A 57,671-nucleotide genomic window follows, 5' to 3' on the forward strand; every position below is an offset into this window, starting at 1 on the left:
CCGGATGCGTCGGGCGGCGCATGCATGAAGGTGTCGATGTTGATGCAGGCGATGCCAACTGCGACCAGCAGCAGCGGGGCCAGCATGCGCCGCAGCGGCACGGCGCCATGGTCATGGCGACCGAGCAGCGTGACGACCAGCGGCACCATGCCGACGATCAGCGAGGTGGGCGCGACGCCCGCATACTGCACGCCGTACGCCAGCAGCACGTAATACACGAGGTTGCCGGCCAGCGCATGACGCACCAGCGCGTACAGATCGGTCCGGGACAGGCTGGCGAGCAGGGTGCGCAGGCGCGGGCCCAGGAGCACGAGGGCGATGGCGCCGTAGGCCAGATAGCGCCCGACGGTCAGTTGCAGCGGCGTGAACGCGGCCAGATACGCCGGCGCAACGAACACGATGCCCCACATGGCGCCAGCCAGCAAGCCGCACAACACACCGATACCCATGCCTGTTCCTTCCGTGACGCCGTCAGCCGGGCATTCTAGCAGCGGCTCAGGCCGCCAATGCAAGAACGGACGCCGGCGGCGCCAGGCGCACGCCGAGCGCCGTGGCCGGTTCGAGGCGGAAGGCGCAGTCAGCGTTAAATAGAGACTACTTTTGAACTGACGAGCAGTCCAGTGGTCCAACCCCTGTCCACAGCGTCAGGAGTCGATCATGAAAGCGCCGCGTTTCAAGGGCTGGTTTGCAAAACTGCCTTCGCTGAACCAGCCCCAGCGCCGGCAAGTGCTCGATGCCCTGCACCCTGCAGCCGGGCTCGATCAGGTAGTCGCACTCATCAGTGAGGCCAGGGCGCCAGGCCGCTGCTGCCCCAGATGCGGCAATGAGCGTTGCTACCGGCACGGGTTCGCCAACGACTTGCAGCGTTACCGCTGCTGCGCTTGCGGTCGCACCTTCAACGACCTGACCGGTACGCCGCTGGCTCGGCTGAGGCTCAAGGCCAAATGGCTTGCGTATTCTCAGACGCTGCTCGATTCACTTCCCGTGCGCAAGGCAGCCAACCAGGTTGGCGTACACCGCACCACGGCCTTTCGCTGGCGCCACCGCTTCCTGCATTGGGTCAAGCTCGACCGGCCCGCAATCCTCAATGGCATCGTCGAGGCCGATGAAACATTTCTGCTCGAATCACAAAAAGGTTCACGCACGCTTGATCGGCCGCCGCGCCACCGCGGCGGCCACGCTGCCAAACCGGGCATTTCCAGCGAACTGGACTGTATCCTGGTCGCGCGCGACCGTGAGGGCCGCACGGTCGATGCCGTCACTGGTCGCGGCGCACTGACGGCTGCGCAGCTCGAGCGTAACTTGCTGCCCAGGCTCGATCAGCAGGCCTTGCTGGTCAGTGACAGCCACATTGCTTACCGCGCATTTGCACGCAAGCACAGGATCGCGCACGAGACGGTCAACCTGCGCGCCGGTGAGCGTGCGAGACGACTGGGCAATGTTGCTGTCCACGTGCAGAACGTCAACGCTTACCATCAGCGTTTCAAGGCCTGGCTACAGCGCTTTCGCGGCGTGGCGTCGCGCTACCTGCCCAATTACCTGGGCTGGCGCTGGGCGCTGGATGGAGAGCGAATTATTTTGCCAGGCCAATTGCTTCGCATTGCTATCAGCGTCATCAACAGATAACACTGACTGCGCCAGGCGGAACGTGGCCACGACCGACGCGAGCTGGCTGGCCTGCTCGCGCATCGCGTCGGCCGCCGCAGCGGCTTCTTCGACGAGCGCAGCGTTTTGCTGCGTGACGCGGTCCATCTCGACCAGCGCGGTATTGACCTGTTCGATGCCGGCGCTCTGCTCTTCGCTGGCGGCGGCGATCTCGCTCACGATCACCGTGACCTGGCCGATGCTGTGCACGATCTGCTGCATGGTTGTCCCGGCCAGGTCGACCTGGCGCGTGCCTTCGCGTACCTGCGTAACCGAATCGTCGATCAGCCCCTTGATTTCCCGGGCTGCGGCTGCCGAACGCTGGGCCAGCGTACGCACTTCGCCGGCAACGACGGCGAAGCCGCGACCCTGCTCGCCGGCGCGGGCTGCTTCGACGGCCGCATTGAGCGCCAGGATATTCGTCTGGAATGCAATGCCGTCGATCACGCCGATGATGTCGACGATGCGCTGCGACGAGGCATCGATCCGCCCCATCGTGCCGATCACATCGCCCACGATGCGCCCGCCTTCCCCGGCCACGCCGGCAGCAGTGGCGGCCAGGCTGTTGGCACGGTGAGCGTGCTCGGTATTCTGGCGGACGGTCGACGTCAGTTCTTCCATCGAGGCAGCCGTTTCTTCGAGCGAGCCGGCTTGCTGCTCGGTGCGGGCCGACAGGTCCTGGTTGCCGCTGGCGATGTCGCCCGAGACGTGCGCGATCGTCGCGGTCCCGTCGCGTACCTGCCCGACGATACCCGCGAGGTTGCCGTTCATGCGGCCCAGCGCATCGAGCAACTGGCCGACTTCGTCGCGCCGGCCTGTCTCGATGCGGCTGGTCAGGTCGCCCGCTGCAACGCGCTCGGCCACTGCGACCGCGCTGCGCAGCGGTTGGGTGATCGAGCGGGTGATCCACCAGGCGCAGCCAATGCCCAGCAGCAGGGCAGCACCGGCGAGCGTGAACAGGATGACCCTGGTTCTGGCGTACGAATCGAGGATGGTCGTTGCAATGACGCCCGTGGCCGCGCTTTGCATGTCGGCGAACTTGCGTACCGTTGCCAGATACGAGTCCGTCTGCGGTGTCACGCGGGTGCGATAGACGTCGTCAAGCCGGGCCTGGTCGCCCGCGCGCTTGGCCGCAAACAGCGCATCGCGCGCGGCCATGTACGCCAGGCGCTCTGCCTTGACGGTCTTGAACTGCTCGCGCACGCCCGGGTTGGCAAGTGCCGCGTCGATCTCCTGCTGCAGTTCGTTCGAGCGCGCCGTGATGGCAGCGCGGCGGGCGGCAATGACGTCCAGGATCGCCGCATCGGGCGCGTGGTAGACAGTTTCGTTGATCGCGGTGTTGACTTCGATATTGCGACGCCATTCGGCGATATTGCGCTGGTTCTTCATGCTGGTGTTGACGAGGCGGTGCGTCTTGCTGCCTGCTTCGTCCATGCGGGTGAGGGCGGTCGCGCTCAGTGCAACGAGCAGCGCCAGCACAATGGCAAAGCCCAGCCCGAGGCGAGCGCCCAAAGGTATGTTCTTCATGGGGATGATCCTGAAAATCGGTGGTGTAATGCCGGACTGCTGATGATGGAATGCGCAAACCACGCCTGCACGAGCAACGCCGGGCAGGCAGTTCGTCGGTAGTATAACGCTCCAGGCTCGATAAATGTTGCATTGAGGCAAAACTGCAACTCGGTAGTGGTGCTGATTGTCTTACAGCCGCAATGATGCATGTCGTGCGCTCCCAGTCCTACAGGGAACGGGCGCACACGCCTATGGCGGCAGCGCGCGATCGGCATAAGATGACTCCATCCATCACACATCAGGAGCACAGCATGCCAATCGATAACGACAACAAGGATCACGACGTCAAGGGCCGTAACTGGGACCAGCTCACCACCGGCACGACGAGCGTGGCAACGATGGGTGCCGGCTCGACTGGCGACGTCGCGGGTAGCGGCAGCAAGCAGGCGGCGCCTGGGACGAATACCGAGAGTGAGAACGAAACGGCTGGCGGCGGGTTGCAACAGCTCGGCCGCACCGATGATCTGCTGGCAGGTGGCTCGACTGAAGAGCAGGCCGATGAAGGTTTCCAGGGCAAGACTGACGAGAATGGCACGCAAGGCAGCCAGTCTGCTGCCGGTACTGGTGTAAATACCAACGCCAACAAAGGCATCAATAACAAATAAGCAGCAACATCGTGGGGGACCGGTCGATCGCGTCGCAGCGTTTGCCGCGGTCCCTGCAGAAATTCCGTAATGGCTCGCCGAAGTGGCAAGGGTGGACTAGAATGCATAGAGCCGCCTTGTCAGCGAGATAACAGTGTTCGGTATGAACGGAGAGCATCATGCCAAGTCTTGGGCCAATTGCTCGGGCGTGTTTTCCGTTCGAATCTGTAGCTCTGTGCCAGTACCTATGTCGCATAAAGAAATTGAGCAACAGATGTGCCAACAGGCCGCTGTTGACTAGGAAAATCAATTGCCCGTGGAAGTGTCACGCGCTTGACCCAGTTGCAATGACTGACATGGCAGATTGTCATCATTATTAGTGATAATGTGTCAGAATGTTGCAATGACTCAAGAGCTTTCAAACACTCGCTCCTATCGCGGACAGACGCCGGAGCAGCGTCGCGCCGACCGGCGTAACCGCCTCATTGCCGGCGCCATCAGTGTGTATGGTGAGCGCGGCTACCATAATGCGACCGTTAAGGCGGTCTGCGATGCCGCGGGTCTCACCGAGCGCTACTTCTACGAATCGTTCGCGAACAGCGAAATGCTCTTGATCGCCAGCTACACGTTCATCACCGATCTGGTGCGTGAAAGAGTGTTGCTCGCCGGGGAATCGGCACGCGGCGGCAGGATTGCCCGGTCGCGAGCCATGCTCCACGCTTATTTCTCTTCGATCCAGCGCGATCCCCGTTCAGCACGTGTATTCCTCGTCGAAATCCGTGGTGTGAGTGCTGCCGTGGACCGCACCTTCGATGAATCGCTTCATGAGTTCGGGTTGGCTGTCACGCGGCTCGTCGCGCCCGATTTGCTGGACGACGAGTTATTGCAGGCAGGCGTCATTGGCGGCGTGATCCATATTGCCATGCGCTGGATCGCGTGCGACTACAAGCCGCCGATCGACGAGGCAGTTGCGGCGGCGCTGCGCCTTGGCACAGCCCTGTCCAAGCGGCCCCGCGTCGCGCCAGCCGGCAGCGCGTAATCAGTCACGGTCCATAAAAGGAAAGCCGGGCGGAAGCGCCATCCCTGTGCGGGATGGCGCCTGCATCAGATATGCAGTGCGTGGCCCAGTGCGCGCAGCGCTGCTTCCTGCACCGCTTCACCGAGCGTTGGATGCGCGTGGATCGTGCGTGCCACATCTTCCAGTTGTGCCCCCAGTTCGATCGACTGCGTGAAGCCAGCCGCCAGTTCGGCCACGCCGACGCCCACCGCCTGCCAGCCCAGGATCAGGTGATTGTCCTTGCGCGCAACGACGCGGACAAAACCGTCGGTGCTCTCGATCGTCATCGCCCGTCCATTGGCGCTGAACGGGAAACTCGCGCTGATGGCGTCGATGCCGGCCGCTGCGGCTTCGCCAGGGGACATGCCGGCCACCACGATTTCGGGATCGGTGTAGCAGACAGCTGGAATGGCCGCCGGATGGAACCAGCGTCGCTTGCCGGCGATGATCTCGGCCACCATCTCGCCCTGCGCCATCGCGCGGTGCGCCAGCATCGGTTCACCGGTCAGGTCGCCAATCGCCCAGACATTGCGCATCGACGTGCGGCATTGCTCGTCGACTTTCACGGCGCGCCCGTTCATGTCGAGCATCAGGTGTTCGAGACCCCAGCCGGTGGTTGCCGGCTTGCGGCCCACGGCCACCAGCACGCGGTCAGCCTCGAGATAGGCTTCCACGCCGGACGCGTCGCGCACCTTGACCCGCTCGCCCTCCATGCCCAGCACCGATGTCGCCAGGCGGACCTCGACACCGAGGCGCTCGAGTGAAGTGGCAACCGGTTTGACCAGATCCGCATCGTAGGCTGGCAGGATGCGCTCGGCCGCCTCGACGACCGTGACCTGGCTGCCCAGCTTGCGAAACGCCGTGCCCAGTTCCAGACCGATATAACCGGCGCCAACCACCACCATGCGGCGCGGTACCTCGCTCAATGACAGCGCCTCGGTCGACGAAATGACCGGACCGCCAAACGGCATGAACGGCAGTTCGACCGCGTGCGAGCCGCTCGCCAGCAGCATGTGTTCGCAGCGGATGCGCACCGGCTCTTGCCCGCTGCCCTCATGAGGCTGCACTTCGACGGTCTTGCCGTCGAGGACACGGGCCCAGCCGCGTACCACGCGCACACCCTGTTTCTTCAGCAGCGCGCCCACGCCGCCGGTCAGGCGCTTGACGATGCCGTCTTTCCAGGCCACCGTTTTTTCGAGGTCGATGCTGGGCGCGTCGACCCTGATCCCCAGGGGCGACGTTTGCGCCGCGTAATGCACGGTCTTGGCGTATTCGTCGGCCGCATGGATCAGCGCCTTGGACGGAATGCAGCCGATGTTCAGGCAGGTGCCGCCCGGTTGCGCGCCTTCGACGAGGACGGTAGGGATGCCCAACTGGCCGGCGCGGATGCCGGCCACGTAGCCGGCCGGGCCGCCACCGATGATCAGGAGCGTCGTATTGATTGTCTCCATCGCTTACTCCACGAACAGGGTGGCAGGAAATTCGAGGTAACCCCGGATCGACTGCACGAACTGGGCGGCCACCATGCCATCGATGACGCGGTGGTCGAACGAGGATGACAGGTTCATCATCTTGCGCGCCACCATCGCGCCGTCACGGATGACGGGACGGTCGACGATGCGGTTCACACCCACGATGGCGACCTCGGGCCGGTTGATGACAGGCGTCGTGACGATGCCGCCCAGCGCGCCCAGGCTCGTGATCGTGATCGTCGAGCCGGTCAGTTCGTCGCGCGTGGCCTTGCCGCTGCGGGCGGCGTCGGCCAGGCGCGCGATTTCGGCAGCGCTCGACCATGGGTCGCGCGATTCGGCGTGACGCACGACCGGCACCATCAGGCCCGATTCGGTCTGCGCCGCAATGCCGATGTGGGCCGCGTCGTACGTCGTCAGTGTGTTGGCCTCGTCGTCGTAGCGCGCGCTCATCATCGGATAGCTGCGCAGCGCCAGTACCACGGCGCGCATCAGCAGCGGCAGCAGCGTGAGCTTGCCGCGCTCCTGGCCGTAGCGGGCATTGAGTTGCAGGCGCAGCGCTTCGAGTTCGGTCACGTCGACTTCTTCGACGTAGGTGAAGTGCGGGATGTTGCGCTTGGCTTCCTGCATCTTCTCGGCGATCTTGCGACGCAGGCCAATGATCTGCGTGGCATGCTCGCCGTGCTGTTCGGCATAGCGTTCGTCCATCGCGCCATTGGCCGCGCCGCCGCGGCGGCCGGCCACGTGCGCATCCAGGTCGGCATGCGTGATGCGGCCTGCGGGCCCGCTGCCGGGCACGAACTGCAGCTCGACGCCCAGGTCCCAGGCGCGCTGGCGCACGGCCGGCGGGGCCAGCGGTTTTTCACCGTCGGCGCGCAGCGGTCCACCGGCCCCGGACCCGGACCCGGACCCGGACCCCGCCCTGGCTGGCGCTGGCCTGGCTGCCGGAGCAGGTGCCGGCTTGGCTGGTGCAGCGGCCGGCGCTGGCGCGGCTGACGCATGCGCCGCCACGGCCTCGAGCTGCGGTTCGGCCACTTCTTCGGCCGGCGCGGTGGCCGCGCCGGACTGCACGGGTTCACGGCGCGCCTTGTCGGCGCTGACGTTGCCGGCGCCGGCGACTTCGAGGCGGATCAGTTCCGCACCAACGGCCAGCGACTGGCCAATGGCGCCGCCCAGGCTCGTGATTGTCCCGGCGACCGGCGACGGAATTTCCACCGTCGCCTTGTCGGTCATGACGTCGGCCAGCACCTGGTCTTCGCGCACCGTGTCGCCCGGCTGCACGTGCCAGGCCACGACTTCCACTTCAGCGATGCCTTCACCGAGGTCCGGCATCTTGATGACATGAATCCCCATGATCAACCCTCCATCACGCGTTTCAGGGCCGCGCCGACACGGTCGGGCCCCGGAAAGTAAGCCCATTCCTGCGCATGCGGATACGGGGTGTCCCAGCCGGCCACGCGCCCGATCGGCGCTTCCAGCTGGTAGAAACAGTGCTCTTGAATGAGCGCGGCCAGTTCGGCGCCGAAGCCGCTCGTCTGCGTGGCCTCGTGCACGATCACGCAGCGGCCGGTCTTTTGCACCGACTTGACGAGCGTGTCCAGGTCGAGTGGCCAGATGCTGCGCAGGTCGATCACCTCGGCATCGACGCCCGATTCACGGGCCGCCGCTTCAGCGACCCAGACCATGGTGCCGTAAGCGATGACGGTGACGTCGTTGCCAGGGCGGACGATGGCCGCCTTGTCCAGCTCCACCGTGTAGTAGCCGGTCGGGACGTCGCCTTTCGGGTGGCCCGACCATGGCACGACAGGCCGGTCGTGGTGGCCGTCGAACGGGCCGTTGTACAGGCGCTTGGGTTCCAGGAAAATCACCGGATCGTCGTTCTCGATCGATGCGATCAGCAGGCCTTTGGCGTCGTACGGGTTCGACGGCATCACGGTGCGCAGGCCGCACACGTGGGTGAAGAATGCTTCAGGGCTCTGGCTGTGGGTCTGGCCGCCATAGATGCCGCCGCCGCAAGGCATGCGGATCACCATCGAGGCCGTGAATTCGCCGGCCGAGCGGTAGCGCAGGCGCGCCGCCTCGGACACGATCTGGTCGGTCGCCGGATAGAAATAATCGGCAAACTGGATCTCGACCACCGGACGCAGGCCATACGCGGCCATGCCGACCGCGGTGCCGACGATGCCGCCTTCGGAAATCGGCGCGTCGAACGCACGCGATTTGCCATATTTCGCCTGCAAGCCATCGGTGACGCGGAACACGCCGCCGAAGTAGCCGACGTCCTGGCCGTAGACGACCACGTTGTCGTCGCGTTCCATCATCACGTCCATGGCCGAGCGCAGCGCCTGGATCATGGTCATCGGCACGGTGGCCGCATCTTTTGGTAAATCGTCACGTGCCATGCTCATACCCCCAGCTGTTGACGCTGACGGCGCAGATGCTCCGGCATGTCTTTATAAACGTCCTCGAACATCGTCGCAGCGCTCGGTGCGCGCTCGTCGCCCAGGATGCCGAAACTCTCGGCTTCTTTTTGCGCGGCCAGGATCTCGGCTTCGAGCGCCGTGTGCGTCGCATCGTGCTCGTCGTCCGACCACCAGCCCAGGTTGGTCAGGTACTGGCGCAGGCGGGCAATGGGGTCGCCCAGCGGGAAGCGGGCGTAATCGTCGGCCGGGCGATAGCGCGCCGGATCGTCCGATGTCGAGTGCGGGCCGGCGCGGTAAGTCACCCATTCGATCAGCGTTGGGCCGAGGTTGCTGCGCGCCCGTTCGGCGGCCCAGCGCGAGGCGGCCAGCACGGCCAGAAAATCGTTGCCATCGACGCGCAGCGACGCAATGCCGCTGCCCACGCCACGGGTGGCGAAGGTCACGCTCTCGCCGCCGGCAATCGCCTGGAAGCTCGAGATCGCCCACTGGTTGTTGACGACGTTGAGGATGACCGGCGCGCGGTACACGTGGGCGAAGGTGAGGGCGGTGGAGAAGTCGGATTCGGCGGTGGCGCCGTCGCCGATCCAGGCCGATGCGATCTTGGTGTCGCCCTTGATGGCCGAGGCCATGGCCCAGCCGACCGCTTGCGGGTATTGCGTGGCGAGGTTGCCGGAAATCGTGAAGAAGCCGGCGCTGCGCACCGAGTACATCACCGGCAACTGGCGGCCCTTGAGGGGATCGCGCTCGTTCGACAGCAGCTGGCAGATCATGTCGACCAGCGGCACTTCACGCGCCATCAACAGGCTTTGCTGGCGGTAGGTCGGGAAATTCATGTCGCCGTCCTGCAGCGCGAGCGCGTGGGCGGTGCCGATCGCTTCTTCGCCGAGGCTGATCATGTAGAACGACATTTTCTTCTGGCGCTGGGCGATGACCATGCGCGCATCAAAAATGCGGGTCTTCATCATCGTGCGCAGGCCGAAGCGCAACAGGTCGCGGTCTGGCGCTTCGGCCCACGGGCCGACGGCGTTGCCGTGCTCGTCGAGCACGCGTATGAGCTGCTGGGCCATGTCGCTCGTCTCGAGCGGGGCCACATCGATGGGCGGGCGCCGGACAGCGCCGGCAGGGGTCAACTGAAGGTACGTAAAATCGGTCTTGCAGCCCGGACGGCCGGTAGGCTCCGGTACGTGCAGCGACAGAGGATTGCTCTGGCTCATATATGTGCTTTCCCTTGTGAGGTGGTGTGCAGCATGAAGATCATAGCGTGCTGATTGACGTTTACGTCAACTGCGGCGAACTATTTTCATATTGCTATGCACCATACGGGAGCGGCGGTCGCAGATGAAACGGCGGGCTCGTGCAGCGTCATGCAGTGTTTGGGACCAGGTTGTGCTCGCAACGCGATGCAGCAATTTAATTTTCGAAGGAAAGACGCGCGGGTGAGAGAATCGAGCTTCCCCCATGACCGGAGGCATCATGCCGACCTGCGACGACATCCTTCTGCTGGCACGCTACAACGCGACGATGAACCGCCAGCTGTACAATGCGGCCGCGACCTTGCCGCAGGAGGCAGTCACTGCCGAGCGGGGTGCCTTCTTTGGATCATTGCTGGGAACGCTGAATCATCTGGTCGCAGGCGACAGCATCTGGCTGTCACGCTTTGCTGGCCATGTGGCGATGTTTCGCGCGCTCGAGACGCTGCGCGGCGTGGCGATCCCCAGCGACTTGCGCCAGTCGTACGGCGACAGCCTGGCGTTGCTGCGCGTGCAGCGCGAGCGGATCGACGGGATCGTCATGGCGCTGGCGGCCGAGGTAACGGCAGCCGATCTGGACCACGTGCTGGCTTACCGCAACACGCGTGGCGCCTCGTTCTGCAAGCCGTTCGGCAGCCTGCTGCTGCACTTTTTCAATCACCAGACCCATCACCGCGGCCAGGCCAGCACTTTGCTGACGCAGGCCGGCGCCGACATCGGCGTGACCGACCTGCTGGTGCTTGTCGGGGACCAGCCGCCAGCGTGACGCTGGCGCGCCGCTCGCGCAGCCAGAACCCCGGGCCCACCCACGCCAACCTGCTGAAGCGGGAAGGTGGTGCGTGAATGCTACGCAGCAAATTCATCGAACGAAGCAGGCCGGTGAAAGGCAGTTGGATGTGCCTCGTGCCGCTTAGAACAGATAGGTGACGCCGAAATTGAGTGAGGCTGGTCGATATTTCGGCTTGCCGATCAGCATATTGCCGGCATTAGATGCCTTGAATGTGCCACTCTCGACACTAGTCCAGCGCGCATCGCCAGTGAGGCGCCAGCGGGGTGCCAGGCTGTACTCGACGCCCACGATGGCTTGTACACCCACGCCGCCTTCACGTGAATACTCCTGCTCTGATCCGTTGCGGTCAACGTCGATATCGAGCGCGATCACGTAGCCCAGGCCGGCGCCGATGAACGGACGTAACGCGCCGCGAGCCGGGAAGCGGTAGTACACGTTCAAGAGGACCAGTTCGGAAAAGATGTTGCCATCGACTTCGACACCGCCGATGCGCCTGAGATAATTGCCGCGCTCGTCCAAGGCCAGCTCGACGGCCCACCCGTTGCCGAAGCGACGGCCCACGGCGGCGCCAAAACCGAGACCCCCACCAAATTTGGCCGTGCCTCCTACACCGGGACCGGTAGGGCGGAACTCGGAAAAGCTGGTCGATGGCGCTGCGGGGACGCCCCCGTAAGCGCTGGCGTAGAAGCCTGCTTCGTCCTGGGCGGCAGCTGATAACGGGATCAGCAGCAGGAGTGCGGTGAGATACGTGACGTAGCGCGTCTTGAAAGGCTGGTTCATGGCAGTCCTTTGGCGATGGAACTACTGGAGAGAACAGCCAATCACTGTACAGTTTTTCTGCGCGCTGTAAATACCAGTTTCGCCACAGACCCGGTCATCCGAATCGCGTGCTGCGCCCCCACAACAGGCCTGCTGCGCCCTCCAGAGCGCAGCGAACCCATGCTTACTGCACAGCGGCGCGCCGCTCGCGCAGCCAGAACCCCAGGCCCAGCAGCGCCAGCCAGATCGGGATCAGGATCACCGAAATGCGCAGCCCCGGCGTGATCGCCATGATCACGAGCAGGATGGCGACGAACGCCAGGCACACGTAATTCGACAGCGGAAACCACGGACTGCGGAACAATGTCAGCGCGCCAGCGTTGTCCTTGCTGCGCCGGAAGCGCAGGTGGCTCCACGAAATCATCGCCCAGTTGATGACGAGCGCGGCGACGGCCAGGCTCATCACCATGCCCAGCGCTTCTTCTGGCAGGAAGTAATTGATCAGGATTGCCGAGCCGGTGGCGATGGCCGACACGGCAAGCGCATTGAGCGGCACACCGCGTGCATTGGTGCGCATCAGCGCGCGCGGCGCATTGCCTTGCGCGGCCAGGCCGAACAGCATGCGGCTGTTGGCATACACACAGCCGTTGTAGACCGACAGCGCAGCCGTCAGCACGACCAGGTTCAGGACGTTGGCGACCCAGCCGTTGTCGAGCGCGGCGAAGATCAGCACGAACGGGCTGCCGCCGGTGACGACTTTCTGCCACGGGAACAGCATCAGGAGCACGGCCAGCGCGCCGATGTAGAAGATCAGGATGCGGTACAGGGCGTTATTGGTCGCGCGCGGAATCGTGCGCGACGGGTCGTCCGCCTCGGCGGCGGTGATGCCGATCAGTTCCAGCCCGCCGAACGAAAACATGATCACCGCCATGGCCATGGCCAGGCCGGCCACGCCGTTGGGGAAGAAGCCGCCGTGGCGCCACAGATTGGACACGCCCGCCTCGGGTCCGGCGCCGCCGCCGATCAACAGGTACAGGCCGAACACGATCATGCCGACCACGGCCGCCACCTTGATGACGGCAAACCAGAATTCCATCTCGCCGAACGCCTTCACGTTCAACAGGCTGAGCAGGTTGACGAGGACGAAGAAGCCCAGTGCCGAGACCCACGTCGGCAGTTCCGGGAACCAGTACTGCATATAGATGCCCAGCGCCGTCAGTTCCGCGAGGCTGACCAGGATGTACATGACCCAGTAATTCCAGCCCGACACGAAGCCTGCCCAGCGCCCGCAATACTTGTCAGCGAAGTGGCTGAACGAGCCGGCCACCGGTTCGTCGACGATCATCTCGCCCAGCTGGCGCATGATCAGGAAGGCGACCGCGCCGGCAATCGCATACCCGAGCAGCACCGACGGGCCGGCCATCTGGATGGTCGAGGCGATGCCGAGGAACAGGCCAGTGCCGATGGCGCCGCCCAGGGCGATCAGCTGGATGTGGCGGTTCTTGAGCCCGCGCTTGAGTTGGTGGTGCCCGTCGTCCATCGTCGGTTTCTTGATCTTGCTATAAAGACAGGGATTCTACTGCATTGGCGGGGTGCGGCAAACTCGCGCCACGGTTTTGCTTGTCACGCTATGCTGGTGGTGATGGCAATTCGCCGACACTCACTGGAGACAAGCATGCGCAAGATGATCATGATGGCCCTGGCGGGCCTGCTGTGGAAACAGTTTCAGACCAAGGTCATGAAGCGTCCGGTTGCCCAAAAGAAGACCTGGCGTTACTAAGCAACACACCGAGAACCGTCACGCATTCGGTGACCGTTCGACAGGCGCGGCTTCGGCCGCGCTTTTTTTTCGCCCATGGCAACTACACGCCGTGCGTCAGTCCCAGGTTGCGGTTGGCCGGTACCGCGACATCCATCAGGCCGGGCCGCGGCAAATCGAGCGCGGCCATCAGCGCGATAAAGTCAGGGCGGGAGCGGCCGGCAAGACGCGCATTGTGCGCGCGTTCCCAGCCGATGGTCGAGACCGACTGGCCCTTGTAATCGTGGCCGGGCCAGACCCGCGTGGCGGGATCGAGCGTGAACAGCTTGCGGGTGACGCTGTCATACAGGTCGCCCGCGCTGCCGCCCTGGAAGTCGGTGCGGCCACAACCGCCGATCAGCAGCGTGTCCCCGCTGAACAGGTTGCCGCGCCACAGGTAGCACATGCTCCCGGCCGTGTGGCCTGGCGTATGGATCACGGCAATCTCTTCGCCATCGGCAAACCCGATGCGGTCGCCGTCCTGCAGCTGGATTTCCGCCGGCGCGATGCCGCAGCCGCCCGGCGCGCACGCCTTTGCACCCGTGTGCGCGCGCAGGCGCCCGGCGGACGTGACGTGGTCGGCATGCGCGTGCGTTTCGAACACGTGCGTCAGGCGCAGGCCAAGCCGTTCGAGATGCGCGAGGTCGCGGTCGAAGTGGCGGTCGACCGGGTCGATGATGGCGGCGTCGACAGCGCCGGGCGCGGCCAGGATATAGGTGAAGGTGGACGACTCGGCGTCGAACAGCTGGATCGGGTTCAGTTGCATGATGGGTTCCTCGGTAGCGCCCATGTTGTACCACAAACGTGGCTCAGTGCTGGATCGCCGCCAGCTTGTCGGCCAGCGTGGCCGGCGAGAGTTCGCCCACATGGCGCGTGCGCAGGCGGCCGGCCGCATCGTAGAACAGCGTCGTCGGCATGCCGGCCGCGCCAAGGCGCCCAGCGACCTGACTGCCCTGGTCCAGCACGATCGTGGCGGACTGCGCCTGCAATGGCAGACGCTCGCGCTCGACATAAGCGGCCACGGTGGCGGCGGATTCGCCCTGGTTGACCAGCACGAACGCGATCTCCGGGTGGGCCGCCTGCGCTGCCATCAGGGCCGGCATCTCGCGCCGGCAGGGTGGACACCAGGTGGCCCACAGGTTCAGCACGACTGGGCGGTCGGCGAAGCTGCGTAGCGCGACTTCGCGGCCGTCGAGCTGGCGCACCATGACGTCCGGCATGGGCGTGTGGGCCGGCGTCAGTGCCTGATTCAGCAGGGTGCCGACGAACCAGACCGCGCAGCCGGCCAGCATGCAGGCCAGCACGGGGCGGCGCAGCGCTGCCTGGCGGCGCGTCAGCTCGGCCCCGACCACGCAGGCCGCGATCAGGCCGGCGACCGTCTCAAAGCCGCCGTCACGGATGTCGAACACGCTCAGCGGCGCGGCCAGGTAGATTGCATGGTGCTTCAGGACGAACACGAGACGGGCCGAGACGAAGCCGGCCACGATCATGTTCCATAGCGCACCGCCCGGATCGATGGCGCGTCGGCGCCGGAACCATTCGGCCACCAGCGTGGCCGCCAGCACCGCGGCCAGCGACAGGGCGACCGCGATCGGAAGGTACAGCGGCCCCAGCCGGATGGCGTCCATCTGCCCTAGCGCGCCCGGCTCATTCTTCGGCCGGCGCTGGGTCGGGCAGCGCGAGCTGTTCGATCAGGAGCTTGTCGATGCGGTTGCCGTCCATGTCGACCACTTCGATCCGATAGCCATTCCAGTCGAACGACTCGGACGCTTTCGGGATATACCCGAACTGGTAGAGCACGAAGCCGGCCAGCGTGTGGTACGCGCCCAGTTCTTCGTCCGGGAAGCGTTCAGTGGTGTTGAAGACGTCGCGGAAGCGGTCCAGATCCACGCCGCCATCGAGCAGCCAGCTGCCATCCTGGCGCTGGACGGCGTCGGGATCGGTTTCTTCACCATTCACGGTGACGTCGCCCACCAGCGCGCTCATCACGTCCGACAGCGTGACCATGCCCTGGATGTCGCCGTACTCATCGACGATCAGCGCCAGCTCGGCGCGGTTTTTCTTGAACAGCTCGAGCAGCACCATTGCGCCGACGGTCTCCGGCACGAACAGCACGTCCTGCACGGCATGTTCGATATTGACCGCCTCGAGCGAGCCGTGGCGTACCGACTGGGCCAGCAGGTCGCGTACCTTCACGAAGCCCAGGATCTGGGCGCGGTCGCCACGGTAGACCGGGAAGCGGCTGTAGGTATGGCAGGCGATCAGTTCGAGCGTGTCGCGGCGCTCGGCGTCCAGGTCGATCATGATCAGGTCGACGCGCGGCGTCATCAGCGCCTTCAGGTGCCGGTCATCCAGGCGCAGCGCGCGCGAGACGATATCGTATTCGGTCTTTTCGAACAGGCCGGCGTCGGTGCCTTCCTTGAACATGCCGGCGATGTCTTCTTCGGTCGGCGCTTCCTCTTTGGCGTCATGGATGCCGAACAGGCGCACGATCGCTTCGGTCGTCAGTGACAGCACCTTGACGAACGGCGACATGATCAGCGACAGGGCAGATAGCGGCGGGGCAATCAGGGTTGCCATCGTCTCGGGATGGCGCATTGCGATGCGTTTCGGGACCAGTTCGCCCAGCACGATCGACACGAACGTGATGGCCAGCACCACGATGAACAGTGAGATTTCGTAAGCGTAGGGGGCCAGGAAGCCCACCATTTCGATCTGCGGCTGCAGGCGCGTAACAAGCGAGGCTTCACCGAAGGCACCGGTAAAGATGCCGATCAGCGTGATGCCGACCTGGACGGTGGAAAGAAAATGACTCGGGTTGTCGGCCAGTGCGATAGCGCTGCGCGCCCCGCGGCTGCCTTCCTGCGCGCGCCGTTCGAGGCGCATGCGTTTTGCGGAAACGAGAGCGAGTTCGCTCATCGCGAACACCCCGTTCAAGAGGATCAGAACGAGGATGATCAATATATCTGACATGACAAGCAGAAGGCCTATGGCCGGGCATACCGGGCCGTGGCCGGGTCCGCCACCATGGCGTACGGACGAATCATGGCATAAATGACAAAAGCGTGGAATACCGCTCGACCGCTCCACCACGCCGACGCCGTGGCTCAGGCCTGTCAGCCGAAAAGTTAAAAATCAAATAAAAAGAAAAAACAACAAAAAATTAATTTCGGCTGATATGAAATCAAAGATATTGATTAAAACAAATACTGAGATTAAATTTGATTCTTAGGAGAAATTATTTTTCACCTCCTGGCCTCATGTACGCCCGATCGCATCGGACGATTGATCAATTCAGATTTGGAAGGAAGATTGTGAGACTGACTAACTGGAAACTCGCCACGCGTTTAGGAATGGGATTTGGCCTGCTGATGGTCTTCCTGATCATACTGGCCGCTGTGACGATTACGCGCATCAACGCGTCGAATCAGGCCATCGGCTTCATCCTGGAAGACCGTTACGTCAAGGTCGTGCTGACCCAATCCATCGAAACCGAGATCAATGTGCAGGCGCGTGACTTGCGCAATGCCATCATCCTCGGCGCGGGCGAAACAGCGCAGATCGCGGCGATCATCGACAGGATCGCCGAGTCCGTGCACAGGACCGACGAATTCATGACCAAACTGAAAAGCATGATCAACACGCCGAAAGGCGAGGCCCTGTTCCAATCGTTGAGCGACGCTCGCGGGAAGTACGGCGTGGCACGCACAGCGACGATGGCATTGTTGCGAGAAGGGAAAACCACCGAGGCGGGTGCGTATTTGCTGAAGGAGGTCACGTCACCGCAGGCAGAATTCTCGGCCGCGCTGGATGCCATGTCGAGCTTCCAGGCGTCGCTGATGGAAAGTGAAGGGGCGAAGGTGCGGGCCGACGCGCAATCGGCAGTCTGGATCGCGATTGCGCTCACCATCGGCGCCCTGATTGCTGCGACGATCGTCGCCGTACTGACAACCCGTTCGATTACCGTGCCTGTCAATCGCGCGCTCACGCTCGCCCAGGCAGTGGCCAGCGGCGATCTGCGTCAACAAATCGACCAGACCGGTACCGATGAAATCGGCACGCTGCTGACGGCGTTAAAGAACATGAATGCGAGTCTGCTGGACATCGTGGGGCAGGTCCGTTCGGGCGCCAACGAGATTGCCACGGCCAGCAAGGAAATTTCGGTCGGTAACAACGATTTGTCTGTGCGGACTGAACAGCAGGCCAGCGCGCTGGAAGAAACCGCATCGTCGATGGAAGAGTTGAACTCGACCGTCAAACAGAACAGCGAGAATGTGCATCAGGCAAATGCTCTGGCACGGTCGGCGTCGGAGATTGCCCGCGAGGGCGGCGTGGTGGTTGCCGAAGTCGTCACGACGATGGGCGTGATCAGCGCCACGTCAAACAAGATCGTCGATATCATCGGCGTGATCGACGGCATCGCCTTCCAGACCAATATCCTGGCATTGAATGCGGCCGTGGAAGCGGCGCGCGCGGGCGAACAGGGGCGCGGATTTGCCGTGGTGGCGTCCGAAGTGCGTAACCTGGCCCAACGTTCGGCGGCAGCGGCCAAGGAAATCAAAATCCTGATCAGCGACTCGCTGGACAAAGTCAATATCGGCAACGAGCTGGTCTCCAAGGCGGGTGCAACCATGACGCAAGTGGTCGGCAGCATCGAGCGCGTCACCACGATCATGGGCGATATCTCGGCTGCCGGACAGGAGCAGGATGCCGGCATCGAGCAGATCAACCAGGCGGTGACTGAAATGGACGCGGTCACGCAACAGAACGCTGCGCTGGTCGAGCAGGCGGCCGCTGCCAGCACGTCACTGCAGGAGCAGGCGGCGCAACTGGCCCGGGTTGTCAGCATCTTCCAGCTCGCGGACGCGGATGCTGCAAGCGCTGCAGCGCGCGTGCCGGATCGCCCCCGGAAGCAGGTTGCAAACGCTGCCGTGTCGACGGCTCGCGTACAACCCACCAGACGCGCACCGGCATCAACGGCGGAGCTCGCGTGGGAACAGTTCTAGCGAGTCAGCGCGGCGCCGAACGAAGCGGGCCGCCGGGCGATCAGATCCGACAGCCGTTGAAGCCCGGCCTGCAACTGTTGACGGTCCTTGATGTTGCCCAGAGAGAGCCGGATCGCATTGACTGACTCGCTCCCTGCCGCGAATGCATCGGCCGGCGTGACCACGATGCCTTCGGTCGCCGCCGCAGCCGCCAACTGCGCGGGGTTCCAGCAGGCCGGCAACGTCAGCCAACCATGCAGGCCATCGCCAATGCCGCTGTACTGCCCGGCCAGGGCAGAACGCGCCATCCGCTGGCGCAGGCGCGCTTCATCGCGTATGCCCTGCATCAGCCTGGCGGCCGACCCGTCGACGATCCACTGGGTGGCCAGCGCGACCGACAATGGCGTGGCCATCAGTGCAAGCGAGCGCAGCGCGCCAAGGAAGCGGGCGCGCTGTTCCGGGTCGGGCAGGACGACGAACGCGACACGCAAACCGGGGGCCAGGCATTTCGACAAGGTCGAGACATACATCACGTGATGTGGGGCGAGCGTCACGATCGGCGCCGGTGGGGCGTCGGCCAGCAGCCAGTAGGGATCGTCCTCGAGAATACGCACATCGTCGCGCTGCGCGATGCCCGCAATCGCCTGGCGCCGGCTCTCGGGCATCGTGACGGCAGTCGGGTTCTGCAAGGTGGGATTCAGGTAGACGAGTCCGGGCTTGTCGCGGCGGCAGGCTTCCTCGAGCCGCTCGGGGACCATGCCGTGTTCGTCGGCTTCCACGGTGACGAGGCGCCGGCCCAGATGGGTCGCAGCGTCGCGCAGGCCGGGGTAGCTCATCGGTTCAGTCAGAATCGTGTCGCCTGGCGTCGTCATGGCGAGGATGGCGGCGGCAATCGCGGCCTGCGCGCCGGGACAGACCACGATGTGCGCGGGATCCAACCGTCCGCAGATCGGCTCGAGCCAGGTGGCGCCGGCCTGGCGGTCGGCATCGCTGCCGCCGCCCAGATGGTAGGTCATCAGTAATTGACTGTCTGCGCTCAGCAGCACCTGGGACAAGCCCTGTTTCAGCATGTCGTCGACGTCCACGCCTGCAGGCGGTGGCGGCGTGTTCATGCTCAGGTCGATCACCGGGGCAAAGCCGACTTTTGGGGGCGCAACATACGTGCCGTGCGCGCCGCGCCCCTCCAGCAGGTTGCGGCGCCTGGCTTCATCGTAGGCGCGCGTGACGGTCGTCAGGTCGACGTCCAGCCGCGCCGCGAGCTGGCGCTGCGGGGGCAGGCGGTCACCCGGCGCCAGCGATCCGGCCACGATGGCCGCTTGCAAAGCATCCGCAATCTGCAAAAAACGGGGGCCGCCATTCGTGGTCAGTTGCGGCAGCCAGACGGGAACCTGCGGGTCGGGTACGGGCCTTGCCTGGGACATTTTGTCTCGATGTATGGAAATTGCTTTCAAGTAGTATGCTTGAAAACTCTCCCCGCCGGCGCTGTCGTTACTTCATCGACCGTGTGCGGCAACAGCCTGGAAATACGCACAACAATGGAATGGTTCCCGATCGTCTTCTTTACGTTCAAAGCGCTCGTGCTCGGCACGGGCATGTTCTTCGCCATCAAGTGGCACTACGACCAGGGCAAGAAAAAGAACGGCATGGACCGGCGCACGCTGGTGCTGGGCGTTGCCAAGGTCGTCCTCATCTTCGTGGTCCTGCTCATGGTGCTGGGCTACCTGACGCTGTTATTGGTCCGCAAGCTTGGCCTGGACTGGACCATTCCTTAAAAGCAGGCATGCGCCCGTCAAGGCGTCGTGCGAAAGCGCCTGGTGATGCCGGCCCAGCACTGCTGATAATCCCCCTGCAATTGCGGTGACGCCAGCGCCTGCTCGGTCGGCACCAGCACATTGCGCGTCTCGAACATGAACGCCATCGTGTCGCCCACCTTGTGCGGCTGACGCGTGTCCGCGCTGCTGGCCTTGTCGAAGGTCGCGGCGTCCGGCCCGTGCCCGCTCATGCAGTTGTGCACGCTCGAGCCTCCCGGAACGAAGCCGTCCGCCTTGGCGTCGTAGGCGCCGTGAATCAAGCCCATGAATTCGCTCGCCACATTGCGGTGGAACCAGGGCGGCCGGAACGTGTCTTCCGCCACCAGCCAGCGCGGCGGGAAGATGACGAAGTCGAGCGTATCGACGCCCGGCGTATCCGATGGCGCTTGCAGCACGAGAAATATCGACGGGTCCGGGTGGTCGTAGCTGATCGAGCCGATGGCATTGAAGTGGCGCAGGTCATACTTATAGGGCGCGTAGTTGCCGTGCCACGCCACCACGTCCAGCGGCGAGTGGCCGATCGGCGCGCGCCAGAGCCGCCCGCCGAATTTGGTGACCAGCTCGAAATCGCCTTCGACATCTTCGTATTGGGCCACCGGCGTCAGAAAGTCGCGCGGGTTGGCCAGGCCGTTCGAGCCGATCGGGCCCATGTCGGGCAGTTGCAGCAGCGCGCCGAAGTTCTCGCACAGGTAGCCGCGCGCTTCGCCGTCGGGCAGCGTCACCTGGAAGCGCACGCCGCGTGGGATCACGGCGATTTCCTGCGGCTCGACGTCCAGCACGCCCAGTTCGGTAGCGATACGCAAGCGCCCCAGCTGGGGCACGATCAGCAGTTCGGCGTCCGCATTGTAGAAGTAACGGCCGGCCATCGACTGGTTGGCCGCGTACAGGTGCACGGCGCAGCCCGTCATCGCCTCGGCCGAGCCGTTGCCCGCCATCGTCACCCAGCCATCGATAAAATCCGTCGGGGTCGTCGGCATTGGCAGCGGACTCCAGCGCAACTGATTCGGTGGCGCGGCATTGTCGAAACGGCTGACCAGGCGCGGCGCATCCAGCGGCACGAAGCTGCCATGCACGGCGGCCGGGCGAATCCGGTACAGCCACGAGCGCCGGTTATGGCTGCGCGGGGCAGTGAAGGCGGTGCCGGACAATTGCTCCGCATACAGGCCATACACCACCTCCTGCGGCGAGTTGCGATGCTGCGGCAGCGCACCTGGCAGGGCTTCGGTGGCAAATTCGTTGCCGAAGCCGGACAGATAACCTGACGGGTGGGCCATGCGGTGTCTCCTGGAACGGGTGGTGTGGTGCGATTGGTCGATGGCGTCACTCTAGAATAATCCGGCCAGTTTTACGAGATGAATAGAAAAATGTAGACTATTGATTCCATGAATACTGCTGGCCTCCACCACCACCGCGCATGGACAATGCGCCGGCAACCTTGAAAACCCATGATCGAACCGCGCACCATCGACCTGAATCTGCTGTCCGTGTTCCAGGAAGTCTATCGGGAGCGCCAGATTTCCAGTGCCGCCCGCCGCCTTGGCCTGAGCCAGTCGGCGGTGAGCAATGCGCTGGCACGATTGCGGCGCGCCTTTGGCGACGAGCTGTTCGTGCGTACGGCGAGCGGCATGCAGCCGACGCCGCTGGCGACGCAGATGGCCGAGCCGATCGGGGCGGCGATGGCGCAGGTGGCGCTGGCACTGAACCAGCGCAGCCGGTTCGAGCCGGGCACGAGCAGCCGCCGCTTCGTGCTGGCGATGACCGATGTCGGCGAGGTGTACTTCATGCCCACGCTGATCGAGCGCTGCCGGCAGGTGGCGCCGCACGTGGAACTCAGTTCGGTGCGCGTGGGCGCGGCGACGCTGAAGGAAGAAATGGAAGGCGGGCGGGTCGACCTGGCGGTGGGCCCGTTCGAGGATGTGTCGGATGCGCTGTACCAGCGGCATTTGTTCCGCCAGCCGTTCGTGACGATGTTCCGCAAGGGCCATCCACTGGGCAAGGGCGCGCTGACGCTGGCGCGCTTTGCGGCGGCCGAGCACTTGCTGGTGGACGCGGCCGACAGCCCCTATGACCGGGTCAACGCGGTGCTGGCCCGGGCCGGGATTGCGCCGTCGACGCGCTTTCGGGTACCGCACTTCACGGCGGTGCCGTACATCGTCAGCTCGAGCGACCTGGTGGTGACGGTGCCGCAAAAACTGGCCGAACGGGCCGGCCTGCCGTTCGCTCTCGAATGGGCAACGCCGCCGCTGGATCTGCCGCCGCTGCAAACGAATATTTTTTGGCACCGCCGCTTCAATCAGGATCCGGGCAATGTGTGGTTGCGCGGTTTGCTGGCCGACGTGTTCGCGGAATGACCGTCAACGTAGGACGAATAAAAAGGAAGAGACAATGGCAGATCTGTTTGACAATCCCATGGGCCTGATGGGCTTCGAATTCGTCGAGTTCGCTTCGCCAACCCCGGGCGTGCTCGAACCCGTGTTCGAGGCGCTGGGCTTTACCAAGGTGGCCGTGCACCGCTCGAAGGACGTCGCGCTGTATCGCCAGGGCGGCATCAACTTCATCATCAACAACGAGCCGAAAAGCTACGCCGCCTACTTCGCGGCCGAGCATGGCCCGTCGGCCTGCGGCATGGCGTTTCGCGTGCGCGATGCGCACAAGGCCTATGCCAGAGCGCTGGAACTGGGCGCGCAGGCGGTCGAGATTCCCACCGGCCCGATGGAGCTGCGCCTGCCGGCAATCCGCGGCATTGGCGGCGCGCCGCTGTACCTGATCGACCGCTTCGACGAAGGCGACACCATCGGCAAATCGATCTATGACATCGACTTCAAGTTCATCGACGGCGCGCCGCGCAACCCCGAGGGTCACGGCCTGAAGATCATCGATCACCTGACGCACAATGTGTACCGCGGCCGCATGTCGTACTGGGCCGGCTTCTACGAGAAGCTGTTCAACTTCCGTGAGATCCGCTACTTCGACATCAAGGGTGAGTACACGGGCCTGACCTCGAAGGCGATGACCGCGCCGGACGGCATGATCCGCATCCCGCTGAACGAAGAAGGCAAGGCGGGCGGTGGCCAGATCGAAGAATTCCTGATGCAGTTCAACGGCGAAGGCATCCAGCACATCGCGCTGCTGAGCGACGACCTGATCGCCACGGTCGACAGCCTGCGCGCGGCCGGCGTGCCTTTGATGACGGCGCCGCCTGAAACGTACTACGAAATGCTCGACGAGCGCATTCCCGGCCACGGCGAAGACGCCGAGCAGCTCAAGATGCGCGGCCTGCTGCTCGATGGCACGGTCACGGACGGCAAGGCACGCCTGCTGGTGCAGATCTTCGGCGTGGCGCAGCTGGGCCCGGTGTTCTTCGAATTCATCCAGCGCAAGGGTGACGACGGCTTCGGCGAAGGCAATTTCAAGGCGCTGTTCGAGTCGATCGAGCGCGACCAGGTCAAGCGCGGCGCTCTCGGCGCCGCCAGCGAGGCGACGACCGCCGCCTGATCCGTAATTTGCTATCCTGCGTGTTTGCGGCGGCCCCTGGCCGCCGTCTTGCGTAAAGGAGAAAGCATGCTGGCGGCGTTTGCGGTGTTGTTGTTATTTCAGTGCCTGGGGGAGGGCGTCGTATTCGTGCTGCGCCTGCCGCTGCCCGGCCCCGTGGCTGGCATGTTGCTGCTGGTGGCTGCGCTGATCGTGTTCCCCAAATTGCAGTTGCTGGTCGAACAGGCCGCCAATGCGCTGCTGGCCCACCTGTCGCTGCTGTTCGTGCCGGCCGGCGTGGGCATCGTGACCGCTGCCGCCAGCGGCAGCGGTCACTGGCTGGCGATTGTCGCGTCGGTTGTCGTCAGCACGCTGATGGCACTGGCTGTCACGGGCCTGCTGCTGCGTGGCATGAAGGGCGAACGGGCGAAAGATCACGATGCCTGATTTCGCCGGCTTGCACCAATTCTGGGTCTACCTGGCAGCCTCACCCTTGCTGGGCCTGACCATGACACTGTGCGCCTATCTGGCCGCGCAGCGCATCGGCGCCTGGTGCAAAGGCGCGCCGATCGCCAACCCGGTCGCCATCGCGATTGCCATCGTCGTGGGCATCCTGAGCTTGTCCGGCATGTCGTACGAGCGGTATTTCGCCGGCGCGCAGTTCGTCCACTTCCTGCTCGGCCCGGCGACTGTGGCGCTGGCCGTGCCGCTGGTGCGCCAGCTGCCGCGACTGCGCCAGCACTGGCTGCCGCTGACGGCGGCGCTGCTCGCTGGCTGCGTGACGGCCATCGTCTCGGTGGTCGTCGTGGCGCAGTTGCTGGGCGCCACGCCTGCGCTGATCGCGACGCTCGCACCCAAGTCGGTCACGTCGCCAATTGCGATGGCCGTGGCCGAGCGGCTGGGCGGCCTGCCTTCCCTGACCGCCGCGCTGGTGATTGGCACGGGCATCTTTGGTGCGATATTTTCCACCTGGCTGTTTCATGGACTGCGCGTGCGCTCGGACGCGGCGCGCGGGTTCGCGATGGGGCTGGCCGCGCACGGGATCGGCACGGCGCGTGCGTTCCAGCTCAGCCCCGAGATGGGGGCGTTTGCGGGACTCGCGATGGGGCTCAATGGTGCGCTGACGGCGCTGCTCGCACCCTGGCTGGTGCCGCTCGTGATCCGCTGGATCGGCTAGTGGCGCAGTGCCGGACACGGGTTCTGAATCGGGCACGATGCAATTCGCATCCGGTGGTACGATAGGTTGTAGTAGCGTAAATGCAATGGGTCAGCCGATGACGGTGTCCCGCTGTGGTCCGCTCGACGATACCGCGCCGGCGGCCGCACCCTGTTTCGCAGCCGGCAATCAGTTACAGGAAGCCGCATGGATAGTCAAATCGAGAAAGCCCCACCACACCGTGGCATGCCGAGCTGGCTCACCCCACGTCGCGCGATCGGTTTCGGTATCTGTACCGTTGTCCTGTTTATCCTGATCGGCAGCATGATCGAGCAGTTCATGAATGCCAATCCGAAGATGCTGGCCGCCTTGCTGGGTGGCAGCGCGGCGGCAGCAGCCACCGCGCTTGGCACGTTGCCCGTCTTGTTTGCACAGAATTTTTCTCGTCGTACCTACGATTCATTCCTCGGTTTCGGCGCCGGCGTCATGCTGGGCGCCACCGCGTTTTCGCTCGTGATTCCAGCCTTGAACGCAGCCTCGTCTGCCGGGGCGGGCAGCTGGGAATCCAGCCTGATGGTCGGCGCGGGCATCCTGGCCGGTGCTGGCGCGATCCTGCTGATGAGCCGCGCGGTCCATACCGACGGCATCCTTTCCACCGATCCCGACCAGGTCTCGCTGCGGCGCGCATGGCTGTTCGTGTGGGCGGTCGCGCTGCATAACCTGCCGGAAGGCCTGGCCATTGGCGTCGCCTTTGCTGGCATCGACCTGGAAAAAGCCACGTCACTGGCCACCGGTGTATCGATCCAGGACGTGCCCGAGGGCCTGGTCGTGGCGCTGGCGCTGCATTCCGTTGGTTACAGCCGCCTTGCCGCCGTCGGCATGGGCATCGTGTCGGGGCTGATCGAGCCAATCGCTGCCGTGTTCGGCGTCGCGCTCATCGGTATCGCTGCCGGCCTGCTGCCGTATGCGCTGGCTGCCGCTGCCGGCGCCATGCTGCTCGTCATCGTCAACGACGTGATTCCCGAATCGCGCCAGTCGGGCAATGGTACCCAGGCCAGCATTGCACTGGTCATCGGATTCATCGTGATGACGGTGCTCGATACGGCGCTGGCCTGATCGGCTGGCGACCACCAGCCCGCGTTACATCACCAGTGCGGCGTTGCGCTGCGTTCCCATCGGTGGCGCACTGTCAGTACGAATGAAACAGTGGGCCGGCACCAGTGGCCGATCGACATAATAGCCCTGGATTTCGTTGCAGCCAAAGCGCTTGAGCTCGCACAACTGCTCGAGATTTTCCACGCCTTCTGCCACCACCTTCAGATTCAGGCTGTGCGCCAGGTTGATGACGGCGCGGGTGATCGCGGCGTCGTCGCTGTCATGCGGCAGGTCGCGCACGAAGGTACGGTCGATCTTCAGCGCATCGAGCGGGAAGCGCTTCAGATACGCGAGGCTCGAATAGCCGGTGCCGAAATCGTCAATGGACAGGCGCATGCCCAGTGCCTTGATCCGTCCCAGGATCGCCACTGCGGCATCCGGGTTCACCATCAGCATCGATTCGGTGAGCTCGAACTCGAGCAGTGCCGGCGCGATGCCGCTGGCGGTCACGATGTGCTCGATCGTTGCTGCCAGGTCGTCCTGCTCGAGCTGGCGCGCCGACAGATTGATCGCGACTGGCACGACGGGGAAGCCGTCGGCGCGCCAAGCGCCAAGCTGGCGGCAGACTTCCGTCACGACCCACTCGCCGACCGCGATGATCAGCCCCGTGTCTTCGAGGACCGAGATGAATTCGAGCGGCGGCACGAGGCCGCGCTGCGGGTGGTTCCAGCGCAGCAGCGCCTCGAAGCCGCTCGTCCTGCCGGTGGCAAGGTCCAGCTTCGGCTGATAGTGGAGCAGGAATTCGCCACGCGCCAGCGCCTGGTGCAGCTCGGCTTCGAGCTTGATGCGCTGGGTGGTTGCATCGTGCATGGCTGCGCTGAAAAACTGGAAATTGCCACGGCCATTGTGTTTGGCCGCATACATGGCCGTATCGGCGCTCTTGAGCAGCGCCTCCGCATTGGCACCGTCTTCCGGGTAGCGTGCGATGCCGATGCTGGCCGAGACGAACAATTGCTGGCCCTGCAGCAGGAAGGGCGCCGCCAGCGCATCGATGATGCCGGTGCACAGTGTGGCAATGTCGCCGTCTTCCACGACATCGGGCAGGATCAGGGCGAATTCGTCGCCACCGAGCCGCGCGACCAGATCGCCGGGCCTGGCACAGGCTTGCAGGCGTTTGGTGGCCAGTACCAGCAACTGGTCGCCGACGCCATGCCCCAGCATGTCGTTGACTTTCTTGAAGTGGTCGAGGTCGATGAACATGACGCCGGCGCGGCGTTCCTGTGCGGCGGCCGCTCCGATGGCCAGGTCGAGCGATTCGGACAGGTAGCGCCGGTTCGGCAGGTCGGTCAACGCATCGTATTGCGCCAGATAGGTCAGGCGCTGCTGGGCCGTGTGGCGCTCGATCGTGGTGGCCAGGATGTGCGCGATGCTGCGCAAGAAGTTGCGGTCGTCCGGGCCGAACTGGCGGTTGTCGTCGGTGAACACACCCAGCACGCCGAACGGACTTTCCGTGCAAATCACGCAGGCATCGACGCTGCTGCGGACCTGGTAGACAGCCCCGACGGTCGCGAACAGCGGCCGCAGCAGGTCGGCCGGCTTTTGTTGTGGCATGGGACCCAGCGGGCAGTCAAGGGCAAAGCCGGTGGCCGAGGCCAGGGCGCCGCTACCCGCCTGAATCACCAGTGAGCGTCCGATCGGCGCCGGTTCCAGTGAAAACAGCGCTGCGCTCGGCGCGTCCAGGCCGCCCGCCGCAGCCTGAATGGCCTCCCGGAACACGTGGTGCAGGTCGGTGGCCGTCAGGGCCACGCGGCCCAGCTCGGCGATCAGGTTTTCGCGCCGCGCCGTGGCCAGGATCGTGCGCTCGAAGGCCTTGCGCTCGGTGATGTCGATATCGATACAGATATAGCGCACCGTGCCGCCCGCATCGAACATCGGCACGATCGTGCGGTGCCATTGCAGCGTGCGGTCGCGCCCGGCGATCGTCACGTCGCCTTTCCATACAGTCGGTCCGGGTGTCCAGGCCGGCGCCGGGCCGGGGATGGTCAGGTGCGCCAGCGGCTGGCCGACGACCTCGTCGCGGGACAGGCCACTGTTGGCGATGAACTGGTCGTTGACGACGGCGATGCGGCCGTCGACATCGATCTCGGACACGATCGCGGCCTGGTCCATCGCACTCTTGTGCTGCACGAGCGAATTCATCAGGAGCTCGATGCGCTCGCCATACTGCACCCGCAGGCTGGCAGTGCCGCGGTTGACGGCCAGGATCGCTTCCTGGATCTCGAGCGGCGCATCGTCGTGCAGTGGCGCCTCGGCAGTGACCAGGCCCGCGGCGACATCATGCTCAAAAGCGCGCAGGCCACCGAGACGGTCCAGCCAGCGGCGCAGCAGCACGCGCATCATCAACAGGCTGGCCGAGGCCAGCACCAGGGCCACCGCGGCCGTTTCGATGATGAGCTGCCAGAGCTGCGCTGCCAGTCTGGTCACGTCGAACGACAGGCGCATGACGCCATAGTCCTTGCCACCGACCGTGATGACCCGGTTGACATCGTAGAACCGCTCGACGATCAGCGCCGTGAACCAGTCGGGCGGCGCTGCGTACTGGCTTGCCTGCGCCTCCAGGCTGATCGCGCCACCACCGACTTCGAGGAACTGGGCGCGCTGGAACGGTGACTTGACGAGCATCTTGCCCAGCGTGCGCTTGACCGTGTCGTAATCGCCAATGACGACGCTTTCTTCGATCGGCTGGATCACCGCCTCGAGCAGCATCAGCGCATTGTCCTGTGTCTCTTCGATGTGCTGCAGGTACTGGTAGCGGTAAAACATGCCCAGGCCCGCCACCATCAGGAGCAGCATCGTGGCCGCGAACACGCCGAATACGCGGCCCATCAGGGAGCGCGGCAGGAAGACGCGCTTGAGCAGGCGCAGCGGAGCAAATGTCATGGCAAAAGGTGTCACCGCAGGCTGGCCGGCGCGTCGGCATAGAACGTGCGGTAGCTGGCATAGTCGGCCTGGCTGGCGGCCACGAACGACAGCGGTACCGGAGCGTGGATCAGCGCGCCCGATTCGGCGAGCACGCGCTTGCCTTCCGGATCGTTGTGCATCGTGAGGAAGGCATTGGCGACGGCGCGCACCTGCTCCGCCGGCACCCGTGGCGAGGCCATCAGCGCCAGATCATTGAATGGCGCCGACGTCCACAGCACGCGGAATGCGCTGCCTTCGCGGCCGCGCCAGTTGGCCACCAGCTGCGAATTTGCGCCGACCGCCTTGACCATGCCGGCGAACAGCTGCGTGAACGCAGCGTCCTGGTTGCCGGCGAACACGACGTTAATCGGGATGTCGGCGCGCAGCAGCTGCGCATAATTGACCTTGTAGGCCACCAGCGCTTCCGGGCCCGGAAAACTCACGGCGGCGCCGGCCAGTTCCTTGATATCCCTGATCGGCGAATCGACCGGCACCACGATCTGTGCGTGCACCGGCGGCGAGTTGCGGCGCCCGAACACGGTCCAACCCATCTTTTCCCGGTCGGGACTGAACAGGTGGTTGGTAAAGGCGAAGTCGACTTCGCGCGCCAGCACGAAACTGGTCGTGTCGGCGGAGGTGCGACCCAGCTTGAGCTTCATGCAGACCTTGCTGCGGGTCGATACGTAGCTGATGATCGGATTCCAGAAGCTGGCCGATACCTGGACATTGAACTGATTGACCGGTGAAAAATTGTAGCAGGCCGGTGGAGCGGCGACAGCCGATTGCGTGACGAAAAAGGCGCCAGCCAGCAGTGACAGATGCAGATTCATGATTGTGCGATCGTGAGGACAAGATGAAATACGGCCACGTCCCGGGTGCCGGGCTGGGCTCCGTGATGTCGTGCCATGCGGCAGACAAGCCGGGCGCGCGGTAGCGGTGAGGCACAGTGCGCCAGCGTCGCCATCCGTCGATGGATGCGCGAACGGGTCACTGTAGCGCGGGCCGTTAAGGCACATGCGTTCCAGCTGTGAAGATCATACCATTAGCCAACATTGCTGGCTGTAATGCAATGTTGCATTCAATAACTTAATCGGTTCATGTCCTGTGCGTGCAGCCAAAAACAACAACGGCCCCGAAGGGCCGTTGTTGTTACTGCGAAAAAGAGCAAGGCAGATCAGTCACGGATTTCCAGCTTGCGGTTGAGGCTCAGCGCAGCCAGCGTGGCCACTGCTGCCGACAGCAGGTACAGGCTGACGTAGCCGAGGCCGAAGTTGGCCGACAGACCCAGCGCAACCAGCGGCGCGAATGCTGCGCCGACCAGCCATGCCAGATCCGACGTCAGTGCCGCACCGGTGTAGCGGAAGTGCTTCTGGAAGTTCGACGTCGTGGCGCCCGCGGCCTGGCCATACGACAGGCCCAGCAGGGTGAAGCCGACCAGGATGAAGGTGTTCTGGCCAGCGGTACCGCCGTCGATCAGCGATGGCACGAAGACCGAGAACAGCGCGATCAGTGCCGCCAGCGTACCGAGCGTGGTGCGACGACCGACCTTGTCAGCGATATAGCCCGAGGCCAGGATACCCAGCGCAGCCAGGACAGCGCCGCCCATCTGGACCAGCAGGAACGATTCGACAGGGCGCGTATCATACAACTGGATCCACGACAGCGGGAACACGGTCACCAGGTGGAACAGCGCGTAGCTGGCCAGTGCGGTCATGGCACCGATGATGATGTTGGTACCCTGATTGCGCATCAGTTCGCCGACCGGGGCAGGCGTCATGTGGTTGGTGTCCAGCAGGCGTGCGTATTCGGTGGTCGAAACCAGGCGCAGGCGGGCGAACAGGCCAACGACGTTGATGGCGAAGGCGACGAAGAACGGGAAGCGCCAGCCCCAGGTCAGGAAGTCTTCCTGCGACAGGTTGCCGATCAGGTAAGCGAACACGCCGGCGGCGATGACGAAGCCGAGCGGTGCGCTCAGCTGACCCAGCATCGCGTACCAGCCACGCTTGCCTTCAGGTGCGGACAGGGCCAGCAGCGATGGCAGACCATCCCACGAACCGCCCTGGGCCAGGCCTTGGCCGATGCGCAGCAGTGCCAGCATCACGATGGCGGCGCCGCCGATTTCGCTGTAGCTCGGGAGCAGGGCGATGACGACGGTGCAGGTACCCATCATGAACAGCGCGATCAGCAGTTTCATGTCGAGGCTCCAGCGTTTCTGGATCCACATGAAGAGCAGCGTGCCGAACGGACGCGCGATGAATGCGAACGCGAAAATGACAAAGGCGTACAGTGTGCCTTCGAGGCGATCGGCAAACGGGAAGAAGATCGACGGGAACACCAGCACCGAAGCGATGGCATACACGAAGAATTCGAAGTACTCCGCTGAACGACCGACAATGACGCCGACGGCGATGTCGCCGGGGGAGATGTGTTCGTCGCGGGCGTTGATATTGCGTGCGCCGCTGTTCGGGCTCGTGATTGGAGCGGCGTCGTCGCTGCCGTGGGTAGTGCTGTGCATGGTTAATTCTCCAAAAGTCGTGTCGCGGTCGCCACTATTGTGGGTAACACTATTGTTAAAATTGCATTATGGCAAAGGGTGGGACAAACTGTCCAATGTTCTTTGACGACCGTTGGCAGTACAGTAGCATGCTCTCCCTCCATGTAACGTTAGATACCTAGCATGATTCCACAAATTGTCCGCCGCGGACTGCCATTACTTCTTCTTGCAGCGCTTGCTGGCTGCAATACCGTTGTAATGAATCCCACCGGCGATATAGCAAAGCAGCAGGCCGATCTGATCGTCATATCGGTTCTATTAATGTTGATCATCATCATTCCGGTGATGTTGCTGGTCGTCTGGTTCGCCTGGCGCTACCGCAAGGGCGCCAACGCGGCCTACGAACCTGACTGGGACCACTCGACCAAGCTCGAGCTGATTATCTGGGGCGCACCGCTCCTGATCATCATCGTGCTGGGCCTGATTACCTGGGTCAGTACCCACAAGCTCGATCCGTACCGTCCGCTCGACCGCATCGATGCCAACCGGCCGCTCGCCGCGTCGGTCAAGCCACTGGAAGTGCAAGTGGTGGCGCTGGACTGGAAATGGCTGTTCATTTATCCAGAGCAGGGCATTGCATCGGTCAATCACCTGGTGACCCCGATCGACGTGCCAGTGCGCTTCAAGATCACGTCGTCGACCGTGATGAACACGTTCTACATCCCGACCCTGGCTGGCATGATCTACGCGATGCCGGGCATGGAAACGGAACTGAACGCGGTGCTGAACAAGACCGGCGATTATCGCGGCCTGTCGGCCAACTTCAGCGGCGATGGTTTCTCGCACATGAAGTTTGCCTACAAGGGCGTGACGCAGGCCGATTTCGACACCTGGGTCAAGGAAATGAAGACCGGTACCGAAGTGCTCGACCGCGCTGACTACATGGTGCTCGAAAAACCGACCGCCAAGGAGCCGGTGCGCCATTACGCACAGGTCGAGCCTGCGCTGTTCAACCGCATCCTGAACCGCTGCGTTGCTGAAGGCACCATGTGCATGAACCAGCAAATGCACGAGGATCACAAGCGCAACGAAATGGCCGCGGCCATCCGCCAGCTGCCGAAGGATGGCAAGTCCATGCTGGCCGAGGCACTGGAAATGTGCGTCGCCCCTTTTAACACTGTGAAGAAGTAACCATGCAAGACACTTTCGACTTGACGAAGTTTATCTTCGGTCGGCTTGGCTGGGACGCGATTCCCTTCCATGAGCCGATCCTGCTTGCTACCTTCGCAGGTGTGATCGTAGGCGGTGTTGCCCTCGTGGGCATCCTGACCTACTTCCGCCTGTGGGGCTCGTTGTGGAAAGACTGGATCACCAGTATCGACCACAAGAAAATCGGCATCATGTACATGATCCTCGGTCTGGTCATGCTACTGCGCGGCTTTGCCGACGCCCTGATGATGCGTGCCCAGCAGGCGCTCGCCTTTGGCGACAACGCCGGCTTCCTGCCGCCACACCACTACGACCAGGTCTTCACCGCCCACGGCGTGATCATGATCTTCTTCGTGGCGATGCCGTTCGTGACGGGTCTGATGAACTACGTGGTGCCACTGCAGATCGGTGCGCGCGACGTGGCCTTCCCGTTCCTGAACAACTTCTCGTTCTGGATGACCACGATGGGCGCCGTGCTGATCATGGCGTCGCTGTTCGTCGGTGAATTCGCACGTACCGGCTGGCTCGCGTATCCGCCGCTGTCGGGCATCCTGGCCAGTCCGGGGGTGGGCGTCGACTACTACATCTGGTCATTGCAGATCGCGGGTGTCGGTACCTTGCTGTCCGGCGTGAACCTGATCGTCACCATCATCAAGATGCGCGCACCGGGCATGGGCCTGATGAAGATGCCAGTCTTCGTCTGGACCTCGCTGTGCACCAACATCCTGATCGTCGTGACCTTCCCGATCCTGACCGCCGTGCTCGCCATGCTGGGCATGGACCGCCTGTTCGACACCGCGTTCTTCACGAACGACCGTGGCGGCAACGCGATGATGTACGTGAACCTGATCTGGATCTGGGGTCACCCTGAGGTCTACATCCTGATCCTGCCAGCGTTCGGTATCTTCTCCGAAGTGGTCTCGACCTTCTGCGGCAAGCGCCTGTTCGGCTACACCTCGATGGTCTACGCGACCTGCGTCATCATGGTGCTGTCGTACCTGGTCTGGCTGCACCACTTCTTCACGATGGGTTCGGGCGCCAGCGTCAATGCGTTCTTCGGCATCACGACGATGATCATCTCGATCCCGACCGGCGCGAAGCTGTTCAACTGGCTGTTCACGATGTACCGCGGCCGTATCCGCTTCGAACTGCCGATGATGTGGACGATTTCGTTCATGCTGACCTTCACCATCGGCGGCATGACCGGCGTGATGCTGGCGATTCCTGCAGCCGACTTCGTGCTGCACAACTCGCTGTTCCTGATCGCCCACTTCCACAACGTGATTATCGGTGGCGTGGTGTTCGGTATCTTCGCGGGCCTGAACTACTGGTTCCCGAAAGCGTTCGGCTACAAGCTCGACAAATTCTGGGGCACCGTGTCGTTCTGGCTCTGGTCGATCGGTTTCTGGGTCGCGTTCACGCCGCCGTACATCCTGGGCTTCATGGGCTACACCCGCCGCGTGAGTCACTTCGATGACATGTCGGTCCAGTGGCTGTTCCAGATTTCGTTCCTGGGCACCCTGATGATCGCTGGTGGTATCGGCGCGCTGCTGATGCAACTGTATGTCAGCTTCCGTGACCGCAACACCGCACGTCTGCGCGATTTCACGGGCGATCCGTGGGATGGCCGTACGCTGGAGTGGTCGACCTCGTCGCCACCGCCTGACTACAACTTCGCGTTCACGCCGGTGGTGCACGACAACGACACCTTCGCCGACATGAAAAAGAACGGTTACCAGCGTCCGCTCGCCGATTTCGTCGCGATCCACATGCCCAAGAACACCTGGGCCGGTTTCGTGATCTCGGCACTGGCGTGCGCGGTCGGCTTTGCCATCATCTGGCATATGTGGGCTCTCGTGATCGGGGCGTTCATCGTCCTGCTCGGTACGATCATTGCCCATACCTTCAACTACAAACGCGATTTCTACATTCCGGCTGAAGAAGTCCTGAAGACCGAAACCGCACGTACTCGTATGCTGGAAAGCCATGTCTGAAATTAAAGCAACCATGACAGGCGGGATGACACCCGCCGAAGTGACCGCGCGCTACATGGCGCGGGAGCACCACCCGGAGCAGGGCACGTTGCTCGGCTTCTGGCTCTACCTGATGAGCGACTGCCTGCTGTTCGCATCGCTCTTCGCCAGCTACGCCGTGCTGGGCCGCAACTATGCGGGCGGCCCGACCGGCGCCGAGCTGTTCGAGCTGCCGCTGATCGCGCTCAATACCGCGTTCCTGCTGGTGTCGTCGATCACCTTCGGCATGGCCATGATCGCGGCGCAAGCCAAGAACGTGGGCAAGACCAAGCTGTGGCTGATCGCCACGGGCCTCCTGGGCGTGGCGTTCCTGTCGCTGGAAATCTATGAATTCCAGCACCTGATCCACCTGGGCGCCGGCCCACAGCGTTCGGGCTTCCTGACCGCGTTCTTCTCGCTGGTCGGTACCCACGGTCTGCACGTGCTGTTCGGCATCGTGTGGCTGGTGACCCTGTTCGTGCAGCTGTCCAAGCACGGCCTGACCCCGGAAAACTTCCGTCGCCTGGCTTGCCTGTCGCTGTTCTGGCACTTCCTGGATCTGGTCTGGATCTTCGTGTTTACCTTTGTCTACCTGATGGGAGTGCTGCCATGAGCGATCATCATAACGAGCACGACCATGGTCATCATGGTCATGACAGCTACCAGATCCACTACAGTGGCAAGGATTACGCGATCGGCTTCGTCCTGTCGCTGATCCTCACCGCGATTCCGTTCTGGCTGGTGATGGGCAATGTGCTGGCCCCGGACATGACCCGCTGGGTCATCCTCGGCTTCGCCGCGGTCCAGCTGGTGGTCCAGATGGTCTACTTCCTTCACTTGAATTCGAAGGCTGAAGGCGGCTGGAACATGATGGCGCTGGTCCTGACGCTGGTTCTGCTGGTCATCGTGATGTCGGGCTCGATCTGGGTCATGCACCACATGAACACCAACATGATGCCGGGCATGGGTGCTGAAAACACCTCCGACATGACCTGACCGTGGTGACGCACGCGCAGCAGCCGCCGACCCTGTCGGCGCAAGATCAGCCCCCGCCACGGCGCTCGCCTTTCGTGCGACGCCTGGTGACGGTGCTGGCCTTGCTGCTGCTCGTGCTGTTTGCAGTTCTGGGGACCTGGCAGGTGTTTCGCCTGCAATGGAAACTGGACCTGATTGAACGCGTCGATGCACGCGTTCATGCGGCGCCTGCTGCGCTTCCTCCGGTGGCGCAGTGGCCGCAGATTTCCAAGGAATCCGACGAATACCGGGCCGTTGCCCTGTCGGGTCACTATCTCTACCAATACACCGCACCCGTCCAGGCGCTGTCCGAGCTGGGCGCGGGCTTCTGGCTGCTCACGCCGTTCTGCACGGACGAGGGCCACATCGTGTTTGTCAACCGCGGCTTCATCCCGTCATCGGGCGATATCGCCACGCGCTTCCCGGCGCGCACCGCCGGGCCGGACGCCTGCGCCGCCCCGGGCGAGCCAGTGGCGCTGACCGGCTTGCTGCGCATCAGCGAGCCCAAAGGCGGCTTCCTGCGCGACAACGACCCGGTCGGCAACCGCTGGTATTCGCGCGACATCATCGCCTTGACCGCCGCGCGCGGCTTCGACCCGGCCCGCACGGCGCCGTTTTTCGTCGATGCCGGCAAGAACCAGGATCCTGCGTCTGCGCCCGAGCGCGCCGTGGGCGGCCTGACCGTCATCTCGTTCCCAAATAATCACCTCGTGTACGCGCTGACTTGGTATGCTCTCGCCCTCATGGTGGCCGCAGCCTGGTGGTGGGTGGCCCGCTACGAGGCGAAGCGCTCCCGCGACGCCAACGACTAAAGACGCTCCGGCCGCATTGCCGCGCACGGGGCATTGAACGGACGGGTTTCGATGCAATCTCCGCTGGATTTCTTCGCCAGGGCGGCGCGCACGTCGCCGTCGGCGGCGGCTGCGAACGTGGAATTCGCCGCCGGCCACAAGAACATGCTGCAGCTGATCGAGCTGCGCTGGATCGCCGTCATCGGCCAGGTCACCACGATCGCCGCCGCGATCCTGCTGTTCGGGATCGCGCTGCCGCTGGTGCACATGCTGCAGGTGCTCTCATGCCTGATTGCCTTCAATATCGCCAGCCACCTGCGCTGGCACGAACGCCGGCCAGTCTCCAATGGCGAGATGTTCATGGCCATCCTGGTTGACGTCTCGAGCCTGACCGTGCTGCTGTACCTGTCCGGCGGCACCACCAATCCCTTTGCATTCCTGTACCTGCTGCAGGTCATCGTCTCGGCCGTGCTGCTCGACGTGCTGTGGACCTGGAGCATCGTCGCCATCACGATCACGTGCATGGCGGGGCTGGCGGCGTTCGCCGAACCGCTCGCGCTGCCGTTTGACCACGAGCGCGGGATCGGCAGCCTGTATGTCCAGGGCTTGCTGGTCTGCTTCGCGCTCAATGCCGGGCTGCTGGTGATGTTCGTCTCGCGCATTTCGGACAATGTGCGCGACAAGGCGACACAGCTGGCCGCGCTGCGCCAGAGCGCGGCCGAGGAAGAACACATCGTGCGCATGGGCCTGCTTGCCAGCGGCGCCGCGCATGAACTGGGCACGCCGCTGTCGACCGTCTCGGTAATCCTGGGCGACTGGAAGCGCATGCCCGCGTTTCGTGACGACGCCGAGCTGCTGGGCGAACTGACCGAGATGCAGACGCAGCTCAAGCGCTGCAAGTCGATCGTCAGCGGCATCCTGCTCTCGGCCGGCGAAGCGCGCGGCGAATCGGCCGAACGCACGACGGTGCGGGGCTTTCTCGATGGCCTGGTTGAACGCTGGCAGGCCAGCCGCCCGGTGCGCGCTTTCACGTACAATAACCGCATCGCCGACGACTGGCCGGTGGCGAGCGACTCGGCGCTGCGCCAGACGGTCGACAACCTGCTCGACAATGCGCTGGAAGCCTCGCCCGACTGGGTCTGCTTCGATGCGCACATCGACGAGCGTACGCTGGTGCTGTCCGTGCTCGACCGTGGTCCCGGCTTTGCGCCCAGCATGCTGGCGCAATTCGGCAAACCCTACCAGTCCACCAAGGGCAAGCCCGGTGGTGGCCTGGGACTGTTCCTGGCCGTGAACGTCGTACGCAAACTCGGCGGCACGGTGACGGCGACCAACCGGCCGGAAGGCGGCGCCGTGGTCATGCTGCGATTGCCGATGTCGGCCATTGAACTGGAAGAGGAGCTGAACGATGCCGAACCCTGAGCCGCTGCTGCTCATCATTGAAGACGACGAAGCCTTCGCACGCACCCTGAGCCGTTCGTTCGAGCGGCGCGGTTACCGCGTGCTGGGCGCCACCGGCCATGACGAAGCGGCCGCCATCCTGGCCCAGCACAATCCCGGCTACGCCGTGGTCGACCTGAAGCTCAAGGGCCAGACCTCGGGCCTGGCCTGCGTGCAACTGCTGCATGACCACGATCCCGACATGCTCATCGTGGTGCTGACGGGCTTTGCCAGCATCGCCACTGCGGTCGAAGCGATCAAGCTCGGCGCTGTCCAGTACCTGGCCAAGCCATCCGACGCCGACGATATCGAGGCGGCGTTCGGGCATGTGGCCGGCAGCGCCGAAATCGAGGTCACCAACCGCTCGACGTCGATCAAGACGCTGGAATGGGAACGCATCCACGCCGTGCTGGCCGAGACCGATTTCAATATCTCCGAGGCCGCGCGCCGGCTGGGCATGCATCGCCGCACACTGGCGCGCAAGCTCGAGAAGCAGCGGGTGAAGTGATCATGCGCGCGCTCATCATCGGTGTCGCGCTGTTGCTGGGAACGGGGGCCGAGGCGCTGGCGGCACCGGCACCCGCATCGGCACCAGCGCAGGCCCAGGTGGATGCCGGCCGCCGGCTGTTCGCGCGCTGTACCAACTGTCACGAGGTCGGCGCGGGTGCCCGCAATGGCTTCGGGCCGCAATTGAACGGGATCGTGGGCCGCAAGGCGGGCAGCGCGCCTGCGTATGCCTACTCGCCGGCGTTGAAGAAGGCGGGCTTCGTCTGGAACGAGCAGAATCTGGTCGCGTTCATTCGCGACAGTGAAAAGGTCGTGCCGGGTAACAAAATGCGCTTTCTCAGCTTCATGAGCGAGAGGCAGGCCGCCGAGATCGTGGCGTACCTGCGCACGCAGGGTGCGGTGGCTGCGTCGCCAGCGCCGAAAAGATAGCAAGGCTGGTTCAGCGCAGCCTTGCCAGTCGTACGATGCTTACCTGGCCTGGCGCCACTTGCGCGCTGCTAGCATGACGCCCAGGCCGCCGAGCAGCAGCGCAGCACTGGCCGGTTCCGGTACATCGACCGGTGGTTCAGGCAGTGCATCCAGATCCGTGACCGTCAGGGAGTATCTGCCAGCGCCCAGGTACTCGGTCAGCGCAAACGTGCCCAGGCGGAAAGTTGGATTGTCTTCCGAACCTGTGTAGAGCTGGAACCCCAGGGCACTGAACAACAAGTTGTTGCCATGGAAGTCAATGATCTCCATGCCGCCCTCAATGGCCTCGTTGTAAAAGGCCAGGTCCACGACGCCCTCCGACGAGTCGGGGAAATTGCCGGCAATGTCCCACAGGACGAAGCTTTTGCCGTCATCGGCGAGATCGGACAAGACCGTCGAATTCAATTGCCAGCTGGCTGCGTAGTCACCGGTCAGCTGGAACTGGTACAGCGCTGCATTGGCCACGCCAGCAGAAAACAGCATGGCGGCAAGGGCGACATTCCTCAAGCTTTTGATCAGTTTCACAGAGCACTCCGTGGTGGTGAAGGTTGGATGAACATTCATGGGACATCGAATTTCGCATACTGCTGTTGCGATATCCAATAAGCACGGAACATGCCTGTTCAAATTCCTCAATACCAACAAGTACTTGCGTCAAGCTACCGGTAGTAGCGTCATCAAACTGTAAGATTGGTCGACAATGCCCGCGCATCGAACAGGTTCAGCAGTGCTTCCATCTGCACCGGCTTGTTCAGATGATGGTCAATGCCGGCATCGACCGAGCGCTGGCGCGACTCGGCGTCACTCCAGCCGGTCAGGGCGACAATGAACGTAGCGTCGTCGAGCAAACCTTGCGCGCGTGCCGCAATGGCAACCTCATAGCCGGACATATCGGGTAAGCCGATATCGAGCAGCAACACACGGTAGCGATCGTGCGCCAGCGCGGCCAGGGCGGCGGCGCCGGTATGGGCAATGTTCACGTCGAAGCCATGCAATGCGAGCAGCGCCTGCAACAGCTCGGCTGCATCGACGTTATCGTCAACGACCAGCACCGACGGCCCCTGCCGGGGTGCTTCGGGCGCGGCCAGCGCCGGCGCGGGGATGGCCGTTGCGTGCACGTCGGTGCTCAGGGGCAGGGCGATCTCGAACGATGCGCCCCGGCCGTGGCCGTCGCTGTGCGCGGTGAGCGTGCCACCGTGGCGCAGGACCAGGTCGCGCGTCAGCGCCAGGCCGATGCCCAGGCCACTGTTGCCATCGTTGCCGCTGCGGCCTTCCTGCGTGAACATGTCGAACAGGCGGGGCAGCATGTCCGGCGAAATGCCGCGGCCCGTATCGGTGACCCGGATACGCGCCATGCCGTCGGTCCCGGTGCTGATGTGCAGATGGATGTCACCCTGGTTGGCCGAGAACTTGAAGGCATTGTGCAACAGGTTCGACACGCACTGGGCGATGCGCGTGCTGTCGACATCGACAGGGATCCGTTGCGGCGGCAGCGTCAACTGGAAGTTGGCGGCCGATTGTTCGATCATCGGCGCGCTCGTTTCCAGCGCGCTGGCAATCACGTCACGCAGGTCGGCCGGCGCCACCTGCAGTGTCAGCTTGGCCGAGTGGATACGGGATGCATCGAGCAGGTCGTCGACCAGTCGCGTCAGTTGCAGCCCCTGGCGCGTGATGATGGCCGCGGCGCGTGCCAGGGGTTCATCATTGCCCGCGCGCATGGCGATCAGCTGGGCCGCCGACAGGATTGGCGCCAGCGGATTGCGCAGTTCGTGCGCCAGCATCGCGATGAAGACGTCTTTTTGCCGGTTCGCTTCGCTCAGCTCGGCCTGGCGCGCCACCAGCGCATCTTCGCTTTCGCGCAAGCGGGTGCCGGTCGTGCGCAGCTTGCGCATGGCCAGGTTCATGCGCTCGATGACGAGGCAGTCGACGACCAGGATCGACGCGAAAAAGACCAGCGCGATCAGGTCGCTATGCGCCATGGCGGCCGGCGCCAGACGCGGGCCCATGAAGAATGCCCAGGCCGCCCAGGTGCTCAGGAATGCGGTCAGCAGGCCCGGCCCGAGACCGGCCAGGTAGGCCGCCAGCAGAACCGCAGGGAAGAACGACAGGAACGGGAAGCCGCGCGCCGGCAAGATGTCCACCAGCATGAAGCGGGCCGCCAGCGCCACGACGAACAGGAACAGCGCGAACAGATAGCGCAGTGCGAGCGGCGCCGCGCCGTCGCGCCAGGTGCCGCCGGAAAACTGGGGTTGCATAGTCAGGATGGGAAGAGGGTTGCGACGCCGGGGAGGTGGCGTCGCTTGAACGAGTGATTATAAACAGTAATGCACGGCAAGTTCACGAAGAAAGCTTGCTGAGTGTAAATGCAGCGAGAAACCCCGCTGCGACGATCAGGCCGGCAAAATCATGGGTTTCATCGAAGGCCTCGGGGATCATCGTGTCGACCACCATCGCCAGCACGCCCCCGGCTGCCACCGCGGTGATTGCCGCCAGCATTTCAGGCGGGAACTGGTGAAACACCGTGAAGCCCACCGTCGCCGCCAGGCTGGACGCCACGGCAATCGCTGCCCAGATGCCCATGATATAGCCGGTCGAATGGCCGGCGCGCTTCATCCCGGCTGCGCTGGACAACCCTTCTGGCAGGTTCGACAGGAACACCGCCGCCACCATGGCCATGCTGACACCCTGGCCACCAAGCAGCGACAAGCCGATGACGATCGACTCGGGAATCCCGTCCAGCAGGGCGCCGATGGCAATGGCCGTGCCGCTGGCTTTCGCCTTGGGATCGGCGCCCTCCTGCGGCGTGGAGCGCTTGCGGTGCTTGGCACCCTTGCGTGCCAGCAGCCAGTTGGCGCCTGTATAGATGCCAGCGCCAACGACGAAGCCGGCCGCCGTCGAGGCGAGCCCGCCGGTTTCGAGTGCTTCATCCATCAACTCGAACGACAGCGCCGAGATCAGCACGCCGCTGCCAAACGCCATGATCGCCGCAACCAGACGTTTGGGCACCGCATAGCGTACCCCGATCCCGGCGCCAAGCAGCAGGGCGCCGCCGGCCAACAATCCCCATCCACCTGCCTGCAACCAGCCTGCTATTTCCATACGTGTTCCTGTCGTGTTCGGGGGTGCGGCATCCTCACGTGTCCATTGGCACAAATAAGGTTGCCTTGATTATACTTTTCGGGCAATATGGAGACGTGGCAAGTGGGTCGTTCGGCCACCTTGCCCCGATCAGCGAAGAGGCGCTCAGCACCGCTTCTTTTCGTCCCCCGCATTCGTCGGGGGGCTTTTTTTTCCGGTGTCTCTCGCTTGGTCCCGTTATGACTGGCCGAGCGGAATCTTGCCCGCCGCCTCATCGGCATCGAGTTGCGCAATCAATCTACCCAGATCCTGTTCGAGCCGTAGCAGCGTCGATTCGTCGAGCGTGGCCAATGCATTCGGCAACACGCCGGCAAGGGGCGCCGGGGCGCGACGCAGCACCTCCTGGCCGGCCGGCAGTACGCGCAAGGCGACGCTGCGCCGGTCCGTGCCTTCGCGCGCAGCGCTGACGTAGCCACGCTCGACCAGGCCGCGCACCAGGTTGCTGGCAGTGGACTGGTGAATATCGAGCGCGCGGCTCAGGCTCGTTGCGCCGATCCCGGGCTGGCTGTCGATCACCGACAGTGCCCAGACCTGGGCGCCTCCCAGGCCGGATTCATGTTCGAGCTGGCGAAAGTGGGTCTTGACCGCATTGAAGACGATACGGAACTGACGCAGTACGCGTTGGGGCGGCGCATCGGGCGGCAAGGGCTGGGGAGGGGCTTGGGGTTCGGACGACATGCGCGAGATGATAATGCAAGCGTTGTCAAAACACATCATCGCACCGCAGATTCTTCTGCCGGTGGCGCCGTGTCAGCGCTGCGCCCGGATACCCCGTTCTGCGCTAGCATCTGCTGTATGTACAGCGTTTCTGCCCGCCGCGCATTGGGTGCCGGACGCGGCCTGTCGAGGGCCGCGGTGGTGACCTGTTTGCTCGGAATCATGCTGACAGCGGCGCTGTGCGGCGTCGTGCGTACGCTGGAGACCGAGCGGGCCGACGCCGAATTCGCGCAGCGCGCCGGCGTGCGCGTGGCCGCCGTGAAGCAGGCATTTGCCGACGCCGTCGATGCAGCGCGCGCCGTCAATCTGTTCTTCCGCGCGTCCCACCATATCTCGCGCGAGGAATTCGATGCGTTTGCGCTGCCACTGGTGGCAAATCACGGTTACTTGAAAGCGATCGTGTTCCAGCGTTTCGTCAGCGCCGCCGAACGGCCAGCGTTTGAAGCCGAGCGCCGCGCGTTCTGGCCAAACTTTCAGATCCGGGAGCGCGCGGCAGACAGTCCTACGGGGCTGGTGCGCGCCGGCGAGCGCCCCCTCTATCTGGTCAACGATTACGTTGCGCCCATCCTCGGCAACGCCATCGCGTTTGGCGACGACGCATGGTCGTATCCGCCGCAGCGACAGGTCAGCCAGACGGCAATCGATGCCGGTGAGCCGGTCGCCAGTCCCCTGGTCACCCTGCTGCAGGGCGGCGGTGGGCGCCGGGGCGTCCTGATCAGCGTGCCGGTTTACCGGGGTAACGAGCGCCCCGTGGACGTGCTGGCGCGGCGCGCCGCCGTTATCGGCCACACCGAAGTCGTGATCGATGTCGCGCTGCTGGTGGATGGCACCCTGCATGCGGTACGCCTGCTGGATGACGAGGCCGTGGGGTTGTCGCTGCACGGGCCGGATGTCGATGGCCAGATCGTGACGGCCTACCGCCATGGCCCCGGTGCGCGCGCCGGCGGCTGGCTTTCCCGCGTGGGCGACGGCGATATCCTGCGTCATGTCGAACCGGTCGATATCGCGGGCAGCCACTGGCAAGTCGTGGTCGAGGAACAGTCCCTGGCATTCGGGCGTCACGCTGGCGAGCTGGTGGCGCTGGCGCTGGGCCTGGTCCTGAGCGCCGCGACCGCCATGCTGGTGCAGCAGCGTGTGGCGCGCACGCGCCGCATCGAGACGCTGGTCGCGCAGCGCACTGCCGCGCTCGAGCGGGCGACCGGTTCGCTGCGCGTCTACGAGCGGGCGATGGCATCGAGCGCCAATCCGATCCTGCTGGTCAATGCGCGTGCGCCGGGTTACCCGATCGGCTACGCCAACCCGGCCTGCGAGCGCACCTTCGGCTACGCGCCGCAGGAACTGGCCGGCCAGCCGCTCGCGCTCCTGCTCGGTTCCGACACCGATCAGCCGGCCGTGCACGCACTGTGCACGTCGCTGCGCCAGCAGCGCGAGGAAAACGCGCTGGTGACGATGCACACGCGCGACGGCGCCGAACTGATCAGCGATGTCTACATCGCGCCAGTGCGCCGCGCGGACGGCAAGGTCGGCCATTTCGTCGTGACTGTCTACGACGTCACCACTGCCAAGCGCTACGAGGCTGAACTCGAACGCCACGCCCGTTACGACACGCTGACGGGCCTGGCCAACCGCGCGCTGCTGGCCGATCGCATCGAGCGTGCGATTGCTGCAGCCGCCGCGACCGGAGCACTGGTATGGGTCGTGCTGCTCGACGTCGATCATTTCAAGCTGATCAACGATACGCTGGGGCGCACTGCCGGCGACGAGGCGCTGCGCCTGCTGGCCACGCGCATCAGGCGCACGCTGCGCCCGCTCGACACGGCCGCGCGCGTCGGTGGCGACGACTTCGTGCTGGTGCTGTGCGGCTGCAGCGACGAACGCCAGGCCGCCACCCGCGTCAAGCAGCTGCGCGACGCGGTGGCCGAACCATTGCAACTCGGCAGCCAGCACCTGGTGCTCGGCTGCAGCGCCGGCGTGGCAGCCTGGCCGGCCGATGGCACCGACGCCGATACGCTGGTCAAGCATGCCGAAATCGCCATGTACCGCGCCAAATCGGACGGGCGCAATGCGGTGCAGTTCTACGCGCCGCACATGAACGCACAGGCATTCGACCGGCTGGCGCTGGAAAGCGCGCTGCGGCGCGCGCTGCAAGAGCAGCAGTTCACGCTGCATTTCCAGCCGCAGATCGCCCTGGCCACCGGTCGCGTGGTCGGCACCGAGGCGCTGATCCGCTGGCGCCACCCGCTGCTGGGCACGATCCAGCCGGAGCGTTTCATCGGGCTGGCCGAAGAAACGGGCCTGATCGTGCCGATTGGCGCCTGGGTGATGCAGACAGCATGCCGCCAGAACCGGCAGTGGCAACGAAGCGGACTGGGTCCGCTGCGCATCGCCGTGAACCTGTCGGCGCGCCAGTTGGCCGAGCCCGGTCTGCTGGACAGCGTCGAGCGCGTGCTCCACGAGACCGGCCTGCCGCCCGCATCGCTCGAGATCGAACTGACCGAAAGCATGATGATGGGCGACATCGAATCGGCCATCCACACGATGGAATGCTTCAAGCGCATGGGTGTGAAGCTGTCGATCGACGACTTTGGCACCGGTTACTCCAGCCTGCAGTACCTGAAGCGCCTGCCGGTGGACGTGCTCAAGATCGACCGCTCGTTCGTGCAGGACATGGTGGGCAGCGCCGACGGCGCGGCGCTGGTCGACGCCATCATTTCGCTGGCCCACGGCCTGCGCATGCACGTCATTGCCGAGGGCGTCGAGACGATCGCACAGCTCGACTTCCTGCGCGGCGCCGGCTGCGACTCGGTGCAGGGCCACGTCTACAGCCGCCCGCAGACGGGGGAACGGATCGAGGTACTGCTGCGCGCAGGCCACATTGAGCCGAAGACCAGCACCGCGTGACGCCACGGTACAAGGCGCAGTCAGTGTTATCTGTTGATGACGCTGATAGCAATGCGAAGCAATTGCCCTGCCAAAATAATTCGCTCTCCATCCAGCGCCCAGCGCCAGCCCAGGTAATTGGGCAGGTAGCGCGACGCCACGCCGCGAAAGCGCTGTAGCCAGGCCTTGAAACGCTGATGGTACGAGTTGACGTTCTGCACGTGGATAGCAAGATTGCCCAGTCGCCTCGCACGCACACCAGCGCGCAGGTTGACCGTCTCGTGCGCGATCCTGTGCTTGCGTGCAAAGGCGCGGTAGGCGGCATGGCTGTCACTGACCAGCAACGCCTGCTTATCGAGCTTTGGCAGCAAGTTACGGTCGAGTTGTGCAGCCGTAAGTGCGCCGCGGCCAGTGACGGCATCGACCGTGCGCCCCTCACGGTCGCGCGCGACCAGGATACAGTCCAGTTCGCTGGAAATGCCCGGTTTGGCAGCGCGCCCGCCGCGGTGGCGCGGTGGGCGATCAAGCGTGCGTGAACCTTTTTGTGATTCGAGCAGAAATGTTTCGTCGGCCTCGACGATGCCGTTAAGCACTGGGGGGCGGTCGAGCTTGACCCAATGCAGGAAGCGGTGGCGCCAGCGAAAGGCCGTGGTGCGGTGTACGCCAACCTGGTTGGCTGCCTTGCGCACGGGAAGTGAATCGAGCAGCGTCTGAGAATACGCAAGCCATTTGGCCTTGAGCCTCAGCCGAGCCAGCGGCGTACCGGTCAGGTCGTTGAAGGTGCGACCGCAAGCGCAGCAGCGGTAGCGCTGCAAGTCGTTGGCGAACCCGTGCCGGTAGCAGAGCTCGTTGCCGCATCTGGGACAGCAGCGGCCTGGCGCTCTGGATTCAATGATGAGTGCGACGACCTGATCGAGCCCGGCTGCAGGGTGCAGGGCATCGAGCACTTGCCGGCGCTGGGGCTGGTTCAGCGAAGGCAGTTTTGCAAACCAGCCCTTGAAACGCGGCGCTTTCATGATCGACTCCTGACGCTGTGGACAGGGGTTGGACCATTGGACTGCTCGTCAGTTCAAAAGTAGTCTCTATTTAACGCTGACTGCGCCCGGTACAACGGCGCGCCGGGCGCAGGCCACCGGTCGGCTATACTTGCCGAATTGACAGATTGAGCAGGCAGGGATAGCGCGTGGACCAACAGCAGAACGACGACAACACGGACAGCACGCCTGCGCCGACCTTCCAGCAACGCTTGCAACGCCTCGCCCGGCGTGGTTTTTCCGGGGCCCGGACAGGGGCCGGCGCGCTCAAGACCGGCGCGCAGCAGCGCCTGCACGGGCAGCCGATGCCGGTCAAGCTGGCGCTGATCGCCTTGTGGACGATGGCCGCCGGCCTGATGGCGATTCTGGCCTGGCTGTTGGTGCTGATACCCCTCACACCCGGCATCGACGACCTGGAGCAGGCGAGCCAGGCGCGCCCGACCGTCATCCTGGATGCCGGCGGCAAATCGCTCGGCACCTTCGAGCAGGGCCTGCAGGAGCGCGTCAAGCTGTCGCAGGTCTCGCCCCATGTTGTCAAGGCGCTGATCTCGACCGAAGACCACCGTTTCTACGACCACCATGGCATCGACTTCCGGCGCGTGGGTGGCGCCCTGTGGTCGAGCGTGAAGGGTACGCCGCAGGGCGGCTCGACGATCACGCAGCAACTGGCGCGCAATATGTTCCCGCAAGAGATCGGCCGGGCGCGCAGCATCAACCGCAAGATGAAGGAACTGATCACGGCGATCAAGATCGAGAACACCTACAGCAAGACGCAGATTCTCGAGGCGTACCTGAACACGGTGCCGTTCCTGTACAACGCCTACGGCATCGAAATGGCCGCGCGCACCTATTTCAACAAGCCGGCGTCCAAACTCGATGTGCTCGAATCGGCCACGCTGGTGGGCATGCTCAAGGGCACGCACTACTACAATCCGGTGGCCAATCCGGTGCGCTCGCTGGCGCGCCGCAATGTCGTGCTGGGGCAGATGCGCAAGCATGGCGCGTTCGACGAGCGGCGCTATGCGGCGCTGATCAAGCGCCCGCTCCGCCTGCGCTTTGCGCGCCTGCCGGACCGCAGCGGCAAGGACAACCACTTCAGCGCCTACGTGCGCAAGTGGCTGCTCGACTGGGCCGACGAAAACGATGTGAATCTGCAACTTGACGGGCTGGTCGTGCGCACCACGCTCGACACCGCGCTGCAGGCCGACGCCGAACGCGCGGTCAAGCGCCAGGCCGACATGCTGCAGGCCATTGCCGACGTCGAATGGGCGAACCCGAATGTGCCGCGCTCGACGTCCGGCAGCATGTACACGTCGATGCGGCGCAGTGTCGATCCATTCTCGTACTACTGGATCACGCACGGGCGCGAGCTCGATGCATTCGTGCGCGAGACGGGCGCGTACCGCAACGCGGTCGAAGGCGGCGAAGCGCCAGCGGACGCACTCAAGCGCATCAAGGCCGACCGCAGTTTCATGGCCGACCTGAAAAGCGCCAAGTCACGCCTGGAAGCAGGCTTTGTCGCGATCGATCCGGCCACCGGCGAGGTCAAAGCCTGGGTCGGCAGCCGCGACTTCGAGCGCGACCAGTTCGATCACGTGGCCCAGGCCGCACGCCAGCCGGGCTCGACCTTCAAGCCGATCGTGTATGGCGCTGCGCTCGAACGGGGCATCCCGCAAGACCAGATGTACCGCGACGTGGTGCAGTCCTTCCGTGGCGCGAATGGCAGCGTCTGGAAACCGACCGACATGAGCGGCAACACGGGCCGCGCGATGTCGATGCGCGAGGGCCTGATCTATTCCAAAAACACGATCACCGCGCAGGTGAGCCAGGAAGTAGGCCTGCAACCGATCATCGACCTGGCCCAGCGGCTGGGTATTCGCCAGAGCAAGCTCGAAGCCGTGCCGGCGCTGGCGCTGGGCACCAGTCCGGTGACGCTGCTGGAAATGGTCAGCAGCTATGCGACCATTGCCGCGCAGGGTGAATACCGCAAGCCGATCTTTGTGCGCCGCATCGAAGACCGCGACGGCAACGTCATCGCCGATTTCGGCGGCAGCGCGCCCGAGCGCGCCATGTCGCAGCAATCAGCCCTGACCCTGATCGACATGCTGCGCGGCGTCGTCACGCGCGGCACCGGCGCCGGCGTGCGCAGCCGCTTCGGCATCTATGGTGACGTTGCCGGCAAGACCGGCACCACGCAGAACAATACCGATGGCTGGTTCATCATGATGCACCCGAACCTCGTGGCTGGTGCCTGGGTGGGGTTCAACGACAACCGCGTGGCCATCCGCAGCACCTACTGGGGGCAGGGCGGCCACAATGCGGCGCTGCTGGTGGGTGACTTCTTCCGCGGCGCGCTGGACTCCAAGCGCCTCGATGCGGCGGCCTTGCTGCCGGGCGGCAAACGCCCGGAGCCGCGCCGCTACGAAGAAGAAGCGCCCGAGGAAGAGATCTTCGAGGAAGCCTTGATCGAACTGGCGCCGGGCTCGCGCGCCGATCAGCTCGATTTCCTGCAGCAGCCGGTACCGATCCAGCAAGAAGAGGCGATCGAGGTCAGCGAGCCGCAGCAGCAGCAGGAACAGGCCCCGCCAGCCTCTAGCGGCCAGTTGCCGCCGGTGCCGATTCCTTAGCCGCCGCGTCCGCGGCCGGCTCGGCACGCAGCAGCGGGTACGGGTTGATGGCGCCACCCGTCTCGTAGATGCCGTAGTGCAGGTGCGGTGGCGTGCCTTTCGCATTGCCCGTATTGCCGACGTACCCAAGCACGCGGCCAGCCTCGATGCGCATCCCGGCCTCGACGTCGGAATAACGGTCCAGGTGCGCATAATAATGGCGCTGACCGCCTGGGCCCGTGACCCAGACCACCAGGCCGCCGAGGCGGTTGGTGCCAACCTGCGCCACGATGCCTTCGGTGCTCGACAACACCGGTGTGCCGCGCTTGGCGAAGATATCGATGCCCTCGTGTTTGCGGCCTTCGCTGCGCGCGCCACCCCACGTATCGCGCAGCGCGCGGACCTTGACGCCGTCAACGGGCACCGGCAGCGCGGTGGGCTTGGGCATCGACGCCAGACGCATCGTGTACAGCGCCCGTTCGATGGTGGGTTGCAGCAGGGCGTAGCCCAGGATCAGGATGACGGCAACCACGAGGGCGCGCAGGAAAATTCGCATGGTGGTCTCGTATTGACAAGGTGATATCAATCAGGTGGGGACGCTTTGCCGGATTCCCAGTCTGCAGGGCGGGTCATCCGGCGCGGATGCGATATTCTGGGCGCCTACAACCTCTGGAAAGAAACACCATGCGCGCAAGCCTTTGTCTCCTGTCCGTCAGCCTCGCCCTGGGCGCCTGCTCCAGCATTCCTGCAACTGCGCCTTCAGATTCGCCATCGACCGGACCCGCGACGGCCGTCGCAACACCGACGCTGGCCGGCACGAGCTGGCGCCTGGCGTCGTTCCAGGCGAACGACGATGGCAGCCAGCCACTGCGGCCCGGCACGCCGGATGGCTTCACGCTGTCGTTCGGCCAGGATGGCCGCCTGGCCGTCAAGCTCGATTGCAATCGAGGCAACGGTCCGTGGCAGGCCGTGGCCACCGATGCGACGGGCGGCACCTTGACCCTGGGGCCGGTCGCGACGACCCGCGCGATGTGTCCGCCCGATGCAGTGGGCTCGCGCCTGGCGCAGGACCTGCCGGCGCTGCGCACCTGGCGTCTGCAGGACAATCGCCTGCACACGGGTTTGCCGGCCGACGCCGGTGTCTATGTGTGGGAACGCATCACGCCATAGCCGGCACGCGCACGACAAAGCAACTGCCTTTGCCGGGCCCGTCGCTGTGCACGGCCACGGTGCCGCCGTGCAGGGCGGTGAGTTGCTTGACCAGCGCCAGGCCCAGGCCCAGGCCGCCCTGGCCACGGTCGATGCTCGTCGGCCCCTGCACCAGTACATCGAAGATCAGCGGATGCAACTCGGGCGCGATGCCCACGCCGGTGTCGCTGACGCTGACCGCTATCTGATCTCCGTCGCGCCAGACACGCACGTCGATGCGGCCGCCTTTCGGCGTGTACTTGATGGCGTTGTGCAGCAGGTTGTCAACGACCTGTTCCAGACGGGTACGGTCGCCGTCGACCCAGGTATCCGGGATCGTCTCGATGGTCCAGGCGTGCGCGCCGGCGTCGACCAGCGCCTTGGCTTCGGCGCTGCTGCGCACCACCTGCGCGACATCGATGCGGGCGCGGTGCAGCACGATCTTGCCCGACAGGATGCGCTGTACGTCCAGCAGGTCGTCGACGATGCAGGTCAGGTGACGCATCTGGCGCCGGCTGATGTCGCGCGCATTGGCCGCGACCTGCGGCTTGAGATTGGGCATGTCCAGCACCGACATCGCCCCCGAGATCGCTGCCAGCGGGTTGCGTAGTTCGTGACCCAGCATGGCAAGGAAATCGTCCTTGGCCCGGCTCTGGGCCTCGGCCAGCCGGCGCGCGCGCTGTTCGCTGACCAGCAACTGTTCGCGTTCTTCCTGGAGCGATTTGCGCACCTGGCTTTCGCTGGACAGCGCTTCGCTGGTCCGGGCAAGACCTTCGACCAGGGCGTCGACTTCCTCGACCCGGGTGCGGGCGGGCAGGGCAATCGCGCCGTCAGCCAGCAGCGTGACGGCCGCCGCTGCCTGGCTCAGCGCCCGCTCGAGGGTACGCCCGAGATACAAGACGACGGCCACCGCCAGGCCCAGCAGCAGCAGCAGCACGAGCGCCGCGTACCAGGTTGCAGTACGCGCAGCCGCCTCGATCTGCGCCACCGGCACGCCGATGACGATGGTCCAGTCGCTGCTTTTCGAACGGGTGAACACGCCGTAGACGTCACGCCCATCCTGCGTTACGTGGCGGAACACGCCGTGGTTCGCCGCGCGCGTGGCGGCCAGGAAATCCGCGCCCATCGGCTGGCCCAGTGTGTCCGACCCGCGGTTGCGCATGATGGCCAGCCCGTTGCGATCGAAGATCCCGACTTTCCAGTCTTCGCCAATGGCGTCATGGCGCAGGATGCGCTCGAAGAAGCGCACGTCGAAAATCTGGCTGACGATGTTGTACTGGCCATCTTCGAGCGGGGCCGGGACGCTGACCGCGACGGTCGGCAGTCCCGAATACTCGTCGATGAAATAGCCCGACACGAGGGTGCCGCCGGCAAGCGAGACCTGACTCGCCCAATCGCGGGTTGTTGACAGCAACTTGGTGCCGACCGGCGCCTGTGTGGTGAACAGTTCACGGCCTTTGCTGTCATACAGCACGGTCCAGGATTGGGCATTGTTGGCGTTCGTGCTCGAGGTCCAGCGATGCAGGCGCGCATAGTCCTGCTGGCGCATGCCTTCCGAATAAGCGACGGCGCGCAGCGACGCTTCGGCAGCGGCGATCTCGCGGTCGATCTGGAAAGCGGTGGCGCGGGCCATCTCGCGCACGCTGCGCAGGCGCGAGTCACGTTCCCAGTCAAGCAGCATGGACAGGCCGATCCATGAGGCGATTGCCACGGGTAGCAGGATCGCCCCTGCCATCAGGAACAGGTAAGTGCGGGTTTTCATCGATAGTCGGCGGCGGGCGCGACAAGAAGGCGTGATGCAGCAGATGCTGCGCGCCGTGCCGGGAAAGCGCGTATTGTACTTAAGTTAATAGTGGGATGGGTCGATCTCACGTGCGCGTGCAGGCCGGGCTTGTCAACCGTGCCTGCACGGGCACACCGGCATGTGATCAGAGAATCGGCGTGCCACCGGTGACGGCGATCCGCGCGCCGGAGATATAGCTGGCTTCGTCCGAGGCCAGCATCACGAACACGGGCGCTACTTCCTTTGGCTGGCCCGGGCGTTTCATCGGTGTTTCGTCACCGAAGCTCTCCACTTCATCCGCCGGCATGGTCGACGGGATCAGCGGCGTCCAGATCGGACCCGGTGCGACCGAGTTGACGCGGATGCCCTTGTCGGCCAGCAGCTGCGACAGGCCACCCGTGAAGTTGGCGATCGCGCCCTTGGTGGTGGCGTAGGCCAGCAGTGTTGGCTTGGGTTTGTCCGAGTTGATCGACGTCGTGTTGATGATCGACGAGCCACGCGGCATGTGCTTCACCGCAGCTTTGCACAGATGGAACATCGCGGTGATGTTGACCTGGAACGTGTAGTCCCATTCGGCGTCCGGGATGTCTTCGATGGACTCATGGCTCATCTGGAAGGCAGCGTTGTTGACCAGCACGTCGATGCGGCCGAATTCGGTTACGGCGCGCTCGATGACCGCGCGGCAATGCGCCGGATCGGCCAGGTCGCCCGGCACCAGGATCGCGCGGCGGCCGGCTTCTTCGACCAGGCGCGCTGTTTCCCTGGCGTCGTCGTGTTCGTTCAGGTACGAGATCAGGACATCAGCGCCTTCGCGCGCGTACGCCAGCGCCACGGCGCGACCGATGCCGCTGTCGCCGCCCGTGATGACGGTGGCCTTGTCCTGCAGGCGGCCGGAACCGCGATATGAGGTTTCGCCGTGATCGGCCTTGGGATGCAGGGCGGCTTCGCTGCCCGGGGGTGTTTGCTGTTGGGATGGCATGTTCATCGGTGGATCCTTTCAGAATTCAGAGCTGAGGGGGAGCCGACTTGAGCTGACTTTATTGAGAGCTGACTCGAGAGCAGACTGCATAAGACACCAGAGTGACAGTCGCAGCCGCGACGGTCGGTTAGGTGACACACCCAGGGGCGACCATGTTTCAGTAGCAACCACGATAGGCCGCAACCAGGTTTTCGGGTAGGCTTATGCTATTGACAAGGCCATACCAGGAGACCCGCATGTCCACAGCCTACGCAACCCGCCAGCCCGAGCGCGCCGAGATCGATTCGGCACCAGGCATTCTCGTCCTCGACTTCGGCACCGATTGGTGCGGATATTGCCGCGCGGCCGCGCCGGCGATCGCCCAGGCCGTCGCAGGGCAACCGGCCGCCAGGCACGTCAAGGTCGAGGATGGTCCCGGCCGGCCGCTGGGCCGGTCGTTTCGCGTCAAGCTGTGGCCGACGGTGGTCGTGCTCAAGGACGGCCAGGAAGTCGCGCGCGTGGTGCGCCCGGCCGATGCTGATACCGTGACTGAAGCGCTGGCGCAGGCGGCTGCATGAGCGTCGTCACGGCCAACAAGCCCCGTACCGTCCTGTTTGCCAGCTTGATCGGCACGACCATCGAATTCTACGATTTCTATATCTACGCCACGGCCGCCGTACTGGTATTTCCACGGCTGTTTTTCCCGACCGCTGACCCGGGCGCCGCGATGCTGCAGTCGCTGGCAACGTTTGCCATCGCCTTCTTCGCGCGTCCGGTGGGCTCGGCCGTGTTTGGCCACTTCGGTGACCGCGTGGGCCGCAAGGCAACGCTCGTTGCCGCGCTCCTGACGATGGGCCTGTCGACCATCCTGATCGGCCTGTTGCCCACCTACGCCCAGATCGGCGTGGCCGCGCCCCTGCTGCTGGCGCTGTGCCGCTTCGGCCAGGGCCTGGGCCTGGGCGGTGAATGGGGTGGGGCGGTGCTGCTCGCCACCGAGAATGCGCCGCCGGGCAAGCGCGCCTGGTACGGGATGTTCCCCCAGCTGGGCGCGCCGATCGGCTTCTTCCTGTCGGGCGGCGTGTTCCTGCTGCTGGGCGAGTTGATGACCGACGCCGACTTCTTCGCCTGGGGCTGGCGCATTCCATTCCTGGCCAGCGCCGTGCTGGTGGGCGTGGGCCTGTACATTCGCCTCAAGATCACCGAGACGCCGGACTTCCAGAAGGTGTTGGACAGCAAGGCGCGGGTCAAGGTGCCGGTCGTGACCGTCATGCGCGACCATCGCCGCGCGCTGGTGCTGGGCACATTCATCGCGCTGGCCACCTTCGTCATCTTCTACCTGATGACAGTCTTTGCGCTGAGCTGGGGCACGGCGCAGCTCGGATACACACGCCAGCAATTCCTGCTGCTGCAATTGTTCGCGGTGCTGTTCTTTGCGCTGACCATCCCACTGTCGGCGCTGCTGGCCGACAAGCGTGGCCGGCGCACCGCGATGATGCTCGTCAGCGGGGCGATCGCTCTCTTTGGCCTGCTGTACGGGCCGCTGTTCGGGGCAGGCGGCGCCTGGTCGGTCGGCGCCTTCATGGTGCTGGGCATGTGCCTGGTCGGCTTCACGTACGGGCCGCTGGGCACGCTGCTGGCCGAGCTGTTCCCGGCCGAGGTGCGCTACACGGGCGCGTCGCTGACCTTCAATTTTGCCAGCATCCTGGGCGCGTCAGTGGCGCCGTATATCGCGCTGTGGCTGGGCACGAACTACGGGCTGGAGTATGTCGGTTACTACCTGAGCGGCGCGGCGCTGATCAGCCTGCTGGCGCTGATCATGGCCCGCAGCCTGATACCGCACACGGCGAAGGCGTGAACGAACGCCGCTTCGGCGCGCTGACGGGACGTGCGCCGCACGTCTCCGATTCGGCGTTCCTGGCGGCACTGTATCTGGCGACGCGGCCCGACCTGGGCGCGTTGCCAGTGCCGCGCAGCGTGATCGAGGGCATCGCGCGGCACCAGCAGCAACTGCAGATAGAGGCATATGCACAGCGCTATCCTGCCGCCGAGACATGGTTGCTGACCGATGGCGAAGAAGCGCTGGGACGGGTGGTGCTGGACTGGAAGAGCGACACGCTGCGCGTGGTCGACCTGGCGGTGGCGCCCCACGCCCGCCGTTACGGCGTCGCGCGCACGGTGCTGGGGGCATTGCAGGACGCCTGCCGGGGGCAGCGCACGATCGCGCTGCGCGTGCGCGTCGAGAATGCCGCCGCACGCGCGCTGTACGCGGCGTGCGGCTTTGCCGTCGTGCGGGACGACGGCGCGACGCTGGAACTGGCCTGGGGTTGAGCGTCTAGAACGAATAGACCATCGTCAGCGAGGTCTGGGTATCCGTGTTCTTCTTGTCTTCGGGCACGCTGCTGTCGTTGCGGACGCTGAAACCTGCCTTCATCTGCATGCTGCCGTTGATCTTGGTCGACAGCGACGTCTCGGCCACCGAGTGGGTATTGGATGTGCCTTTCTCGACGCTGATCGTCTGCGCAAAGAACGCCGACGGGCTGACCTGCCAGCGGAACTGCGCCGCGCCGCGCACGGTCAGGCCGTCTTCTTCTTCGTCCGTCTCGCGCCTGCCGTTGAAGTAGCCCGGACCGATCTCGACGTCGAGCGTCTTGTCCGGCGCCGTGTACCAGCGCGAGCCGTAACCGACCGACAGTGACGAGTAGCGCACGTAGGCGCCGAACTTGTCGTTCACGTGCGAGCCGAGGACGAAGGCGCGCCGGCCGTCGCCCAGCAGCTTGAACGAGGCCTTGGCCGAGGTGGCCCAGCGCTCGGCCGACCGCGCGCGCAGCAGTTCGCCTTCTTCGTTCTCGTACTCGTCTTCCTTGAAGTAGCCGCTGGCAATGAATTCATGGCTCCAGTCCGACGTTTCGTGGCGGGCGTCGATCTTGCCCGTCACCGACGTGCCGCTCGTGTTGCCGGAGGTATTGATCGCGCCGAGTTCGGCCGAGGTGAACCAGCCACCATCGGGAATCGCCGGCATCATGACTTTGAGCGGCGCATGGACGTCGCCAACCTGGGGAAGATCGGGGGCCGCGTTGGCCGCGCCGTGGACGCTGACAACGAGCAGCGCCAGGATCGGGGATAGTTTCATCAGCATCCGTTGAGAAGCATGGACCGCACTGCACCAGACCTGCGCAGGGCAACCGGCCCATCGTTCGTGAATCGTGCGCGGCAGCATTGTCGCCGCGAGTTGGCCGATATTGTAACGCATCACCTGCGCGATGCGGCGTGCATGGAGACCCGGATCGCGCCGCGCACTGGCATTCAGGCCCCGACGTAGGCGATCTTGAACGCGAACAGCGCGGCGATCACCCAGACGACCGGTTTCACATCGCGCGCGCGGCCCGTCAATAGCTTGAGCACGGCGTAGCTGATGAAGCCGAACGCAATGCCTTCAGCGATCGAATACGTGAACGGCATGCCCAGCGCGGTAACGGCCGCCGGAATGCTTTCGGTAGTGTCGCTCCAGTCGACTTCGCCCAGGTCGGCCAGCATCAGGCAGGCGACAAAGAGTAGCGCCGGCGCGGTCGCGTAGGGCGGAACCACCGACGCCAGTGGCGCGATGAACAGGCACGCCAGGAACAGCGCGGCGACGGTCAGCGCCGTCAGGCCTGTGCGCCCGCCCACCTGCACACCGGCCGCGCTTTCGATGTAGGCCGTCGTGCTCGACGTGCCGAGCACGCTGCCGGCGACAATGGCGCCGCTGTCAACCAGCAACGCCTTGTTCAGGCGCTCCATCTTGCCTTCGACCAAAAGGCCGGCACGGCGCGCCACGCCCATCAGCGTGCCGGTCGCATCGAACAGCTCGACCAGGAAGAACACCAGCACCACATTGAGGATGCCAGCCGCCAGCGCGCCCGGGATATCCAGCGCAAACAGCGTTGGCGAAATGGGTGGCGGCAGCGAGAATACGCCCTGGTAGGTATTGCCGCCGAAGAAAAAGCTGAGCACGGTCACCAGCACGATGCCGATCAGGATCGCGCCGCGCACCCGCAGCCGGTCCAGCGCAACGATCACGAAGAAGCCCAGCACGGCCATCATCGCTGCCGGCTGGTGCAGGTCGCCCGCCTTGACGAGCGTGGCGTCGCTGGCGACGACGATACCGGCGTTCTTGAGGGCGATCAGGGCCAGGAACATGCCCAGTCCGACCGTGATGCCGACCCGCATCGAGCGCGGAATGCCGTCGACGATCATTGCCCGCAGGCCGACCATCGTCACGAGGATGAACAGGCACCCCGAAATGAACACGGCGCCCAGCGCCGCCTGCCACGGGATGCCCATGCCGAGCACGACGGCGTAGGCGAAGTAGGCATTCAGGCCCATGCCGGGCGCCATCGCAATCGGGTAGTTGGCGTACAGGCCCATCAGGGCGGTGCCGCCGGCGGCGATCAGGCAGGTTGCGACGAAGACGGACGCTTTCGGCATGCCGGCGTCGCCCAGAATCGATGGATTGACAAAAATGATGTAGACCATCGTCAGGAACGTGGTCAGGCCCGCCATGAGTTCGGTGCGGACGGTGGTGTTGTTGGCGCTGAGTTGGAAGAAACGGTCGAGCATGGTGATCCTGCAGA

At 64.4% G+C, this 57,671-nt stretch carries 50 protein-coding genes and 1 pseudogene (1 of these 51 cut by a window edge); 25 read left to right on the plus strand and 26 right to left on the minus strand.

All coding sequences use genetic code 11. The features are described 5' to 3' along the window. Positions 1–449, minus strand: partial view of a DMT family transporter gene (locus IFU00_09575; GenBank protein MBD8542531.1) — the 5' portion only. Its footprint begins 505 nt before the window's first position; only the first 449 of its 954 coding nucleotides appear in the window; its start codon is at positions 447–449; its stop codon lies beyond the left edge, outside the window. 208 nt (positions 450–657) lie between these two features. On the opposite strand from IFU00_09575, the gene IFU00_09580 reads away from it, so the two are divergent. Continuing rightward, positions 658–1,626 (plus strand): IS1595 family transposase, encoded by a 969-nt coding sequence (locus IFU00_09580; GenBank protein MBD8542532.1) that lies wholly within the window; start codon positions 658–660, stop codon positions 1,624–1,626. Between the two features lie 3 nt (positions 1,627–1,629). On the opposite strand, the pseudogene IFU00_09585 reads toward IFU00_09580, so the two are convergent. After that, positions 1,630–3,171, minus strand: a pseudogene (locus tag IFU00_09585) (HAMP domain-containing protein). A 293-nt stretch (positions 3,172–3,464) separates the two neighbouring features. Between IFU00_09585 and IFU00_09590 the strand changes: the two are divergent. Together IFU00_09590 and IFU00_09595 are read left to right on the plus strand one after the other, a co-directional pair. Then, positions 3,465–3,818 carry a hypothetical protein gene (locus tag IFU00_09590; GenBank protein ID MBD8542533.1) on the plus strand — a complete coding sequence of 118 codons (354 nt, stop codon included), beginning with the start codon at positions 3,465–3,467 and terminating at the stop codon, positions 3,816–3,818. Positions 3,819–4,200: 382 nt separating this feature from the next. Next, positions 4,201–4,836: a TetR/AcrR family transcriptional regulator gene (locus tag IFU00_09595; protein MBD8542534.1), complete on the plus strand. Its 636-nt coding sequence runs from the start codon at positions 4,201–4,203 to the stop codon at positions 4,834–4,836. Between the two features lie 65 nt (positions 4,837–4,901). Here IFU00_09595 and lpdA read toward each other — a convergent pair whose 3' ends face one another. Genes lpdA through IFU00_09615 form a run of 4 tightly spaced genes read right to left on the minus strand, consistent with a single transcriptional unit; the run spans position 4,902 to position 9,960 of the window. After that, positions 4,902–6,305: a dihydrolipoyl dehydrogenase gene (gene lpdA, locus IFU00_09600; GenBank protein ID MBD8542535.1), complete on the minus strand. Its 1,404-nt coding sequence runs from the start codon at positions 6,303–6,305 to the stop codon at positions 4,902–4,904. Between the two features lie 3 nt (positions 6,306–6,308). Continuing rightward, on the minus strand, positions 6,309–7,676 hold the full coding sequence (locus IFU00_09605) for a 2-oxo acid dehydrogenase subunit E2 (GenBank protein ID MBD8542536.1): 1,368 nt from the start codon (positions 7,674–7,676) through the stop codon (positions 6,309–6,311). A 2-nt stretch (positions 7,677–7,678) separates the two neighbouring features. After that, on the minus strand, positions 7,679–8,731 hold the full coding sequence (locus tag IFU00_09610; GenBank protein ID MBD8542537.1) for an alpha-ketoacid dehydrogenase subunit beta: 1,053 nt from the start codon (positions 8,729–8,731) through the stop codon (positions 7,679–7,681). Continuing rightward, positions 8,728–9,960 carry a 3-methyl-2-oxobutanoate dehydrogenase (2-methylpropanoyl-transferring) subunit alpha gene (locus IFU00_09615; protein MBD8542538.1) on the minus strand — a complete coding sequence of 411 codons (1,233 nt, stop codon included), beginning with the start codon at positions 9,958–9,960 and terminating at the stop codon, positions 8,728–8,730. Before IFU00_09615 ends, IFU00_09610 begins: the two co-directional genes overlap by 4 nt. A 259-nt stretch (positions 9,961–10,219) precedes the next feature. Here IFU00_09615 and IFU00_09620 point away from each other — a divergent pair, with 259 nt between their 5' ends. Continuing rightward, a complete protein-coding gene (locus tag IFU00_09620) occupies positions 10,220–10,762 on the plus strand; it encodes a DinB family protein (protein MBD8542539.1) in 543 nt (180 codons plus the stop codon). A 144-nt stretch (positions 10,763–10,906) separates the two neighbouring features. Here IFU00_09620 and IFU00_09625 read toward each other — a convergent pair whose 3' ends face one another. The 5 genes from IFU00_09625 to IFU00_09645 form a co-directional block, all read right to left on the minus strand. Beyond that, positions 10,907–11,566, minus strand: a complete 660-nt coding sequence (locus IFU00_09625; protein ID MBD8542540.1) for an outer membrane beta-barrel protein — start codon at positions 11,564–11,566, stop codon at positions 10,907–10,909. A gap of 163 nt (positions 11,567–11,729) precedes the next feature. Next, positions 11,730–13,085, minus strand: coding sequence for an amino acid permease (locus tag IFU00_09630; GenBank protein ID MBD8542541.1), 1,356 nt, complete (start codon positions 13,083–13,085; stop codon positions 11,730–11,732). A gap of 322 nt (positions 13,086–13,407) precedes the next feature. Then, complete coding sequence (locus IFU00_09635) at positions 13,408–14,109, minus strand: MBL fold metallo-hydrolase (protein MBD8542542.1); 702 nt, start codon at positions 14,107–14,109, stop codon at positions 13,408–13,410. Positions 14,110–14,152: 43 nt separating this feature from the next. Beyond that, on the minus strand, positions 14,153–14,971 hold the full coding sequence (locus IFU00_09640; protein ID MBD8542543.1) for a TlpA family protein disulfide reductase: 819 nt from the start codon (positions 14,969–14,971) through the stop codon (positions 14,153–14,155). 19 nt (positions 14,972–14,990) lie between these two features. Beyond that, positions 14,991–16,316 (minus strand): HlyC/CorC family transporter, encoded by a 1,326-nt coding sequence (locus tag IFU00_09645; protein ID MBD8542544.1) that lies wholly within the window; start codon positions 16,314–16,316, stop codon positions 14,991–14,993. Positions 16,317–16,603: 287 nt separating this feature from the next. Between IFU00_09645 and IFU00_09650 the strand changes: the two genes are divergently transcribed. After that, the gene (locus IFU00_09650; protein ID MBD8542545.1) at positions 16,604–18,349 is read left to right on the plus strand and encodes an MCP four helix bundle domain-containing protein; all 1,746 of its coding nucleotides are present in this window, start codon (positions 16,604–16,606) and stop codon (positions 18,347–18,349) included. Here the strand turns inward: IFU00_09650 and IFU00_09655 are convergent. Next, on the minus strand, positions 18,346–19,749 hold the full coding sequence (locus tag IFU00_09655; protein MBD8542546.1) for a PLP-dependent aminotransferase family protein: 1,404 nt from the start codon (positions 19,747–19,749) through the stop codon (positions 18,346–18,348). The genes IFU00_09650 and IFU00_09655 overlap by 4 nt on opposite strands. A gap of 114 nt (positions 19,750–19,863) precedes the next feature. Here IFU00_09655 and IFU00_09660 point away from each other — a divergent pair, with 114 nt between their 5' ends. Further along, positions 19,864–20,100: a hypothetical protein gene (locus tag IFU00_09660; GenBank protein MBD8542547.1), complete on the plus strand. Its 237-nt coding sequence runs from the start codon at positions 19,864–19,866 to the stop codon at positions 20,098–20,100. A gap of 17 nt (positions 20,101–20,117) precedes the next feature. Here the strand turns inward: IFU00_09660 and IFU00_09665 are convergent, their stop codons facing one another. Continuing rightward, entirely contained in the window at positions 20,118–21,413 is a 1,296-nt protein-coding gene (locus IFU00_09665; GenBank protein ID MBD8542548.1) for a homogentisate 1,2-dioxygenase, read from the minus strand. 171 nt (positions 21,414–21,584) lie between these two features. On the opposite strand from IFU00_09665, the gene IFU00_09670 reads away from it, so the two are divergent. The 5 genes from IFU00_09670 (at position 21,585) to IFU00_09690 (ending at position 25,882) form a co-directional block, all read left to right on the plus strand. Then, the gene (locus IFU00_09670) at positions 21,585–22,490 is read left to right on the plus strand and encodes a LysR family transcriptional regulator (GenBank protein MBD8542549.1); all 906 of its coding nucleotides are present in this window, start codon (positions 21,585–21,587) and stop codon (positions 22,488–22,490) included. Positions 22,491–22,524: 34 nt separating this feature from the next. Continuing rightward, a complete protein-coding gene (hppD, locus tag IFU00_09675) occupies positions 22,525–23,634 on the plus strand; it encodes a 4-hydroxyphenylpyruvate dioxygenase (GenBank protein ID MBD8542550.1) in 1,110 nt (369 codons plus the stop codon). 66 nt (positions 23,635–23,700) lie between these two features. Continuing rightward, positions 23,701–24,057: a CidA/LrgA family protein gene (locus tag IFU00_09680; GenBank protein MBD8542551.1), complete on the plus strand. Its 357-nt coding sequence runs from the start codon at positions 23,701–23,703 to the stop codon at positions 24,055–24,057. Continuing rightward, complete coding sequence (locus tag IFU00_09685; protein ID MBD8542552.1) at positions 24,050–24,787, plus strand: LrgB family protein; 738 nt, start codon at positions 24,050–24,052, stop codon at positions 24,785–24,787. Before IFU00_09680 ends, IFU00_09685 begins: the two co-directional genes overlap by 8 nt. A 186-nt stretch (positions 24,788–24,973) precedes the next feature. Then, positions 24,974–25,882, plus strand: a complete 909-nt coding sequence (locus IFU00_09690) for a ZIP family metal transporter (GenBank protein ID MBD8542553.1) — start codon at positions 24,974–24,976, stop codon at positions 25,880–25,882. A gap of 24 nt (positions 25,883–25,906) precedes the next feature. Here IFU00_09690 and IFU00_09695 read toward each other — a convergent pair whose 3' ends face one another. The 3 genes from IFU00_09695 to IFU00_09705 all read right to left on the minus strand — a co-directional run bounded on the left by IFU00_09695 (position 25,907) and on the right by IFU00_09705 (position 31,337). Beyond that, the gene (locus tag IFU00_09695) at positions 25,907–28,801 is read right to left on the minus strand and encodes an EAL domain-containing protein (GenBank protein MBD8542554.1); all 2,895 of its coding nucleotides are present in this window, start codon (positions 28,799–28,801) and stop codon (positions 25,907–25,909) included. Positions 28,802–28,812: 11 nt separating this feature from the next. Continuing rightward, positions 28,813–29,652 carry a PhnD/SsuA/transferrin family substrate-binding protein gene (locus tag IFU00_09700; protein ID MBD8542555.1) on the minus strand — a complete coding sequence of 280 codons (840 nt, stop codon included), beginning with the start codon at positions 29,650–29,652 and terminating at the stop codon, positions 28,813–28,815. A 344-nt stretch (positions 29,653–29,996) separates the two neighbouring features. Further along, on the minus strand, positions 29,997–31,337 hold the full coding sequence (locus tag IFU00_09705) for an MFS transporter (protein ID MBD8542556.1): 1,341 nt from the start codon (positions 31,335–31,337) through the stop codon (positions 29,997–29,999). Positions 31,338–31,499: 162 nt separating this feature from the next. On the opposite strand from IFU00_09705, the gene cyoA reads away from it, so the two are divergent. From cyoA to IFU00_09745, 8 genes are read left to right on the plus strand one after another with little or no spacing between them, the layout of a single operon-like run. After that, entirely contained in the window at positions 31,500–32,507 is a 1,008-nt protein-coding gene (cyoA, locus tag IFU00_09710; GenBank protein MBD8542557.1) for a ubiquinol oxidase subunit II, read from the plus strand. Positions 32,508–32,509: 2 nt separating this feature from the next. Beyond that, a complete protein-coding gene (gene cyoB / locus IFU00_09715; protein MBD8542558.1) occupies positions 32,510–34,519 on the plus strand; it encodes a cytochrome o ubiquinol oxidase subunit I in 2,010 nt (669 codons plus the stop codon). After that, on the plus strand, positions 34,512–35,150 hold the full coding sequence (gene cyoC, locus IFU00_09720; protein ID MBD8542559.1) for a cytochrome o ubiquinol oxidase subunit III: 639 nt from the start codon (positions 34,512–34,514) through the stop codon (positions 35,148–35,150). Before cyoB ends, cyoC begins: the two co-directional genes overlap by 8 nt. Then, a complete protein-coding gene (cyoD, locus tag IFU00_09725) occupies positions 35,147–35,533 on the plus strand; it encodes a cytochrome o ubiquinol oxidase subunit IV (protein MBD8542560.1) in 387 nt (128 codons plus the stop codon). The genes cyoC and cyoD overlap by 4 nt, the downstream gene beginning before the upstream one ends. Before the next feature lie 32 nt (positions 35,534–35,565). Next, on the plus strand, positions 35,566–36,363 hold the full coding sequence (locus IFU00_09730; GenBank protein MBD8542561.1) for an SURF1 family protein: 798 nt from the start codon (positions 35,566–35,568) through the stop codon (positions 36,361–36,363). A 51-nt stretch (positions 36,364–36,414) separates the two neighbouring features. Beyond that, positions 36,415–37,764 carry a HAMP domain-containing histidine kinase gene (locus IFU00_09735; protein MBD8542562.1) on the plus strand — a complete coding sequence of 450 codons (1,350 nt, stop codon included), beginning with the start codon at positions 36,415–36,417 and terminating at the stop codon, positions 37,762–37,764. Beyond that, positions 37,751–38,290, plus strand: a complete 540-nt coding sequence (locus IFU00_09740; protein MBD8542563.1) for a response regulator transcription factor — start codon at positions 37,751–37,753, stop codon at positions 38,288–38,290. The genes IFU00_09735 and IFU00_09740 overlap by 14 nt, the downstream gene beginning before the upstream one ends. 2 nt (positions 38,291–38,292) lie before the next feature. Further along, complete coding sequence (locus IFU00_09745) at positions 38,293–38,718, plus strand: c-type cytochrome (protein ID MBD8542564.1); 426 nt, start codon at positions 38,293–38,295, stop codon at positions 38,716–38,718. A 39-nt stretch (positions 38,719–38,757) separates the two neighbouring features. Here IFU00_09745 and IFU00_09750 read toward each other — a convergent pair whose 3' ends face one another. From IFU00_09750 to IFU00_09765, 4 genes are all read right to left on the minus strand, one after another. Next, on the minus strand, positions 38,758–39,282 hold the full coding sequence (locus IFU00_09750; protein MBD8542565.1) for a PEP-CTERM sorting domain-containing protein: 525 nt from the start codon (positions 39,280–39,282) through the stop codon (positions 38,758–38,760). A 152-nt stretch (positions 39,283–39,434) separates the two neighbouring features. Then, positions 39,435–41,012, minus strand: coding sequence for a hybrid sensor histidine kinase/response regulator (locus tag IFU00_09755; GenBank protein MBD8542566.1), 1,578 nt, complete (start codon positions 41,010–41,012; stop codon positions 39,435–39,437). Between the two features lie 82 nt (positions 41,013–41,094). After that, positions 41,095–41,856, minus strand: a complete 762-nt coding sequence (locus tag IFU00_09760; GenBank protein ID MBD8542567.1) for a ZIP family zinc transporter — start codon at positions 41,854–41,856, stop codon at positions 41,095–41,097. 216 nt (positions 41,857–42,072) lie between these two features. Then, on the minus strand, positions 42,073–42,573 hold the full coding sequence (locus IFU00_09765; protein ID MBD8542568.1) for a winged helix-turn-helix transcriptional regulator: 501 nt from the start codon (positions 42,571–42,573) through the stop codon (positions 42,073–42,075). 117 nt (positions 42,574–42,690) lie between these two features. Here IFU00_09765 and IFU00_09770 point away from each other — a divergent pair, with 117 nt between their 5' ends. Then, the gene (locus tag IFU00_09770; protein ID MBD8542569.1) at positions 42,691–45,513 is read left to right on the plus strand and encodes an EAL domain-containing protein; all 2,823 of its coding nucleotides are present in this window, start codon (positions 42,691–42,693) and stop codon (positions 45,511–45,513) included. A 26-nt stretch (positions 45,514–45,539) separates the two neighbouring features. On the opposite strand, the gene IFU00_09775 is transcribed toward IFU00_09770, so the two are convergent. After that, positions 45,540–46,508, minus strand: coding sequence for an IS1595 family transposase (locus IFU00_09775; GenBank protein ID MBD8542570.1), 969 nt, complete (start codon positions 46,506–46,508; stop codon positions 45,540–45,542). 167 nt (positions 46,509–46,675) lie between these two features. On the opposite strand from IFU00_09775, the gene IFU00_09780 reads away from it, so the two are divergent. Further along, positions 46,676–49,153 (plus strand): transglycosylase domain-containing protein, encoded by a 2,478-nt coding sequence (locus IFU00_09780; GenBank protein ID MBD8542571.1) that lies wholly within the window; start codon positions 46,676–46,678, stop codon positions 49,151–49,153. Here IFU00_09780 and IFU00_09785 read toward each other — a convergent pair. After that, entirely contained in the window at positions 49,119–49,688 is a 570-nt protein-coding gene (locus tag IFU00_09785; GenBank protein ID MBD8542572.1) for a M23 family metallopeptidase, read from the minus strand. The two genes, IFU00_09780 and IFU00_09785, sit on opposite strands and share 35 nt — an antisense overlap. Before the next feature lie 128 nt (positions 49,689–49,816). Between IFU00_09785 and IFU00_09790 the strand changes: the two genes are divergently transcribed. Then, positions 49,817–50,302, plus strand: coding sequence for an META domain-containing protein (locus IFU00_09790; GenBank protein ID MBD8542573.1), 486 nt, complete (start codon positions 49,817–49,819; stop codon positions 50,300–50,302). Here the strand turns inward: IFU00_09790 and IFU00_09795 are convergent. Both IFU00_09795 and IFU00_09800 read right to left on the minus strand, forming a co-directional pair. Next, a complete protein-coding gene (locus IFU00_09795) occupies positions 50,292–52,082 on the minus strand; it encodes a sensor histidine kinase (GenBank protein ID MBD8542574.1) in 1,791 nt (596 codons plus the stop codon). The genes IFU00_09790 and IFU00_09795 overlap by 11 nt on opposite strands. Positions 52,083–52,248: 166 nt before the next feature. Then, positions 52,249–53,088, minus strand: coding sequence for a glucose 1-dehydrogenase (locus IFU00_09800; protein MBD8542575.1), 840 nt, complete (start codon positions 53,086–53,088; stop codon positions 52,249–52,251). Between the two features lie 230 nt (positions 53,089–53,318). On the opposite strand from IFU00_09800, the gene IFU00_09805 reads away from it, so the two are divergent. The 3 genes from IFU00_09805 to IFU00_09815 are packed head-to-tail and all read left to right on the plus strand — an operon-like array spanning position 53,319 to position 55,389. Next, positions 53,319–53,639 (plus strand): thioredoxin family protein, encoded by a 321-nt coding sequence (locus tag IFU00_09805; protein MBD8542576.1) that lies wholly within the window; start codon positions 53,319–53,321, stop codon positions 53,637–53,639. Continuing rightward, the gene (locus tag IFU00_09810; GenBank protein ID MBD8542577.1) at positions 53,636–54,916 is read left to right on the plus strand and encodes an MHS family MFS transporter; all 1,281 of its coding nucleotides are present in this window, start codon (positions 53,636–53,638) and stop codon (positions 54,914–54,916) included. Before IFU00_09805 ends, IFU00_09810 begins: the two co-directional genes overlap by 4 nt. Next, entirely contained in the window at positions 54,913–55,389 is a 477-nt protein-coding gene (locus tag IFU00_09815) for a GNAT family N-acetyltransferase (protein MBD8542578.1), read from the plus strand. Before IFU00_09810 ends, IFU00_09815 begins: the two co-directional genes overlap by 4 nt. Positions 55,390–55,393: 4 nt before the next feature. Here the strand turns inward: IFU00_09815 and IFU00_09820 are convergent, their stop codons facing one another. Further along, positions 55,394–56,197 carry a DUF481 domain-containing protein gene (locus IFU00_09820; GenBank protein ID MBD8542579.1) on the minus strand — a complete coding sequence of 268 codons (804 nt, stop codon included), beginning with the start codon at positions 56,195–56,197 and terminating at the stop codon, positions 55,394–55,396. Positions 56,198–56,364: 167 nt separating this feature from the next. Then, positions 56,365–57,657, minus strand: a complete 1,293-nt coding sequence (locus IFU00_09825; protein MBD8542580.1) for an NCS2 family permease — start codon at positions 57,655–57,657, stop codon at positions 56,365–56,367. Between the last annotated feature and the right edge of the window lie 14 nt (positions 57,658–57,671).

The organism is Oxalobacteraceae sp. CFBP 8761, assembly GCA_014841595.1.
Classification (GTDB): Bacteria; Pseudomonadota; Gammaproteobacteria; order Burkholderiales; family Burkholderiaceae_D; genus Telluria.

Bases quoted from the DNA above. Each gene is read 5' to 3' on its own strand.
- IFU00_09580 (MBD8542532.1), top strand. From the start codon at position 658: ATGAAAGCGCCGCGTTTCAAGGGCTGGTTTGCAAAACTGCCTTCGCTG.
- IFU00_09590 (MBD8542533.1), top strand. From the start codon at position 3,465: ATGCCAATCGATAACGACAACAAGGATCACGACGTCAAGGGCCGTAAC.
- IFU00_09595 (MBD8542534.1), top strand. From the start codon at position 4,201: ATGACTCAAGAGCTTTCAAACACTCGCTCCTATCGCGGACAGACGCCG.
- lpdA (MBD8542535.1), bottom strand. From the start codon at position 6,305: ATGGAGACAATCAATACGACGCTCCTGATCATCGGTGGCGGCCCGGCC.
- IFU00_09605 (MBD8542536.1), bottom strand. From the start codon at position 7,676: ATGGGGATTCATGTCATCAAGATGCCGGACCTCGGTGAAGGCATCGCT.
- IFU00_09610 (MBD8542537.1), bottom strand. From the start codon at position 8,731: ATGAGCATGGCACGTGACGATTTACCAAAAGATGCGGCCACCGTGCCG.
- IFU00_09615 (MBD8542538.1), bottom strand. From the start codon at position 9,960: ATGAGCCAGAGCAATCCTCTGTCGCTGCACGTACCGGAGCCTACCGGC.
- IFU00_09620 (MBD8542539.1), top strand. From the start codon at position 10,220: ATGCCGACCTGCGACGACATCCTTCTGCTGGCACGCTACAACGCGACG.
- IFU00_09625 (MBD8542540.1), bottom strand. From the start codon at position 11,566: ATGAACCAGCCTTTCAAGACGCGCTACGTCACGTATCTCACCGCACTC.
- IFU00_09630 (MBD8542541.1), bottom strand. From the start codon at position 13,085: ATGGACGACGGGCACCACCAACTCAAGCGCGGGCTCAAGAACCGCCAC.
- IFU00_09635 (MBD8542542.1), bottom strand. From the start codon at position 14,109: ATGCAACTGAACCCGATCCAGCTGTTCGACGCCGAGTCGTCCACCTTC.
- IFU00_09640 (MBD8542543.1), bottom strand. From the start codon at position 14,971: ATGGACGCCATCCGGCTGGGGCCGCTGTACCTTCCGATCGCGGTCGCC.
- IFU00_09645 (MBD8542544.1), bottom strand. From the start codon at position 16,316: ATGTCAGATATATTGATCATCCTCGTTCTGATCCTCTTGAACGGGGTG.
- IFU00_09650 (MBD8542545.1), top strand. From the start codon at position 16,604: ATGTACGCCCGATCGCATCGGACGATTGATCAATTCAGATTTGGAAGG.
- IFU00_09655 (MBD8542546.1), bottom strand. From the start codon at position 19,749: ATGTCCCAGGCAAGGCCCGTACCCGACCCGCAGGTTCCCGTCTGGCTG.
- IFU00_09660 (MBD8542547.1), top strand. From the start codon at position 19,864: ATGGAATGGTTCCCGATCGTCTTCTTTACGTTCAAAGCGCTCGTGCTC.
- IFU00_09665 (MBD8542548.1), bottom strand. From the start codon at position 21,413: ATGGCCCACCCGTCAGGTTATCTGTCCGGCTTCGGCAACGAATTTGCC.
- IFU00_09670 (MBD8542549.1), top strand. From the start codon at position 21,585: ATGATCGAACCGCGCACCATCGACCTGAATCTGCTGTCCGTGTTCCAG.
- hppD (MBD8542550.1), top strand. From the start codon at position 22,525: ATGGCAGATCTGTTTGACAATCCCATGGGCCTGATGGGCTTCGAATTC.
- IFU00_09680 (MBD8542551.1), top strand. From the start codon at position 23,701: ATGCTGGCGGCGTTTGCGGTGTTGTTGTTATTTCAGTGCCTGGGGGAG.
- IFU00_09685 (MBD8542552.1), top strand. From the start codon at position 24,050: ATGCCTGATTTCGCCGGCTTGCACCAATTCTGGGTCTACCTGGCAGCC.
- IFU00_09690 (MBD8542553.1), top strand. From the start codon at position 24,974: ATGGATAGTCAAATCGAGAAAGCCCCACCACACCGTGGCATGCCGAGC.
- IFU00_09695 (MBD8542554.1), bottom strand. From the start codon at position 28,801: ATGACATTTGCTCCGCTGCGCCTGCTCAAGCGCGTCTTCCTGCCGCGC.
- IFU00_09700 (MBD8542555.1), bottom strand. From the start codon at position 29,652: ATGAATCTGCATCTGTCACTGCTGGCTGGCGCCTTTTTCGTCACGCAA.
- IFU00_09705 (MBD8542556.1), bottom strand. From the start codon at position 31,337: ATGCACAGCACTACCCACGGCAGCGACGACGCCGCTCCAATCACGAGC.
- cyoA (MBD8542557.1), top strand. From the start codon at position 31,500: ATGATTCCACAAATTGTCCGCCGCGGACTGCCATTACTTCTTCTTGCA.
- cyoB (MBD8542558.1), top strand. From the start codon at position 32,510: ATGCAAGACACTTTCGACTTGACGAAGTTTATCTTCGGTCGGCTTGGC.
- cyoC (MBD8542559.1), top strand. From the start codon at position 34,512: ATGTCTGAAATTAAAGCAACCATGACAGGCGGGATGACACCCGCCGAA.
- cyoD (MBD8542560.1), top strand. From the start codon at position 35,147: ATGAGCGATCATCATAACGAGCACGACCATGGTCATCATGGTCATGAC.
- IFU00_09735 (MBD8542562.1), top strand. From the start codon at position 36,415: ATGCAATCTCCGCTGGATTTCTTCGCCAGGGCGGCGCGCACGTCGCCG.
- IFU00_09740 (MBD8542563.1), top strand. From the start codon at position 37,751: ATGCCGAACCCTGAGCCGCTGCTGCTCATCATTGAAGACGACGAAGCC.
- IFU00_09745 (MBD8542564.1), top strand. From the start codon at position 38,293: ATGCGCGCGCTCATCATCGGTGTCGCGCTGTTGCTGGGAACGGGGGCC.
- IFU00_09755 (MBD8542566.1), bottom strand. From the start codon at position 41,012: ATGCAACCCCAGTTTTCCGGCGGCACCTGGCGCGACGGCGCGGCGCCG.
- IFU00_09760 (MBD8542567.1), bottom strand. From the start codon at position 41,856: ATGGAAATAGCAGGCTGGTTGCAGGCAGGTGGATGGGGATTGTTGGCC.
- IFU00_09765 (MBD8542568.1), bottom strand. From the start codon at position 42,573: ATGTCGTCCGAACCCCAAGCCCCTCCCCAGCCCTTGCCGCCCGATGCG.
- IFU00_09770 (MBD8542569.1), top strand. From the start codon at position 42,691: ATGTACAGCGTTTCTGCCCGCCGCGCATTGGGTGCCGGACGCGGCCTG.
- IFU00_09775 (MBD8542570.1), bottom strand. From the start codon at position 46,508: ATGAAAGCGCCGCGTTTCAAGGGCTGGTTTGCAAAACTGCCTTCGCTG.
- IFU00_09785 (MBD8542572.1), bottom strand. From the start codon at position 49,688: ATGCGAATTTTCCTGCGCGCCCTCGTGGTTGCCGTCATCCTGATCCTG.
- IFU00_09790 (MBD8542573.1), top strand. From the start codon at position 49,817: ATGCGCGCAAGCCTTTGTCTCCTGTCCGTCAGCCTCGCCCTGGGCGCC.
- IFU00_09795 (MBD8542574.1), bottom strand. From the start codon at position 52,082: ATGAAAACCCGCACTTACCTGTTCCTGATGGCAGGGGCGATCCTGCTA.
- IFU00_09800 (MBD8542575.1), bottom strand. From the start codon at position 53,088: ATGAACATGCCATCCCAACAGCAAACACCCCCGGGCAGCGAAGCCGCC.
- IFU00_09805 (MBD8542576.1), top strand. From the start codon at position 53,319: ATGTCCACAGCCTACGCAACCCGCCAGCCCGAGCGCGCCGAGATCGAT.
- IFU00_09810 (MBD8542577.1), top strand. From the start codon at position 53,636: ATGAGCGTCGTCACGGCCAACAAGCCCCGTACCGTCCTGTTTGCCAGC.
- IFU00_09820 (MBD8542579.1), bottom strand. From the start codon at position 56,197: ATGCTGATGAAACTATCCCCGATCCTGGCGCTGCTCGTTGTCAGCGTC.
- IFU00_09825 (MBD8542580.1), bottom strand. From the start codon at position 57,657: ATGCTCGACCGTTTCTTCCAACTCAGCGCCAACAACACCACCGTCCGC.